This window comes from Ornithinimicrobium carbonis, assembly GCF_977012275.1.
This window is the reverse complement of the sequence record NZ_OZ348993.1, coordinates 3,399,731-3,455,622: the sequence shown is the minus strand read 5'-3', so window position 1 is coordinate 3,455,622 and position 55,892 is coordinate 3,399,731. Positions and strand designations below refer to the sequence as shown.

At 72.1% G+C, this 55,892-nt stretch carries 53 protein-coding genes and 2 pseudogenes (2 of these 55 running past the window's edge); 31 read left to right on the top strand and 24 right to left on the bottom strand.

What is annotated here, in order from left to right; all coding sequences use genetic code 11:
* Positions 1 to 286, bottom strand: partial view of a flavodoxin family protein gene (locus ACWHYA_RS15860; RefSeq protein WP_425940674.1) — the 5' portion only. It extends 449 nt beyond the left edge of the window; 286 of the gene's 735 nt are visible here — the first part of the coding sequence; the start codon lies at positions 284 to 286; its stop codon lies off the left edge, out of view.
* 166 nt (positions 287 to 452) lie between these two features.
* Between ACWHYA_RS15860 and ACWHYA_RS15855 the strand changes: the two genes are divergently transcribed.
* Complete coding sequence (locus ACWHYA_RS15855) at positions 453 to 1,793, top strand: bifunctional alpha/beta hydrolase/OsmC family protein (protein ID WP_425940676.1); 1,341 nt, start codon at positions 453 to 455, stop codon at positions 1,791 to 1,793.
* Between the two features lie 52 nt (positions 1,794 to 1,845).
* Complete coding sequence (locus tag ACWHYA_RS15850) at positions 1,846 to 2,523, top strand: haloacid dehalogenase type II (protein ID WP_425940678.1); 678 nt, start codon at positions 1,846 to 1,848, stop codon at positions 2,521 to 2,523.
* 33 nt (positions 2,524 to 2,556) lie between these two features.
* On the opposite strand, the gene ACWHYA_RS15845 is transcribed toward ACWHYA_RS15850, so the two are convergent.
* Positions 2,557 to 3,567, bottom strand: a complete 1,011-nt coding sequence (locus ACWHYA_RS15845; protein ID WP_425940680.1) for an NADP-dependent oxidoreductase — start codon at positions 3,565 to 3,567, stop codon at positions 2,557 to 2,559.
* A 119-nt stretch (positions 3,568 to 3,686) separates the two neighbouring features.
* On the opposite strand from ACWHYA_RS15845, the gene ACWHYA_RS15840 reads away from it, so the two are divergent.
* The 13 genes and pseudogenes from ACWHYA_RS15840 to ACWHYA_RS15780 all read left to right on the top strand — a co-directional run bounded on the left by ACWHYA_RS15840 (position 3,687) and on the right by ACWHYA_RS15780 (position 16,090).
* On the top strand, positions 3,687 to 4,823 hold the full coding sequence (locus tag ACWHYA_RS15840; RefSeq protein ID WP_425940682.1) for a zinc-binding dehydrogenase: 1,137 nt from the start codon (positions 3,687 to 3,689) through the stop codon (positions 4,821 to 4,823).
* Positions 4,824 to 4,829: 6 nt separating this feature from the next.
* Positions 4,830 to 5,600, top strand: coding sequence for a maleylpyruvate isomerase N-terminal domain-containing protein (locus tag ACWHYA_RS15835; RefSeq protein WP_425940684.1), 771 nt, complete (start codon positions 4,830 to 4,832; stop codon positions 5,598 to 5,600).
* A 159-nt stretch (positions 5,601 to 5,759) separates the two neighbouring features.
* Positions 5,760 to 6,542, top strand: a pseudogene (locus ACWHYA_RS15830) (FG-GAP repeat domain-containing protein); the annotation flags it as partial.
* A 243-nt stretch (positions 6,543 to 6,785) separates the two neighbouring features.
* Positions 6,786 to 6,977 (top strand): annotated as a pseudogene (locus ACWHYA_RS15825) (thrombospondin type 3 repeat-containing protein); the annotation flags it as partial.
* A 141-nt stretch (positions 6,978 to 7,118) separates the two neighbouring features.
* On the top strand, positions 7,119 to 8,789 hold the full coding sequence (locus tag ACWHYA_RS15820; protein ID WP_448095649.1) for an FIMAH domain-containing protein: 1,671 nt from the start codon (positions 7,119 to 7,121) through the stop codon (positions 8,787 to 8,789).
* A gap of 101 nt (positions 8,790 to 8,890) precedes the next feature.
* On the top strand, positions 8,891 to 9,850 hold the full coding sequence (locus ACWHYA_RS15815) for a SulP family inorganic anion transporter (RefSeq protein ID WP_425940686.1): 960 nt from the start codon (positions 8,891 to 8,893) through the stop codon (positions 9,848 to 9,850).
* Positions 9,748 to 10,734: a SulP family inorganic anion transporter gene (locus ACWHYA_RS15810; RefSeq protein ID WP_448095648.1), complete on the top strand. Its 987-nt coding sequence runs from the start codon at positions 9,748 to 9,750 to the stop codon at positions 10,732 to 10,734. Before ACWHYA_RS15815 ends, ACWHYA_RS15810 begins: the two co-directional genes overlap by 103 nt.
* A gap of 100 nt (positions 10,735 to 10,834) precedes the next feature.
* Positions 10,835 to 11,407: an RNA polymerase sigma factor gene (locus ACWHYA_RS15805; protein ID WP_431473710.1), complete on the top strand. Its 573-nt coding sequence runs from the start codon at positions 10,835 to 10,837 to the stop codon at positions 11,405 to 11,407.
* Positions 11,404 to 12,423: a hypothetical protein gene (locus tag ACWHYA_RS15800; protein ID WP_425940690.1), complete on the top strand. Its 1,020-nt coding sequence runs from the start codon at positions 11,404 to 11,406 to the stop codon at positions 12,421 to 12,423. Before ACWHYA_RS15805 ends, ACWHYA_RS15800 begins: the two co-directional genes overlap by 4 nt.
* A 44-nt stretch (positions 12,424 to 12,467) precedes the next feature.
* On the top strand, positions 12,468 to 13,343 hold the full coding sequence (locus tag ACWHYA_RS15795) for an alpha/beta fold hydrolase (protein ID WP_425940692.1): 876 nt from the start codon (positions 12,468 to 12,470) through the stop codon (positions 13,341 to 13,343).
* Complete coding sequence (locus ACWHYA_RS15790; RefSeq protein WP_425940693.1) at positions 13,340 to 14,101, top strand: TSUP family transporter; 762 nt, start codon at positions 13,340 to 13,342, stop codon at positions 14,099 to 14,101. Before ACWHYA_RS15795 ends, ACWHYA_RS15790 begins: the two co-directional genes overlap by 4 nt.
* A 43-nt stretch (positions 14,102 to 14,144) precedes the next feature.
* Positions 14,145 to 15,023, top strand: a complete 879-nt coding sequence (locus tag ACWHYA_RS15785) for an NAD(P)-dependent oxidoreductase (protein WP_425940695.1) — start codon at positions 14,145 to 14,147, stop codon at positions 15,021 to 15,023.
* Between the two features lie 2 nt (positions 15,024 to 15,025).
* A complete protein-coding gene (locus ACWHYA_RS15780) occupies positions 15,026 to 16,090 on the top strand; it encodes a tartrate dehydrogenase (protein WP_425940697.1) in 1,065 nt (354 codons plus the stop codon).
* Positions 16,091 to 16,194: 104 nt separating this feature from the next.
* Here ACWHYA_RS15780 and ACWHYA_RS15775 read toward each other — a convergent pair whose 3' ends face one another.
* Entirely contained in the window at positions 16,195 to 18,582 is a 2,388-nt protein-coding gene (locus ACWHYA_RS15775; protein WP_425940699.1) for a M14 family metallopeptidase, read from the bottom strand.
* A 241-nt stretch (positions 18,583 to 18,823) separates the two neighbouring features.
* Entirely contained in the window at positions 18,824 to 19,972 is a 1,149-nt protein-coding gene (gene nagA / locus ACWHYA_RS15770) for an N-acetylglucosamine-6-phosphate deacetylase (protein ID WP_448095608.1), read from the bottom strand.
* Between the two features lie 132 nt (positions 19,973 to 20,104).
* Between nagA and ACWHYA_RS15765 the strand changes: the two genes are divergently transcribed.
* The 4 genes from ACWHYA_RS15765 (at position 20,105) to ACWHYA_RS15750 (ending at position 23,851) form a co-directional block, all read left to right on the top strand.
* On the top strand, positions 20,105 to 20,908 hold the full coding sequence (locus ACWHYA_RS15765) for a DeoR/GlpR family DNA-binding transcription regulator (protein ID WP_425940703.1): 804 nt from the start codon (positions 20,105 to 20,107) through the stop codon (positions 20,906 to 20,908).
* A gap of 143 nt (positions 20,909 to 21,051) precedes the next feature.
* Positions 21,052 to 22,014 carry an ROK family protein gene (locus ACWHYA_RS15760; RefSeq protein ID WP_425940705.1) on the top strand — a complete coding sequence of 321 codons (963 nt, stop codon included), beginning with the start codon at positions 21,052 to 21,054 and terminating at the stop codon, positions 22,012 to 22,014.
* Positions 22,011 to 22,994, top strand: coding sequence for a 1-phosphofructokinase family hexose kinase (locus ACWHYA_RS15755; RefSeq protein ID WP_425940707.1), 984 nt, complete (start codon positions 22,011 to 22,013; stop codon positions 22,992 to 22,994). Before ACWHYA_RS15760 ends, ACWHYA_RS15755 begins: the two co-directional genes overlap by 4 nt.
* Positions 22,995 to 23,011: 17 nt before the next feature.
* Positions 23,012 to 23,851, top strand: a complete 840-nt coding sequence (locus tag ACWHYA_RS15750; protein ID WP_425940709.1) for a class II fructose-bisphosphate aldolase — start codon at positions 23,012 to 23,014, stop codon at positions 23,849 to 23,851.
* Between the two features lie 61 nt (positions 23,852 to 23,912).
* On the opposite strand, the gene ACWHYA_RS15745 is transcribed toward ACWHYA_RS15750, so the two are convergent.
* On the bottom strand, positions 23,913 to 24,812 hold the full coding sequence (locus ACWHYA_RS15745; protein ID WP_425940711.1) for an SIS domain-containing protein: 900 nt from the start codon (positions 24,810 to 24,812) through the stop codon (positions 23,913 to 23,915).
* Positions 24,813 to 25,052: 240 nt separating this feature from the next.
* On the opposite strand from ACWHYA_RS15745, the gene ACWHYA_RS15740 reads away from it, so the two are divergent.
* From ACWHYA_RS15740 to ACWHYA_RS15730, 3 genes are all read left to right on the top strand, one after another.
* Positions 25,053 to 26,333: an extracellular solute-binding protein gene (locus ACWHYA_RS15740; protein ID WP_425940713.1), complete on the top strand. Its 1,281-nt coding sequence runs from the start codon at positions 25,053 to 25,055 to the stop codon at positions 26,331 to 26,333.
* A 113-nt stretch (positions 26,334 to 26,446) separates the two neighbouring features.
* Positions 26,447 to 27,301, top strand: a complete 855-nt coding sequence (locus ACWHYA_RS15735) for a carbohydrate ABC transporter permease (protein ID WP_425940715.1) — start codon at positions 26,447 to 26,449, stop codon at positions 27,299 to 27,301.
* Complete coding sequence (locus tag ACWHYA_RS15730; protein WP_425940717.1) at positions 27,298 to 28,131, top strand: carbohydrate ABC transporter permease; 834 nt, start codon at positions 27,298 to 27,300, stop codon at positions 28,129 to 28,131. The genes ACWHYA_RS15735 and ACWHYA_RS15730 overlap by 4 nt, the downstream gene beginning before the upstream one ends.
* A gap of 29 nt (positions 28,132 to 28,160) precedes the next feature.
* Here the strand turns inward: ACWHYA_RS15730 and ACWHYA_RS15725 are convergent, their stop codons facing one another.
* From ACWHYA_RS15725 to ACWHYA_RS15710, 4 genes are all read right to left on the bottom strand, one after another.
* On the bottom strand, positions 28,161 to 29,294 hold the full coding sequence (locus tag ACWHYA_RS15725) for an aminotransferase class V-fold PLP-dependent enzyme (RefSeq protein WP_425940719.1): 1,134 nt from the start codon (positions 29,292 to 29,294) through the stop codon (positions 28,161 to 28,163).
* A gap of 69 nt (positions 29,295 to 29,363) precedes the next feature.
* The gene (locus ACWHYA_RS15720; RefSeq protein ID WP_425940721.1) at positions 29,364 to 30,059 is read right to left on the bottom strand and encodes an enoyl-CoA hydratase/isomerase family protein; all 696 of its coding nucleotides are present in this window, start codon (positions 30,057 to 30,059) and stop codon (positions 29,364 to 29,366) included.
* On the bottom strand, positions 30,056 to 30,922 hold the full coding sequence (locus tag ACWHYA_RS15715; RefSeq protein ID WP_425940723.1) for a putative hydro-lyase: 867 nt from the start codon (positions 30,920 to 30,922) through the stop codon (positions 30,056 to 30,058). The genes ACWHYA_RS15720 and ACWHYA_RS15715 overlap by 4 nt, the downstream gene beginning before the upstream one ends.
* The gene (locus tag ACWHYA_RS15710; RefSeq protein ID WP_425940725.1) at positions 30,919 to 31,605 is read right to left on the bottom strand and encodes a GntR family transcriptional regulator; all 687 of its coding nucleotides are present in this window, start codon (positions 31,603 to 31,605) and stop codon (positions 30,919 to 30,921) included. The genes ACWHYA_RS15715 and ACWHYA_RS15710 overlap by 4 nt, the downstream gene beginning before the upstream one ends.
* 121 nt (positions 31,606 to 31,726) lie before the next feature.
* Between ACWHYA_RS15710 and ACWHYA_RS15705 the strand changes: the two genes are divergently transcribed.
* The 5 genes from ACWHYA_RS15705 to ACWHYA_RS15685 are packed head-to-tail and all read left to right on the top strand — an operon-like array spanning position 31,727 to position 35,946.
* The gene (locus ACWHYA_RS15705) at positions 31,727 to 32,968 is read left to right on the top strand and encodes an NRAMP family divalent metal transporter (protein WP_425940727.1); all 1,242 of its coding nucleotides are present in this window, start codon (positions 31,727 to 31,729) and stop codon (positions 32,966 to 32,968) included.
* 5 nt (positions 32,969 to 32,973) lie between these two features.
* Complete coding sequence (locus tag ACWHYA_RS15700; RefSeq protein ID WP_425940729.1) at positions 32,974 to 33,747, top strand: LamB/YcsF family protein; 774 nt, start codon at positions 32,974 to 32,976, stop codon at positions 33,745 to 33,747.
* 1 nt (position 33,748) lies between these two features.
* Positions 33,749 to 34,354: a 5-oxoprolinase subunit B family protein gene (locus ACWHYA_RS15695; RefSeq protein ID WP_425940731.1), complete on the top strand. Its 606-nt coding sequence runs from the start codon at positions 33,749 to 33,751 to the stop codon at positions 34,352 to 34,354.
* A gap of 31 nt (positions 34,355 to 34,385) precedes the next feature.
* Positions 34,386 to 35,258: a 5-oxoprolinase subunit C family protein gene (locus tag ACWHYA_RS15690; RefSeq protein ID WP_425940733.1), complete on the top strand. Its 873-nt coding sequence runs from the start codon at positions 34,386 to 34,388 to the stop codon at positions 35,256 to 35,258.
* 52 nt (positions 35,259 to 35,310) lie between these two features.
* Positions 35,311 to 35,946, top strand: a complete 636-nt coding sequence (locus tag ACWHYA_RS15685) for an SHOCT domain-containing protein (RefSeq protein ID WP_425940734.1) — start codon at positions 35,311 to 35,313, stop codon at positions 35,944 to 35,946.
* 19 nt (positions 35,947 to 35,965) lie between these two features.
* Here ACWHYA_RS15685 and ACWHYA_RS15680 read toward each other — a convergent pair whose 3' ends face one another.
* From ACWHYA_RS15680 to araB, 9 genes are all read right to left on the bottom strand, one after another.
* Positions 35,966 to 36,862, bottom strand: a complete 897-nt coding sequence (locus ACWHYA_RS15680) for an LLM class flavin-dependent oxidoreductase (RefSeq protein ID WP_425940735.1) — start codon at positions 36,860 to 36,862, stop codon at positions 35,966 to 35,968.
* A gap of 71 nt (positions 36,863 to 36,933) precedes the next feature.
* The gene (locus ACWHYA_RS15675; protein WP_425940737.1) at positions 36,934 to 38,091 is read right to left on the bottom strand and encodes an acyl-CoA dehydrogenase family protein; all 1,158 of its coding nucleotides are present in this window, start codon (positions 38,089 to 38,091) and stop codon (positions 36,934 to 36,936) included.
* 97 nt (positions 38,092 to 38,188) lie between these two features.
* Positions 38,189 to 39,178 (bottom strand): aldo/keto reductase, encoded by a 990-nt coding sequence (locus ACWHYA_RS15670; protein ID WP_425940739.1) that lies wholly within the window; start codon positions 39,176 to 39,178, stop codon positions 38,189 to 38,191.
* A gap of 10 nt (positions 39,179 to 39,188) precedes the next feature.
* Complete coding sequence (gene mmsB / locus ACWHYA_RS15665; protein ID WP_425940741.1) at positions 39,189 to 40,361, bottom strand: multiple monosaccharide ABC transporter permease; 1,173 nt, start codon at positions 40,359 to 40,361, stop codon at positions 39,189 to 39,191.
* Positions 40,358 to 41,899: a multiple monosaccharide ABC transporter ATP-binding protein gene (gene mmsA / locus ACWHYA_RS15660; protein ID WP_425940742.1), complete on the bottom strand. Its 1,542-nt coding sequence runs from the start codon at positions 41,897 to 41,899 to the stop codon at positions 40,358 to 40,360. Before mmsA ends, mmsB begins: the two co-directional genes overlap by 4 nt.
* A gap of 141 nt (positions 41,900 to 42,040) precedes the next feature.
* Positions 42,041 to 43,219, bottom strand: coding sequence for a multiple monosaccharide ABC transporter substrate-binding protein (chvE, locus tag ACWHYA_RS15655; protein ID WP_425940744.1), 1,179 nt, complete (start codon positions 43,217 to 43,219; stop codon positions 42,041 to 42,043).
* 107 nt (positions 43,220 to 43,326) lie between these two features.
* Positions 43,327 to 44,835: an L-arabinose isomerase gene (araA, locus tag ACWHYA_RS15650; protein WP_425940746.1), complete on the bottom strand. Its 1,509-nt coding sequence runs from the start codon at positions 44,833 to 44,835 to the stop codon at positions 43,327 to 43,329.
* Entirely contained in the window at positions 44,832 to 45,548 is a 717-nt protein-coding gene (locus ACWHYA_RS15645; RefSeq protein WP_425940748.1) for an L-ribulose-5-phosphate 4-epimerase, read from the bottom strand. The genes araA and ACWHYA_RS15645 overlap by 4 nt, the downstream gene beginning before the upstream one ends.
* Positions 45,545 to 47,281 carry a ribulokinase gene (gene araB / locus ACWHYA_RS15640; RefSeq protein WP_425940750.1) on the bottom strand — a complete coding sequence of 579 codons (1,737 nt, stop codon included), beginning with the start codon at positions 47,279 to 47,281 and terminating at the stop codon, positions 45,545 to 45,547. Before araB ends, ACWHYA_RS15645 begins: the two co-directional genes overlap by 4 nt.
* A gap of 169 nt (positions 47,282 to 47,450) precedes the next feature.
* On the opposite strand from araB, the gene ACWHYA_RS15635 reads away from it, so the two are divergent.
* On the top strand, positions 47,451 to 48,467 hold the full coding sequence (locus ACWHYA_RS15635) for a LacI family DNA-binding transcriptional regulator (RefSeq protein WP_425940752.1): 1,017 nt from the start codon (positions 47,451 to 47,453) through the stop codon (positions 48,465 to 48,467).
* A 63-nt stretch (positions 48,468 to 48,530) separates the two neighbouring features.
* Here the strand turns inward: ACWHYA_RS15635 and ACWHYA_RS15630 are convergent, their stop codons facing one another.
* From ACWHYA_RS15630 to ACWHYA_RS15615, 4 genes are all read right to left on the bottom strand, one after another.
* Positions 48,531 to 48,890 carry a nitrile hydratase accessory protein gene (locus ACWHYA_RS15630; protein ID WP_425940754.1) on the bottom strand — a complete coding sequence of 120 codons (360 nt, stop codon included), beginning with the start codon at positions 48,888 to 48,890 and terminating at the stop codon, positions 48,531 to 48,533.
* Positions 48,887 to 49,522 (bottom strand): nitrile hydratase subunit beta, encoded by a 636-nt coding sequence (nthB, locus tag ACWHYA_RS15625; protein WP_425940756.1) that lies wholly within the window; start codon positions 49,520 to 49,522, stop codon positions 48,887 to 48,889. Before nthB ends, ACWHYA_RS15630 begins: the two co-directional genes overlap by 4 nt.
* Position 49,523: 1 nt before the next feature.
* Positions 49,524 to 50,180 carry a nitrile hydratase subunit alpha gene (gene nthA / locus ACWHYA_RS15620; protein WP_425940757.1) on the bottom strand — a complete coding sequence of 219 codons (657 nt, stop codon included), beginning with the start codon at positions 50,178 to 50,180 and terminating at the stop codon, positions 49,524 to 49,526.
* 142 nt (positions 50,181 to 50,322) lie between these two features.
* The gene (locus tag ACWHYA_RS15615) at positions 50,323 to 51,081 is read right to left on the bottom strand and encodes a helix-turn-helix transcriptional regulator (protein WP_425940758.1); all 759 of its coding nucleotides are present in this window, start codon (positions 51,079 to 51,081) and stop codon (positions 50,323 to 50,325) included.
* 105 nt (positions 51,082 to 51,186) lie between these two features.
* Between ACWHYA_RS15615 and ACWHYA_RS15610 the strand changes: the two genes are divergently transcribed.
* Together ACWHYA_RS15610 and ACWHYA_RS15605 are read left to right on the top strand one after the other, a co-directional pair.
* Positions 51,187 to 52,785, top strand: a complete 1,599-nt coding sequence (locus tag ACWHYA_RS15610) for a LuxR C-terminal-related transcriptional regulator (RefSeq protein WP_425940760.1) — start codon at positions 51,187 to 51,189, stop codon at positions 52,783 to 52,785.
* 118 nt (positions 52,786 to 52,903) lie between these two features.
* Entirely contained in the window at positions 52,904 to 54,037 is a 1,134-nt protein-coding gene (locus tag ACWHYA_RS15605; RefSeq protein ID WP_425940762.1) for a class I SAM-dependent methyltransferase, read from the top strand.
* On the opposite strand, the gene ACWHYA_RS15600 is transcribed toward ACWHYA_RS15605, so the two are convergent.
* The gene (locus ACWHYA_RS15600; protein ID WP_425940764.1) at positions 54,019 to 54,777 is read right to left on the bottom strand and encodes a CDP-alcohol phosphatidyltransferase family protein; all 759 of its coding nucleotides are present in this window, start codon (positions 54,775 to 54,777) and stop codon (positions 54,019 to 54,021) included. The genes ACWHYA_RS15605 and ACWHYA_RS15600 overlap by 19 nt on opposite strands.
* Positions 54,778 to 54,812: 35 nt before the next feature.
* A complete protein-coding gene (locus ACWHYA_RS15595) occupies positions 54,813 to 55,733 on the bottom strand; it encodes an IS982 family transposase (protein ID WP_425940766.1) in 921 nt (306 codons plus the stop codon).
* 127 nt (positions 55,734 to 55,860) lie between these two features.
* Between ACWHYA_RS15595 and ACWHYA_RS15590 the strand changes: the two genes are divergently transcribed.
* Positions 55,861 to 55,892: the start of an acyl-CoA thioesterase gene (locus ACWHYA_RS15590; RefSeq protein ID WP_425940768.1), read on the top strand. Its footprint extends 499 nt past the window's final position; 32 of the gene's 531 nt are visible here — the first part of the coding sequence; its start codon is at positions 55,861 to 55,863; its stop codon lies beyond the right edge, outside the window.

Here is a 55,892-nt window from a genome sequence, read left to right as displayed (position 1 = left end):
CGCCCAGCCACAGCGGGGTGCCCAGCACGAGGATGTCGGCGGCCTGGACGCGGGGCCACAGCTCGGGCCACGCGTCCTCCTCCCACCCCTGCTCGCGCATGTCGGGCTGCACGCCGGGGGCGATGTCGTGGCTGACCGCGTGCAGGCGGTCCACCGTGACGCCGGCGCCGCTCATCAGGTGGTCGACCACGTCGAGCAGGCGGCCGGTGTGCGAGCGGACGGGGTCGGGGGTCAGGGAACAGTTGACGAGCAGGGCGGTCAGGTCCTCGTAACGGGGTGCGTCCATGGGTGGCTCCTCGGTGCGACGGGGTGGTCGGGGCTGGCTGGTCCCACCAGCCTGCCACCACCGGCCGCTCCGTGGGCGGTGGCGGTGACCCCCTCGCGGCACGGACCGTGGCGGCGTGCCAGGGTGGACGCAGCCAGGACGAGGATGACCACCGTGGAGGTATGACGTGCAGCAGGAGCAGCAGGCCGTCCGGGACGGGGACCGGACCACCGTGCGGGACGTGACCTTCCCCGGGGCCACCGGGGCCGACCTGTCGGCCACCCTCGAGCTGCCGGACGGGCGACCGCGCGGCTACGCGATCATGGCGCACTGCTTCACCTGCAGCAGCGACGCGCACGCCACCACCCGCATCTCCCAGCAGCTGGCCGGACGCGGGTATGCCGTCCTGCGCTTCGACTTCACCGGCCTGGGGGACTCGGGGGGCGACTTCGCCGAGACCACCTTCACCACCAACGTGGAGGACCTGGTGGCCGCCGCCCGGTGGATGGGACGCGAGTGGGGGCAGGTCGGGCTGCTCGTGGGCCACTCGTTCGGGGGTCCGGCCGTGGTCGCGGCCGCGGGGCAGATCGACAGCGTCCGTGCGGTGAGCACGATCGGGGCGCCGGCCTCGCCCGAGCACGTGCAGCACCTGCTGGCCGACGCCCGGCCCAGCGAGCAGGGCGAGGACCGGCTGCGGGTCGACATCGGCGGGCGGCCCTTCGTCATCGGTCGGCAGTTCCTCCACGACATCTCCGAGCAGTCGCAGACGGAACGGCTCAGGACCCTGGACGCGGCGATTCTCGTGCTCCACTCGCCGCAGGACCAGGTCGTCGGCATCGAGGAGGCGGCAACGATCTTCGCCGCGGCCGGTCACCCGCGGTCCTTCGTCTCCCTGGACGGGGCCGACCACCTCCTCTCGGACCCGGCCGACGCGGAGTTCGCCGCCGGGATCGTGGCCGCCTGGGCCGGTCGCTACCTGCCCGACCCGGTCACGGCCGCCGCGGACGTCACCGGCGGGCAGGACGAGGCGGCGCCCCGGGAAGAGGCGGCGCAGGCGGTGGCCACGGCCCAGGTGACGCAGCCCGTCCTCGAGGGGGTGCGGGTGAGCGAGCGGGCCGCCGACGCCGGCTACGCGCACACCGCGGAGGCGGGAGGGCACACCTGGGTCCTGGACGAGCCGACCGCCGCCGGAGGCGACGACGACGGACCGGACCCCTACCAGGTGCTGCTGTCGGCTCTGGGCGCGTGCACCTCGATGACGATGCGGATGTATGCCCGCCGCAAGGGCTGGGACTACGGGACCACGACGGTCACGGTGCGGCACAGCAGGATCCACGCCAGGGACTGCCAGGAGTGCGAGACCACCGAGGGACGTCTGGAGCGGATCGACCGCTCCATCGCCGTGGATCCCGCGCTGTCGGAGGAGCAGCGGGAGGCCCTGCTGCGGATCGCCGACAAGTGCCCGGTCCACCGCACCCTGACCGGCACCGTGGAGATCTTCACCGAGCTGGAGCCGGAGGACGCCTGAGCGAGGTCGGTGGTGCCGCCGCACGTCGGGAGCGGCAGGGTAGCGTCCTGGGATGGACCGACGCCCCGACCTCATCGTGTTCGACGTCAACGAGACGCTCTCGGACATGAGCCCGATGGGGGAGCGGTTCGCCGCCGTCGGTGCGCCCGAGCACCTGGCGAGGACGTGGTTCGCCGCGCTGCTGCGGGACGGCTTCGCCCTCACCGCTACCGGGTCCAACCCGTCCTTCGCCGACGTCGGCAAGGACGTCCTGGGCGGCGTGCTGGCCCCGCACATGGACGACGTGGAGCCGGCCGTCGAGCACGTGATGGCCGGGTTCGGCCAGCTCGGCGTGCACCCGGACGTGGTCGAGGGCGTGCGGGGACTGCTCGACCTGGGAATCCCGCTCGTGACCCTGAGCAACGGCTCCACCGCGGTCGCCCGGGGGCTGTTCGAGCGCCACGGGCTGACGGACGCCTTCGACCGGCTGCTGTCGGTGGAGGACGCGCCACGGTGGAAGCCCGCGCCGCAGGCCTACGCCTACGCCCTTGACGTCTGCGGGGTGGACGCGGCCGACGCCATGCTGGTGGCCGTCCACCCGTGGGACGTCCACGGCGCCCACGAGGCGGGTCTGGCGACGGCGTGGATCGACCGCAGCGGCACGGCATACCCCGCCCACTTCGCCCGTCCCGACGTCGAGGTGGCCTCGCTGGTCGAGCTGGCGTCCGTGCTGGGAAGCTCCCCGGCGTAGCCTCCGTCGCCGGTGCGCCACGCACCGTGCGGTTCAGGGCAGCCGGACGACGAGCTTTCCCTCGTTGCTGCCCTCGTAGAGCATCGCGATCGCGCCGGGCGCGTGCTCGAGCCCGTCGAGGACGTGCTCGCGGTGGGCCAGCCGGCCGGAGCGGACGAGGTCCGCCAGCTCGCCGACCGCCTCCTCCAGGACGTCGAGGTGGTCGAAGGCCAGGAAGCCCTCGATGCGGGCGCGGCGGGTGAGGACGATGCGTTCGACGCGGGGGCCGGTGGGCCAGGGGTCCCAGGAGGTGATGGCCGCGGTCCCGCAGACGAGCACCGAGGAGCGGGGTGCCAGCCGGGCCAGGACCGCGTCGGTGATCGGTCCTGAGGTGTTGTCGAAGTAGTGGTCGACCCCCTCGGGCGTGGCGGCCGCCAGCTGCTCCTGGAAGTCGGCGGCGCGGTAGTCGATCCCGACGTCGTAGCCGAACTCCTCCACGCAGCGGGCGGCCTTCCCGGGGCCGCCGGCGATGCCGACGGTGCGGCAGCCCATCCTCGAGGCGAGCTGGCCGACGATCGACCCCACGGCGCCGGCGGCGGTGGAGACCACGACCGTGGACCCGGCCCGGGGGCGCAGGACCCGGTGGACACCGGCCCAGGCGGTGAGCCCGTTCAGCCCCAGGACGCCGAGGGCGAGCGAGTGCGGCAGGTCGTCGTCGACGACGGTCAGCCACACGGCGGTGGCGTCGACCACCGCGTGCTCCTGCCAGCCGAACATCCCCATGACCACGTCGCCGACCTGGTGGGCAGGGTGCCGGGAGGCCAGGACCTCGCCGACCGCGAGGGAGCGCATCACCTCACCGATCCCCACCGGCTCGGCGTAGTTGGCCACCGCGCTGACCCAACCGCGCATCGCCGGGTCGACCGAGAGGTACTCGGTGCGCACGAGCAGCTGACCCTCGGCCAGGTCCGGCACCGGTGTCTCGCGGATCTCGAAGTGCTCGGCCCGGGGGACGTCGTCCGGCCGGGACAGCAGCACGACCTGCCGGGTGGTTGCGGGGTCCATCCGCCCAGTCTCCCCGGTCCGGCGTGGACGCCGTCGGCCGCCACCCCACCCGGCCTGGCCGGACCCCCACCCGCACGGCATGATCGGAGGCGTCCGCCACATCGACGAGGGAGACGACGATGACGACGTCCGAGGCACTGCCCACCACGATGCGGGCGGCCGTGTGCCGCGAGGACGGTCACCTGTCCCTGGAGGACCTTCCGGTGCCGCAGCCGCAGCGGGACGAGGTGCTGATCAGGGTCACCGCCTGCGGGGTCTGCCACAGCGACCTGCACGCGCTGGACGGGCACATCGCCTTCCCTCGGCCGGCCGTCCTGGGGCACGAGATCTCCGGGCACGTGGCCGCCCTCGGGCCCGGGGCCGGGCGGGACGGCCTGGCCGTCGGTCGGCCGGTGGTCGGGGCCTTCCTCATGCCCTGCGGCCGCTGCCGCTTCTGCGCGCAGGGACGGGACGACCTGTGCGAACCCTTCTTCGCCGAGAATCGGTTGTCGGGCCACCTGTTCGACGGCACGAGCCGGTTGCGCACCTCGGGCGGTGAGCCGGTCGCGATGTACTCCATGGGCGGGCTGGCCGAGTACGCGGTCGTGCCCGCCACCGCGGTCGCCCCCGTGCCGGAGGGTATGGAGCTCGCGCCCGCCGCGGTCCTGGGGTGCGCCGGGCTGACCGCCTACGGCGCGGTGCGGCGGGCTGCCGACCTGCGCCCGGGGGAGAGCGTCGCGGTCGTCGCCGTCGGCGGGGTGGGGTCGAACGTCGTCCAGCTGGCCCGGGCGTTCGGTGCCTCCGAGGTGGTCGCCGTCGACGTCGACGCGGACAAGCTGGCGGCGGCCACCCGGATGGGGGCCACGGTGACCGTCGACTCGCGCGACCCCGACGCGCGCGAGCAGGTCCTGGCCGCCACCGGCGGTCTGGGGGTGGACGTGGCCTTCGAGGTGCTCGGCCGACCCGAGACGTTCGAGCTGGCGCTGAAGCTTCTGGCGCCCGGTGGCCGGATGGTCCCGGTCGGCCTGGGCCGTGCCGGCCAGGACGCGCCGGTGGAGATCAACCTCATGGTCCGGCGCAGTCTGCGGATCGTGGCCAACTACGGCGCCCGCACCCGCACCGACCTGCCGGCGGTCATCGACCTGGCCGACCGCGGGGTCCTGCGCTACCGCGACGTGGTCACCCGGACCTTCGACCTGGCCGACGTCGACGAGGCCTACGCCGCCCTGCGCGCCGGGGGGATCACCGGCCGGGCCGTGGTGACCATGGGGGGCTGAGGAGGTATGCAGCACCGCAGCGTCGAGGAGCACGTCGCCGGTCTCCTGGCCGCGGCGGGGGAGTTCGAGCACGAGGCGAGCACCGCCGGCCTCGACGCGGCGGTGCCGACCTGCCCCCGCTGGACCGTCCGCGACCTGGTCGCCCACCAGGGGATGGTGCACCGCTGGGCGCGCGCCACCCTGCTGCAGCAGCCGTGCCACCCGCCCGGCTGGAACGCCGAGGGCCACGAGGTGGCCGACCCCGTGGCCTGGCTCGCCGAGGGCGCCGCGGCGCTGGCCACCACGATCGGGGAGGTCGCCGACGACGTCGCGGCCATGGTCTTCCTCCGCGACGCCCCGCCCCCGCGGACGTTCTGGGCCCGGCGCCAGTGCCACGAGACGACGATCCACGCCGTCGACGCGCTCGCCGCCCGGCTGGGCGGGGCTGCGCCTCCGGACGTGGCGGTCTGGATCGACGACGCGGTGGCCCTGGACGGCGTCGATGAGCTGCTCACCGGGTTCGTGACCCGCGGCCGGTCGCGCTTCAGGGGCGCCGGGCCCCTGCGGTTCGTCGTCCGCCCCGACGGGTCCGACCGGTCCTGGACGGTGCGGGTCGCCGACGACGGCGCGGTCACGACCGACCGCGACCGGCCCGCTCGCGACGACGACCCCGTCCTGGCCGGCACACCCCGCGCGCTCTACCTCACCCTCTGGAACCGTGCCGCCCCCGGCGCGGTGAAGGACGACGGCGGCGTGCTCGAGGTCTGGCGCGGGCGGGCCCGGGTGCGCTGGAGCTGAGCGCCGTGGGAATCCCTCACCCACCGGGTCACAGGACGGTCATCCTCAGGTCAGTTCTTGGCAAAGTCCCTGGTCAGGTGCTCGACCTGCCCCGTAGCCTGCACGCGGCAGCACACGAACACCACGCCGCGGTGCGGCGATCACCATCGGGAGAACTCTGTGGTCACGACGTCGTCGTCCCCGCGCGCAGCTGCGGTGCTCAGCGCCCTGCTCGCCCTGCTGGTCACGCCGCTTGTGGCGATCGGCTCGCCCGACGCGGCGCAGGCTGCGCCTTACCCCTGGGAGCACGACACCACGGTGGACCTCCTCCAGCTGCCCGCGAACCACGCGCCGGCACCGGCCGTGGCCGACTGGGACGGGGACGGGAGCGACGACCTCGTCGTCGGGCTGCGGAGTGCAGGTCAGCACGGTGGTGTCGCGGTCGCGCTGCGGGACGAGGACGGAGCCCTGGGACAGCTGTCCTCCGTCTTCGGCTCGGGGACGATCGGAGACCCGTTCGGCTGGACGCTCTACGCCCGTCCTGCGGTGGGCGACGTCGACGGGGACGGAGAGGCCGATCTCGTGGTCGGGACCCAGTACAGCCAGAAGGGTGTCGCCCTGTGTCCGGGGTCCGGTGACGGAGCCGCCCGGGTGCACACGGAGGGCTGCGAGATCCTCGTGACCGAGGACGGTGCCCGGGTGGGTGCCACGACCGGGTCGACGACGGCGTACGTCTCCCCGGAGCTCGTCGATCTGGACGGTGACGGCGACCTGGACCTGCTCATCGGGACCGGCGCCTTGGCGAACGAGAAGGGCGTGCGCCTGTACCGCAACGTCGGAACCAGTGACACCCACGCCTGGGCAGCGCCGGAGTGGCTGGTCCGGTCGGGCACGACCGACGGGCTGGACGGTGAGGCCTACCACGAGCCCACGGTCGTCGACATCGACGACGATGGCCGCCTGGACCTGCTCGTGGCGGGTGGACAGGTCGGTACTGACCGCTCGTTCCGGCTGCACCAGTGTCTGGACTCGTCCACCGCCGGGGCGCCCGTCTACGACTCCTGCACGACCCTGACCCTGCCCGGTCTGGTCAACAACGTCGTCGATGCGACGGACTGGGACGGGGACGGTTACCTCGACCTGGTCCGCGGCTTCCACTCCGGCTGGATCACCAACCCGGTGACCATGCTCCACGGCCAGGCGCCCGACACCGACGGTGACGGCCTGTCCGACTCGCTGGACAACTGCCCATCGGTGCCCAACCCGCCGGACATCCAGCTGGACAAGGAGAACCCGGTTCAGGTGGACCTGGATGGCGACGGCGCAGGGGACGCCTGCGACCCGGACGACGACGACGACGGCGTCGAGGACGCGGTCGACGTCTGCCCGTGGACCGCGGACCCCAGCCAGGAGGACCGCGACGGTGACGACCGCGGCGACGCCTGTGACCCTCGGGACGACCGACGACCGGCGACCGAGGTCGGCTCCTGGGAGCACGAGCAGGCAGACCGGATCGACTGGGGCCGCAGCCCAGCGCTGATGCTGCGGGCGGACGCCATGTCGGTCGGCTATCGGTCCGAGATTGCCCGTGCCCTCACGACCGAGGCGTTGGGCCGCGACCTGGGCTTCTCGCTGGCTCTCATCCCCTGGGACGAACGACGGCTGGACGGGAGCAGCACCCCGGAGTTCCTGGACACGGTGATCGCCGACCCGAACTTCGAGCTGGTCCACCACGGGACCTACCACACCTGCGTCTACACGCCATACCTCGAGGAGCACGGGCCCACGGCCGCCGAGTTCGACTGTGGCATGCCGGTGTCTCAGTCCGTCGCACTCCTGCGCGTGGGGATGGACGCGATCGCGGGCACCGTCGACCTGGCCGCGGCATCACACGCGCTGACCGGGTTCATCCCGCCGACGGACGCCTTCGACGACGCGGCCCAGGAGGCCATCCAGGCGGTCGGCTACTCCTACGTCTCCTCCGCCTGGTACGCAGAGCCGTGGGGCCGGGACGACTTCAACTACGTCGACGAGGCTGGCCTGGCGCACGTGCCCTGGTCGCAGATCGCCTGCGGAAACGGGGCGGCGACCTGGACCAACTGCCAGTCAGGCGCCGAGCAAGGTCTACGGGCGCACAGCGGCGTGGACTGCGACGACGCGGACGTCTGCAGGCCCACCGAGGACGGCAAGGACTACTCCGACTGGGAGCGGCACGCCTCCACCTCCTTGGCCGACCGGTGCCGCGCGGACTTCCAGGAGCACGGCACCTGCCAGGTGCTCTTCGAGCTGACGAGCTACGACGGGAACTTCTCCGAGGGCACCCTGGACCCCAGAGCGTTCGAGGGCTACCAGCGGACGCTGACCGAGCTGCAGGCCCTCCTCGAGGAGACCGGCGGCGTGTCGATGACGCTGGGTGAGTACGCAGCCGCGATGCGGGCGCACGACCCGGACGCGCCCACGGTGACCCTCGACCTGGCGGAGTCCTACTCCTACACGGACGAGGTGACGATCGCGCCGGTCGTCGGGGACGCGCTGTCGGGGGTCTGGTCGACCGAGATCACCTTGGACGACGAGACTCTCGGGGCGGGGACCGTGGTCGACCTGGATAAGCTGACGCTGGGCAAGCACACCGTCGTGGTGCGGGTCGAGGACAAGGCCGGCAACGCCACTCAGGAGGCGTGGACGTTCACCGTCGTCGACGACGTGGCCCCCACGGTCGAGATCACGTCTCCGCAGGCCGGCGAGTACGGGCACCACGAGGTCGTCCCGGTCGTCGTGGAGGTCGACGACGAACGCGGCGACGTGGAGCAGCTGGTGGTCCGGTTGGACGGCGAGGTGTTCGACGCGGACGAGATCGACCTGAGCCAGCTCGGGCTCGGTGAACACACGCTGACGGTCACGGCCATCGACACCTCGGGCAACGAGGGAACCGATTCGGTGACCTTCATCGCCGAGGTGACCCTGGAGTCGCTGCGCGGGTTGGTGGAGCGGTATGCCGACGCAGGCCTGATCGTGCCGGAGGAGGCGGCGACCCTGGTCGCGCGGCTCGCCGTGGTAGAGGCGTCGATGGAGCGGGGCAACCTGCGGGCCGCTGACAACCAGCTCGCCGCTCTGGCCTCGCACGTGGAGGCGCAGACGGGGAAGTCGATCGAGGACGAGGCGGCGGCGGTGCTGCTGACCGACATCGAGGCGTTGCGGGCCGGGCTGTAGAGCCAGGCTCGGGGCCCGGGGCGCCACCCGGGCGGGCGCCACGCGCGAACCGTGGCGCGGGGATCTAGGGTGTGTGCCGACCCCGCGGAAGGAAGCGACTGGTGGAGCAGCATGACCGGCCGGCCATGCAGCGACCCCGTCGGCGTCCCGGGCTGACCAAGGAGTCCTTCCGGCCCAAGACCCTCCGCGCCGACGCCCAGGCAGGGCTGGTGAACGCGGTCGTCTCGGTCCCGGACGGCCTGGCCGCCGGGGCCCTGGCCGGGGTCAACCCGGTCTACGGCCTCTACACCTCGGCCACCTCGGCGATCGCCGGCGGCCTGACGTCGAGCTCGCACATGATGATGATCGCGACCACCTCGGCGGCCTCGCTGGCCGCCGGCCAGGCGGTGGCGTCCTACCCCGCCGAGGACCGGGGGCCGGCGGTGTTCCTCATCTCGCTTCTCACCGGGGTCTTCCTCGCCCTGTTCGCGGTGCTGCGGGTGGGACGGCTGGTGCGCTACGTCTCGCACTCGGTGATGACCGGGTTCCTCTTCGGGGTCTCGGCCGTCCTGGTGCTGGACCAGCTCGCGCCGCTGGTCGGCTACCGACCGGACGGATCCAACGAGCTGCTGCAGTTCGTCGACCTCGTCCGCCACGTGGGCGACTGGGACCTGGTCACGACCGTGGTCGGCCTGGTGGCCCTGGGCATCATGGTCGCGCTGATGTCCACGCGGTTCGAGACGATGGCCACCGTCGTGGCTCTCGTCGTGCCGTCCCTCGCCGTCGTCCTGCTCGGGCTGCCGAGCGTCGAACGCGTCGGTGACGTGGCCGCCATACCCTCCGGCCTGCCCGCGCTCAGCCTGCCCGACCTGTCCCTGCTCTCCGTCGACCTGGTCCTGGCCGCGCTGGCGCTCGCGGGCATCGTGGCGATCCAGGGGGCCGGGTCTCGCAGCAGGTCGAGAACCCCGACGACTCCAGGATCTCCACCACGACCGACATCTTCGCCCAGGGGGCGGGCAACATCGCGGCCGGTCTCTTCTCCGGCATCCCCGCCGGCGGGTCGGTCGGGCAGACCGCGCTGAACGTCTCGGCCGGGGCGCGGAGCCGGTGGGCCAGCGTGCTCAGCGGGGTGTGGATGCTCCTGTTCATCGTGGTCCTGCCGGGCGTGGTGACCCAGGTGCCGATGACGGTGCTGGGTGCCCTCATGGTGATCGCCGGCCTGGCGGCCATCTCCTCCAGGGAGGCCCGCTCGATCTGGTCCGCCGGGCTGCAGGCGCGGCTGACCATCGCCGCCACCTTCTTCGCCACGCTCGTCCTGACCATCCCCATGGCCGTGGCCGCCGGGTTCGTCCTGTCCGTGCTGGTCTACGTGGCGCGCTCGGGTGCCGACGTCCGGCTGGTGGAGCTGCGCACGACCGAGGACGGCGGCCTGGAGGAGCACACCGACCTGCCCGGGCACGTGCCGGACGGATCGGTCCTCGTGCTCGCCGTGCGCGGGTCCATGTTCTTCGCCGGGGCGCGTGCCCTCCAGGAGCAGCTGCCCTCCGCCCGGGGGTCGCGGAACGCCGTGGTCGTGCTGCGGCTGCGCGGGCACGAGGAGATCGGGGCGACGTTCATCGACGTCCTCGACGACTACGCCGACGAGCTGGAGGCCGGGGGCGGCCGGCTCCACCTCACCGGGCTCAGCGAGACAATGGCCCGTCAGCTGCGACTCTCGGCCAAGCTCGACATCGACGAGACGGTGCACCTGGAGCACGCCACCCCCCGGCTGGGGGCGTCGACGGCCGCCGCGATGAGGGAGGCCCGGTCCTGGTTGAGCAGCCGGCGGGACGAGCCGGTCGAGGAGCGCGGGCACGAGCTGCGCCGGCCGCAGGCGCCGGTGCTGCCGGAGGGGGCGCTGCGGGTGACGGAGCGGTCGACCGCGCACGCCGACGACGAGGAGGAGACAGGCGAACGGGGCCCCTGACCGACGGCCTGGCCCCGTTCGCGCCGCATGCGTGTCAACCTGATGGCGTCGGATGCGACTAGGGAGCATGAGGTACGTAGCCGAAGAGGCGGTGACAGGCATGTCGCAGGCGGGGTGCGACGCGGACGAAAGACACTCCGAGGCCCCCGTCCGCGAGGCTGCCCCCGAGGTGGTGGAGCTCACGCGGGACGAGATCGTCGAGAGCCTGTTCCGCGAGCACTACGAGGGTCTGCTGCGACTGTCTTACTGCATCCTGGGTGACCGCTGCAGCGCGGAGGACGTGGTCATGGAGGCCTTCTGCTCCCTGCACACGCACTGGTCCACCCTGCGCGACCGGGCGTCACCGGTCGGATACCTGCGGGTGTCCGTCCTGAACCTGTCCCGTTCGCGGATCCGTGCCCTGGTCAGAGAACGCACACGCACCGGATGGGCCGACCCTCCGCCCGTCCTGGACACCAGCGTGTCGGTGATCGAGCGGGACGAGGCGCACCGGCTCGTCGAGGCGGTGCGGTCCCTGCCCCGACGGCAGTGCGAGGTCATCGTCTGCCGCTACTTCCTCGAGCTGAGCGAGGCGGAGACCGCCGCCCTGCTCGGCATGAGCACCGGCTCGGTCAAGCGGCACGCCCACCGGGCACGCGCGGCCCTGTCGACCAGCATGGAGGTGACCCGATGAACATCGACGAGGCGCTGCACAGCTCGCTCCAGACCGTGGCCAGGGAGGTCTCGGTGACGCCCGAGCAGCTCGTCCACGCCGAGCACCGGTTCATCCACCGGCGCGAGCAGGGTGCCGTCCGGCGCCGCTGGGGCACCGGACTGGTGGCCGCCGCGGCCGTCAGCGGCCTCGTGCTCGCGGGGGCCGTCGGCTGGCGGGAGCTGCAGGAGGGGGCGGCGCCGCAGCCGGCAGCACCCGGGCCCCAGCTGCCGACGGAGCTCCCCGTCTCGGTCGACAACCTGGCCGGCATCTGGCTCACGCACGACGCCAGCGGCTGGCTGTGGTCCTTCCACCGCAACGGCACGGTCAGCTTCTTCAACCCGACCTACCAGGCCGTCTCCGACGAGGTTCCGGTTCCCTACGCGGTGACCGACACGGGCATCGAGCTTCCGGACGACCTGTGCGACTGGTCGCTGCAGATCACCGACGACGGCCGGATGGTCGGCAGCGTCGTCCCCGTCCCGGACTCGGACGGCGGCTGCACCGGTGGGGACCGCGTGTCGTGGATCCGCCTCTCACCGAGGTCCGATGTCGGTGCAGCGGTGGTCTACACCGGGTGGCGCGAGCACGAGAACAGCGAGGCAGCCAGGTGGCACCGTTCCCCGACCCCCGTCACCCGGATCGAGCTCATCACCCGCGCGTGGATGCAGCAGGGCACGGGGCGGCTCCTGGTCGTCACGACCCCGGACGGGGCGGAGGGCGGGCGCTACGTCCTCGACGACGACGGTGAGCTGCTGACCAGCCCCGACGACGTCGGGGAGGTCGCGATGGACGACGCGGGCAACCTCGTGCTCACCAGCAGCGACGAGTCGCAGGGATGCCCGGTGGGATCGACGGTGTTCTTCCAGGAGCCCGTCCTCCGCGGGACGGGTGGCACCATCCCCCCGAATCCGGCACCGGCCCTGGACCTGACGCCCGGTCCCCACGAGTGCTCGCAGCACGCCGAGCTGGGTGGGATCTGGGTCCAGGTCTCCTGACCTGGCCCCGCCCGTCAGCCGGTGCTCGTCGCTAGCATCAGGACGTGGAGACGTTCACCCGCGACGGTCTGGTCTTCGACGTGCTCGACGGCGGCCCGGTCGACGGTGACGTCGTGGTCCTGCTGCACGGGTTCCCCCAGGACGCAACGGCCTGGGACAGGGTGACGCCCGGGTTGCACGACGCCGGTCTGCGCACCCTCGCGCCCCACCAGCGTGGATACTCGTCCGGCGCCCGCCCCCGGCGCGTGTCGGCATACCGGTTCCCCGAGCTCGTCGCCGACGTCGTCGCGCTCCTGGACGCCGCCGGCGTCGAGCGGGCGCACGTGGTCGGGCACGACTGGGGCGGAGGGGTGGCCTGGGCGCTCGCCGCCGAGCACCCGGCGCGGGTCGCCAGCCTGGTCGTGCTGTCCACGCCGCACCCGTCGGCGCTCCGCTGGGCCCTGCGGCACACCGACCAGGGGCGGCGCAGCTGGTACATGCTCGCCTTCCAGCTCCCCGTCCTGCCGGAGCGGGGACTGGCCCGGATGCTCCGGTCCGGCGGCCTGCGCCGCACGGGCCTGGCGCGTGAGGACGGCGAGAGGTATGCCGCGCGGCTGGGTCGGGCGGGCGCGCTGCGCGGGCCGGTGAACTGGTACCGCGCCGCGCTGCGACCCTCCCGTGGTGGGCGCGGTGGGCGCGGTGGGCGCGGTGGGCGCGGTGGGCGCGGTGGGCTGGCGGCGGGACCGGTGGCGGTGCCGACGACCTACGTCTGGGGTGCCCGCGACCCCTTCCTCGGCAGGGCTGCCGCCGAACGGACCGCCCGGCACGTCACCGGCGAGTACCGGTTCGTGGAGGTGGACGCAGGTCACTGGCTGCCGGAGCGGCAGCCGGAGGTGGTGGCGCGGGAGGTGCTGGCGAGGGTGCGAGACTTCCGCCCATGACCCTGACGGCCTCGATGATCGCGTTCATCGTGGTCGCGATCGTCGTCGGGGCGACCCTGCAACGGGTGTCCGGACTGGGGATGGGACTGGTGGTGGCCCCGCTCCTGGCGGTGCTCCTCGGTGCCGCGCCCGGTGTGCTCGTGGCCAACGCCACGACGACGGTCTCGGCGTTGATGCTCACGGTGGCGGTGAGGCGGACCGTCGAGTGGCGCCGCGCGCTGCTCATCGGGGTCGCCGCGGTGCCGGGGGCGGTCCTCGGCGCGCTGCTCGTCGGGGCACTTCCCGGTCCGGCCCTGCAGATCACCGTCGGCGCCGTGGTGCTCCTCGGGCTGGGCACCGGGTGGCTGGTCGACCACCTCGGCCGGCTGCCGCACGTGCGCCGGTGGTGGGTCACCCCCGGTGCCGGGCTGGTCGGCGGTGCGCTCAACACCATCGCCGGGGTGGCCGGGCCGGCGATGATCGTCCACTCCCGCCTGGTGCGCTGGGGCCAGGCCGGGTTCGCCGCGACGATGCAGCCGGTCTTCATGGTCATGGGCGCCCTGTCGGTGCTGGCCAAGACCTTCGTCACCCCGGTCACCGCGTGGGTCCCGCCGTGGTGGCTGGCTGCGGTCGTGGTCGGCGGCGTCCTCGTCGGGATCGGTCTCGGCGGCTACCTCGCCGACCGGGTCTCCGCCTCGGCCGCCCGACGCACCGCCACCCTGGTCGCGGCGCTGGGCGGGGCGGCGGCCCTGGTCCGTGGGCTGCTCATGCTGGCCTGAGGACCGTAGGCTGGCCGCGGACCCGTCGGAGAGGACCCGTCTCGTGAGCACGATCGCCTTCATCGGCCTGGGGATCATGGGCAGTCCCATGGCCGTCCACCTGCAGCAGGCCGGGCACGAGGTGCGCGGCCACAACCGCTCGTCGGAGAAGATGCAGCCGCTGGTCGACGCCGGCGGGACGGCCTGCGGCTCGGCCGCCGAGGCGGTCGACGGTGCGGAGGTCGTCTGCCTCATGCTGCCGGACGGCCCCGACGTGGAGGACGTGCTCGTGGGGGAGGGCGCGGTCCTCCAGCACGCCCGGCCCGGCACGCTGGTGATCGACCTGTCCACCATCCGGCCCGACGTCGCCCGCCGCATGGCCGCCGAGGCGCGTGAGCGGGGCCTGCGCATGCTCGACGCCCCCGTGTCCGGCGGGGAGGCGGGCGCGCGGAACGCCACCCTCTCGATCATGGTCGGTGGCGACGCGGAGGACGTCGAGGCGGCGCGGCCCGTCCTGGAGGTGGTCGGGCGCACCGTCGTCCACGTGGGCCCCTCCGGCGCGGGACAGACGGTCAAGGCGGCCAACCAGCTGATCGTCGCCGGCCACCTGCAGGTGCTGGCCGAGGCCGTCGCCCTCCTCGAGGGGTATGGCGTGGAGCTGGGTCCCGCGCTCGACGTCCTCGGCGGTGGGCTGGCAGGGTCCGCCGTCCTGGAGCAGAAGCGGGAGAACATGGCCGGACGGCGGTTCGACCCGGGGTTCCGGGTCGAGCTGCACGACAAGGACCTCGGCATCGTCACCGGTGCCGCCCGGGAGGCCTCCGTGGTGCTCCCCGTGGGGGCGCTGCTCGCCCAGCTGATGACCTCCGCCGTGGCGAACGGCGACGGAGGACTCGACCACTCGGCCCTGCTCCGCGGGGTGCTTCGACTCAACGGAAGGTTGTGACCATGGACCAGCAGGTGAGGGTCGCCGTGATCCCCGGCGACGGGATCGGCACCGAGGTGATGGAGCCCACGCTGGGCATCCTCGAGGCGGTCGGACGCCGCCACGGCATCGACTTCTCCTGGCAGCACCACGACTGGAGCTGCGAGTACTACACCAGGACCGGCCGGATGATGCCCGAGGACGGCCTGGAGCAGCTCGCGGAGGCCGACCAGATCCTGCTGGGGGCCGTCGGCTACCCCGGGGTCCCCGACCACGTGTCCCTGTGGGGTCTGCTCATCCCCATCCGGCGTGCCTTCCGGCAGTACATCAACCTGCGCCCGGTCCGGCTGCTGCCCGGGATCGACTGCCCCCTGCGGCTGAAAGAGGGCACCGAGATCGACTTCCTCGTCGTGCGCGAGAACAACGAGGGGGAGTACTCCGAGGTCGGCGGACGCATGTACCGCGGCACCCCGGACGAGTTCGCCGTCCAGGAGTCCGTCTTCACCCGCCGCGGCGTCGAGCGGGCCGCCCGCTACGCCCTGGAGCTGGCATCCTCCCGCCGGGGGAGCCTGGCGTCGGCCACCAAGTCCAACGGCATCATCCACACGATGCCGTTCTGGGACGAGGTCGTCCACGAGACCGCGCAGGCCTACCCGGGCGTCGAGGTGCGGGACTACCACATCGACGCGCTCTCGGCCCTGTTCGTGCTGGACCCCGGCCGGTTCGACGTCGTCGTCGCCTCCAACCTCTTCGGCGACATCCTCACCGACCTCGGTGCGGCGATCATCGGGAGCATCGGCATCGCCCCGTCCGGCAACCTCAACCCCGAGGGGGAGCACCCCTCCATGTTCGAGCCGGTGCACGGGTCCGCCCCCGACATCGCCGGGCAGGGCGTGGCCAACCCGCTCGGCCAGATCTGGGCGGCCTCGATGATGCTGGACCACCTGGGCCACCCCCAGGCCGCGGCCGAGCTGGTGACGGCGATCGAGGCCACCCTCGTCTCAGGGGTGCGCACGCCCGATCTGGGCGGCACCGCGAGCACCACCGAGGTGGCCGACGCGGTCCTGCAGATCGCGGCGGCGGGATAGTCCGCGCTGTCGTGTCACGCCGGTCGTCCGGACGACCGGCGTGACCCTCACTCTGACGCCCCCTGCACCGGTGGGGCGCAGGGGGCGTCTGGTCCGGGGCGGGCTCAGCGCACCCGGACCTTTTCGGACCGGTAGTTGTTCGCCTTCTTCTCCGGGTCGTAGTTGCGCTCGACGTTGCCGGCCACGTCCACGGCGAACCAGTTGACCGTGGTCGTGTTGGACACGGTGATCTCGGCAGGACCCTCGCGCAGGCCGGCGGACTCCACCGTCGGGGAGTCGTAGGTCGGCCGGCTGCCGTCGGTCGTGTAGTAGACCGTGGCGGCCTCGTCGGTGGTGATGACGAAGCTCACCGAGCCTTCCTCGGTGCCCGTGACCTCGAGGTCGCTCGTCGGCGCCTTGACGTCACCTGCCTGTTCGAGGGCCACCTCGAGCATTCCGATCATGCCGTTGCTGAACTCCATCGCCTCCTGGTAGCCCTCCTCGAACGGCGGCTGGAAGCCGACCGCACGCCAACGACCTGCCTCGGCGTCCCACAGGTCCGCGCCCACCTCGAAGTTCCAGGCGTAGATGTCGCCCTCGTAGAAGTGTTCGTCGGCCGAGTTGCCGGCGGCCGAGTAGAGGACGTCGATGACTGGGCCGGTGCGCCCGGGCCAGATCGCCGTGCCCCGGTAGTCCTGGATGGTGCTCAGGATGTGCTCCGAGGCCTCCCAGAAGTGCTCCTCGGTGCCGAAGTCGGGACGGGGCAGCGGAGTGCGGTCGGGCTTGTAGGCACCCGGGGCCCACATGAAGTAGCCGCCGTAGCTGTGCGTGTTCATGGCGTACTCGATGTTGTCGAACTCCTCGGTCAGCCACTTCTCGTTCTGTGCCTCCGGCTCGGAGAGCTCGTCGGGCCCGGCGAAGACGGCGCTGGTGCAGTTGTCCGACGCGCCGACGTACCCGTCCTGGTGCGAACCGACCGTGAAGTTGCGGTTGAGGTCGACGCCCCAGCTGGTGCGCCGGGCGGGGTCGCTCTGCTCCGGCCCGCAGTAGTTGGTCATGTTCTTCCGCTGCCAGTTGTAGTCATACATGCTGTAGTGCCCGCCGTCCGGGTTGACCGTCGGCATGATGAACACGTCCAGCCCCTTGAGCAGCTTTCGCGTGCCCGGGTCGTGCTGGTAGTTGCGCAGCAGCCGTTCGGCGGTCTCCACGCACGTGATCGGGGTGACCCACTCCCGGGCGTGCTCCTGGCAGTAGAGCATGACGCCCGGCCGGCTGCCGTCGCGCTGCTCGCCGATGCGGATGGCCTTCATCTCGAACGGGTCGCGGGACACGGAGTCGGGCGCACTGAGGTTGTCGCTGAGGGCGAACTCGCCGGTGGCGGTGACCACCCCTGTCCGGGAGTCACTGCGGTATGGCGCGGCGGTCATCACCTCTCCGGCCGCGGCGTTGATGGCGGCCACCACCTCGTCGGCGGTGGAGACCGGGTCGCCCGCGGAGTCCGTCTGGAGGTGGACCGTGGCGACCGATCCGTCGACATCGACCGAGAGTTGCTGGTCGACGGCGTCGGCGGCCAGCACCAGGCGGGCGCTGTTGCCACCCTCGTGGCCCCAGGCGGCGCTGGTGACGTAGAACGCGTGCGAGGCGAGGGTGCCCACGGTCACCTGCGCGTGCCGTCGGTAGCCGTTGGTCTCGTGCGGCAGGTCGACGACCTCTGCCAGCTGCGGGAACTCCGCCGCCAGCTCCTCGACCCGCTCGGTGACCTCGGTGGGATCCAGGTAGCGGTCGACGAAGCCGGACGCGTAGTGGGGCGACGGACCCTTGCGCGGCTGACCGAGCCACTGGGTCACCGGCACGGTCAGCTCACCACCGCCGGAGCTGGTGTAGGTGACGGCGTCGGGCACGTCCTCGACCGCGATGGGGGCGCTGGCCCGGTGGTACATGTACTGACCGGCGTCGGTGAACCGCTGCAGGGTGACGGACCCGCCGTCCCAGTCGGCGGTCACGGTCACCGACGCGGGCGCGTCCGACTTCACCTCCAGGTTGAGGTAGGTCTCCCCACCGACGGAGGTGAACCACTCCGTCCGCAGCGGTGTCAGCGTGTCGGTCGCCGCCTCGGTGGCCTCGGCCGCTGCAGCTGCGCTACGCCGCTCCTGCTGCACCGTGGCCAGCGTCCCGGCGTCCTCGAGAACGCCCAGCACGCGTACTCCGGCGTCCTCCAGTGTCGCCTGCTCATCCTCGGTGAGCACGGCGTGGACCTCGAGGCCGTCGTCCAGGGGCTTGGTGTAGTGCGCCAGGTCATAACCCTCCTGCTCCAGCTCCAGCACGGCCGCCTTGTCGGGAACGGCCAGGCGGACGAGGCTGGTCACCTCGGGTTCGCCGAGGACCTCGTCCGCGGTCTCGGTGGCCGAGCCCGTCGAAGGGATGAGCAGAAGGGGAAGGGGCAGGAGCGGGACGGCGAGGAGTCGGGACAGCCGGGTCCTGCGGCGACGGGCGGGCGAGGGTGGATGGTTCACTGATCCTCCTTGATCGGCCCCCGCGCGCCGGCGTCCCGAGCCGCCGGTCCGGATGGTCGGGCGACGCGAGACGGGCTTCACTGGACCGGCGGGTGCTCGTGAGTATGGCGTCGCTCACAACCCCCTGGAAGGGGTTGAGCCCACTGCTGACCCAACCTTGACCGGCGGCATACCTGCTCTTGACCAGAGCGCGTGACCCTCGTCGAGGTGGCGACCCGGAGTGTGAGCGTGGGACTCCGCCTCAGGAGAGGAAGTCCCCGCCCCGCATCACGAACAGGACGTTCAGACCTTCGTCCAGGGCAACCAGGTCGGCCGGCCGACCAGCCTGGATCGTGCCGGCGCTGAGCCCGAGAGCGCGGGCCGGGGTGCGCGTGGCCGCCGTCAGCGCTGCCGCCGTCGTCCACCCGGCCCTGACCGCCGTGCGCACGGCTCTGTCCATGGTCAGGGTGCTGCCTGCGATGCTGCCGCCCTCCACGAGGCGGGCTGCACCGTGGCGGACCTCGACGGCGAGCCCGCCGAGCGTGTAGGAACCGTCCCCCGCGCCTGCAGCGGCCATGGCGTCGGTCACCAGCGCCACCTGTGAGCGGGCGCTGCGCTGCACGAGGTTCACCACGTCCGGATGGACGTGCAGGTCGTCGACGATGACCTCGACGGTGAGCCGGGGGTCGGCCAGCGCCTCGACAACAGGTCCAGGATCGCGGTGGTGGATCGGGCGCATGGCGTTGCACAGATGGGTCACGACGCTTGCACCGCTGTCGACAGCGGCACGCAGCTGAGGCCCGTCGGCGTCCGTGTGACCCACCGCCACCGCGACGCCGGCCCGCGCAAGCTGGACGACCGCATCGGTCCCACCGTCGAGCTCGGGCGCCAGGGTCACCATGCGTAGGTGACCGTCGGCAGCCCGGACGAGAGCAGCGATCTCCCCGGGGTCAGGTGTCCGAAGGTGACCAGGGTCGTGGGCACCTGCGTGGAGCGGGCTGAGCCAGGGTCCCTCGAGATGGATGCCCGCCACGACCCCGCGAGCGGCGAGGCCGGCCAGCCTCGTGACTTGCTGGTGAAGGTCCTCCTCGGCCGCTGTGACCAAGGATGCGATGACGGTCGTCGTCCCGTGGAGCAGGTGCACGGACGCGGCGACGCTGACGTCGTCCGCGTCGGGTGAGCCGAAGGCGGCGCCCCCGCCTCCGTGGCAGTGCATGTCGACGAATCCCGGACTGAGCAGTGGGACGTGCAGGTCGGCGTGGGCTGGGGCAGGCCCTTGGCCGACCTCGACGACGGCGTTCGCCCGGATGCGTACCCATCCCGGGACGAGACGCCCGTCGTTCAGGAGCAGCTGCTCCGCCTGGATCAGGGACACCACCAGGCCCACTCTTGCACGGTGGGCGCATGCCATCATCACGACGACGCGCCGTCCTGCCGAGGCCGCACGGGGCGGACCCGGGGACGGTCGTCGTCGTGGAGGCTGCGTGTAGGTTCGCAGCAGGACGCTGGAGAACGATGCGTCGTCGACGTGGAAGGATGACGAATGTCCCGGGCAGAGCGGCTGTCCCAGCTGGTGGATCGGATCGTCGCTGAGGGATCCATGAGCGTCGAGCGGGTCATGGAGGTTCATCGTGTCTCCGCGGCCACAGCCCGGCGTGACCTGGACGCCCTGGCCGACCAGCAGCTCGTCATCCGTACCCGTGGCGGGGCCCAGGCGAACGCCGCCTCCGGTGACGTGCCGATGCGCTATCGGGCGGCCCGGCGTGGGCGGGAGAAGCTGGCGGTGGCCAAGGCGGTGGTGGAGCGACTGCACCCCCATGAGGTGGTGGCCTTCAACGGAGGGACGACCACCACCACGGTGGCCTACGAGCTCGGTGTGCGGATGGCGCACGAGCACCCCAACGAGGACGAGGTCATCACCGTGGTGACCAACGCAGTCAACATCGCCAACGATCTCATCGTCCGACCGCAGATGCGTGTCATGCTCACCGGAGGTGTGGCGCGCACGCGTTCCTACGAGCTCGTCGGTCCGTTGGCCGAGGCGCTGCTGCCGCGGGTCAGCATCGACACGCTCGTGCTGGGTGTCACCGGCATCCTTCCCGACCTGGGGCTCTTCACGCACCACGACGGTGAGGCGTCGGTGAACGCGGCGCTGGTCGGTGCGGCGAAGCGGATCATCGTGGCCGCAGACTCCTCCAAGTTCGGTGTCACCGCGTTCGCCCGGATCTGTGGCCTCGAGGACGTCGATGTCCTCGTGACCGACCCGGGCCTGCTGGATGCCGACCGGGCCGCCGTCGAGCGTGCCGGCGTCGAGGTGCTCGTCGCCTCGCCCCCCCCGATGGGCTGAGGCGCAGGAGCCCCGGATCTCAGGAAGGACCCGCCGAGCACCCTGGATGCGTCGTGGGGTCGCTATCATGCTTGAAAGTGAGCGATCCGGCTCTCAAGGACCGCGAACGAGCGGCTCGGCGATCGAGTCAGGAGAGGAGATGGGTGGATCTCGTCATCGGCGTGGACATCGGTGGCACCCGAACCAAGGTCGTCGCTCTCCCGGCGGCCGGGGGATCGGTGGAAGACGCCGCGATGCGTACGCCGGAGGATGCACACCCGATCGGCGAGCAGGTGCTGTCGACGCCCCCGGACGTGGCCGACCGGTTCGTCGACCACGTGCGTACCGCGCTGGCACGGGTCGTCGGTGACCACCGGCTCGTGGGTCTGGGCGTCGTCGTTCCCGGTCTGGTCGACCACCGCACGGGCACGGCGGTGTGGTCCGCCAACCTCAGGTGGCGGGACCTGCCCCTGCGCGACCTCGTCACCCGGGCGTCCGGCTCGCGAAAAGGCGTCGCCGTAGCCGTCGGGCACGACGTGCGAGCCGGCCTGGTGGGGGAGCACCGCTTCGGCGCGGCCCGGGCGGAGCAGGACGTGCTTTTCGTCGCGCTCGGCACCGGCCTGGCCTCGGCACTCCTGGTGGGTGGACGCCTGGTCGTGGGTTCACCCTGGTCCGGTGAGATCGGGCACGTGGTCGTGCGGCCGGGAGGGCCGGAGTGCGGTTGCGGCGCGCTTGGCTGTCTGGAGGCCGTCGCGGGCGCGGGGGCGCTCGCCCGGCGTTGGCTCCAGATCACCGGCCGCCCGGGCGACGCGCAGGTCGTCGCCGAACAGGCCGCCGCGGGGGAGCCTGTCGCGGTCGAGCTGTGGTGCGAGGCGATCAACGCTCTCAGCGCCGTCCTGGCCCCGGTCGTCGCTGCCACCGGAACGCAGCTGGTGCTGGTGGGAGGGGGTCTGTCCAACGCGGGTGCCCAGCTGCTCGGGCCCCTCGACACAGCCCTGCACGAGAGGCTTCCGGGACAGCGGATCCGGGTCGCGCGCGCAGGACTGGGCGACCGGGCCGCCGCGCTGGGGGCCGCGGCCCTGGCCCTGGACGAGGTGTCCAGGAACGGTCGGTCGATGTCGCTGTGATCATAACCCTCACGCCCAACCCGGCGATCGACGTCACCTATCGGGTCCCGTCCCTCCGTCCCGGCGCCTCCCACCGGATCACCGACCTCCACCGACGTCCGGGAGGCAAGGGAGTGAATGCGGCCGGTGTCCTTGCGCGGGTCCGTGGAACGCAGCGAGGGTCGGCTGCCGTCACCTGTGCCTCCGCCGTGGATGAGGCATCCAGAGCCTGGTGGGACTCCGACCTGGCTGCCCGTGGCATCCGACCGGAGACGGTCGCGGTGGCCCCGCCCTGGCGGACCCGCACCAGCACGACCGTCGTCCAGGACGATGGCACGGCCACGGTTCTCAACGAGGCTGGTGACACCCCCGACGAGCAGGTGTGGCGCGGACTGGTGGAGCGCGTGTCCGGCCTCGGTGCTGCGGCCCGCGGGGCGACAGGTCCGAGGGCGGGGCGGGCTGTGCTCGCCATCTGCGGCAGCCTGCCGGGCGCCGCTCAGGACTCTCCGCCCGGATCGCTGCTCGAGCTGGCCGCCCGCTTCGGCGGCGTGGGGGCACTCGTGGTCGACGGATCGGGACCGTGGTTGACCGCGGTGTTGGCCACCCGCCCCGCCCTGGTCAAGCCCAACGCGGACGAGGCCGCTGCAACGACAGGTGAGGACGACCCCTTGAGGGCCGCTGAAGCACTCGTCAGGTCAGGCGCCAGGGCAGCCATGGTCAGCGCCGGCGCGGACGGGCTCGTCCTCGTCCTGGACGACGGCAGGCGCTGGAGCGGCCGTCCCGGTCGGGTTCTTCGGGGCAACCCCACCGGCGCCGGTGACGCTGCGACTGCCGCCGCGGCGTCATACCTGGCTCAGCACGATCCTGCCGACGACCCGGAGGCGCTGCTGCGGCAGGTGGTCGCCTGGTCCGGCGCCGCCGTCCTGCACCCTCACGCCGGCGATCTCGATCCCGACCACCTGTCCGAGCTTGGTGCCCTCGCCGGCATCGAGCGAATCTGAACGTCGAAGGAGAGACCGTGCCCCTGCAGCCTCTGCACACCGTGCTCGCTCAGGCCCGGACCGAGGGCCGTGCCGTCGGTGCGTTCAACGTCGTCCAGCTGGAGCACGCCGAGGCCTATGCCGACGCGGCCGAACGTGCGGGCCTGCCCGTGGTGATGCAGATCAGTGAGAACTGTGTGCGCTACCACGGTGCGCTCGCCCCGCTCGCCCGCGCCGTGGTCGCCATCGCCGACGCCTGCGCGCAGCACGTCGTCGTCCACCTGGATCACGCGGAGGACGTGTCGCTCGTGGCGCAGGCGCTCGACCTCGGGATGACGTCGGTGATGTACGACGGTTCGCGGTTGCCGGACGAGGAGAACCGCAGCGTCACCGCCGAGGTCGTGCGCCGCTGCCACTCGGCGGGGGTCAGCGTCGAGGCCGAGCTCGGCGAGGTCGGGGGCAAGGACGGTGTCCACGCGCCGGGGGCACGCACGGACCCGCAGGAGGCCGCGCGCTTCGTGGCCGACACCGGCATCGACGCCCTGGCCGTCGCCGTCGGCAGCTCGCACGCGATGACCGAGCGGGTCGCCACCCTCGACGAGGGACTCATCGCGACGATCGCCGGACGGGTCGGGGTACCGCTGGTGCTCCACGGTTCCTCGGGCGTTCCCGACCAGGGCCTGCAGGGGGCCGTGCGAGCCGGGATGACCAAGGTCAACATCGCCACCCACCTCAACGTCGTCTTCACCCGGGCGCTGCAGGAGGTCCTGGCCGAACGCCCCACGGTGGACACCCGCAAGTATCTCGGCCCCGCCCGGGAGGCGGTCGCCGAGGAGAGCGCTCGCCTGCTGCGGCTGCTCGCCGACGCGCGTCGCTGACCGGGCCGGGCGACGGGCCGCAGCAGAGGCGGGCCACCACCCCCCTGTCGTGACAGCGCCGTCAGGACAGGACGATGCTCCGCGTGAGGTTGCGCGGCTGGTCGGGGTCGACACCCGCGAGCTCGGCGCGGACCACGCAGTAGCGGTGGACGCGTACCAGCTCGGCCATGGGGTCGACCCCCGGGTGAGTGACCAGCTCGGCTCCCGTGGCGGTGACGGAGTCGGCCAGGCCCTCGGGCAGCTCGTCGAGCGTCCAGACGGCGCGGCCCGGTGCCGCGATCGAGATCGGGCCGTGCCGGTACTCCATGGCCGGGTACGCCTCGGTCCAGAACTGCACCGACTCCCGCAGCTTGAGCCCAGCTTCGTTCGCCAGGCCTACGCTCCAGCCACGGCCCAGAAAGGTGACCTGCTCGACCTCCGTCAAGGAGGCCGGAAAGAGGTCCTCTCGGGGGATCCGGAGGATCTCGCGTGCGTCGGCGATCGCAGCTGAGAGGTCGTCACCGACGGAGAGCCGCAGAAGCCCGAGTGCTGCCGTGGCGAAGCGGGTCTGGACGACGCTCTGCTCGTCGGCGAAGTCGAGCAGCACGCACTCCTGGGCCTGCTCGGCCACCTGGGTCCCTGGCGTGGCAACGATGGCGACGTGCGGAACGCCCCGCTCCCGGAGGTCGCGCATGACCTCGATGACCTCGGTGGTGGTGCCCGACCGGGTGATGAGGACCACCTTGTCGTAGTCGCGCTCGCGCGGGAACTCGCTGGCGGCGAACGCGTCGGTCACGCCGTGACCCCGGGACTCCCGTAGCGCGGCATACGCCTGCGCCATGAACCACGAGGTGCCGCAACCGACGGCTGCAACCCGCTGGCCACGCGCGGGCAGAGGTGGGAGGAGCGTCTCGCTGCGGTCGACCACCTCGGCCCACACGTCCGGCTGCGTCGACAGTTCGGTCTCCAGGTGACTGGTCACGATACTCCCTTGCTTGACGTTTCCTGATGTATTCAGGCCCCTTAGCATCACTTGATTGCGTTCAGACGTCAAGTGTTCTGCCGTCCTCCCCGCCCGTCGCGCCACCCACGCCCATAGACCGATCTTGACTCAAACGTGACCCGATGCTTCACGTTCGCTCTTGTGATCGTGGGTCAGGCAGGGGTATGTTCGTCCGGTCCTGGGCCTCGACCACGTGGGCCGGACGTGAGAGGAGAGCCAATGAAGACTTCTTTGAGGGCCGCGCTGGCCACCACCTCGGTGGCGTCGGTGCTCGTCCTGAGCGCCTGCGGCGGAGGGACGGGAGCCGGGTCCGCCGGTGGTGGCGACGGAGACGACAGCACCGGCGGCGAGGACGAGCCCCAGACGATCAAGCTCGTCGCGGCCGAGTACTCCGCCAGCAACACCAAGGCGTTCTGGGACCAGTTCGCCGAGACCTACAACGAGACGACCGGGCACACCCTGGAGGTCCAGGTCATCAGCTGGGACAACATCGACCAGCAGGCCTCGACCATGATCCAGAACAACCAGGCGCCGGACATCCTGAACCTGAACGTCTACGCCAGCTACGCGGCCGACGACCTGCTCTGGAGCGCGGAGGAGGTGCTTCCGGCTGAGGCGCAGGAAGACATTCTGGACACCTTCGTCGAGTACGGCACCTACGACGGCAAGTTCTACGGCTTCCCCGACCTGGCCAGTGCCCGTGCCCTGTTCTACAACGCCGACCTTTTCGAGCAGGCCGGCATCGACGGGGCGCCCACGACGTGGGACGAGCTCAAGGAAGACGCAGCGGCCGTCGCGGACCTGGGTGACGGCAACGTCGGATACGCACTCCCGCTCGGTCCGGAGGAGGCGCAGGGGGAGTTCTCGATGTGGTTGTACAACAACGGTGGGACCTGGAAGGACGGGGACACCTGGACGATCAACAGCCCGGAGAACGTCGAGACTCTGGAGTTCATGAAGACGCTGGCGGACGAGGGGTTGACGCAGAACAACCCCGCGCGAAGCAACCGGGCGGACGCCTTCGACCTGTTCAAGTCCGGGAAGGCCGGCATGGTCGTCGGCTTCAGCCCGCTCGCCACGCAGCTGGACGAGGAGGACCGGGTGGACTACGAGGTCGCCCCGTTCCCGACCAACGACGGCTCCGAGAGCAAGACCTTCGGCGTCACCGACTACCTCATGGCCTTCAAGAAGGACGGCAATCAGGAGGCGGTCCGGGCGTTCTACGAGCTCTACTACCAGGAGGACCAGGTCAACACCTTCATCGAGAACGAAGGCTTCCTGCCGGTCACCGAGTCCGGCCTCGAGTACTTCGCCGATGACGAGGACCTGCAGGTGTACCTGGACACGCTGCCGAACGCGCGGTTGACCCCCACCGACGACCCGACCTGGGACAGCGTCAAGCTGGCGGTTCAGCAGAACCTGGGTCTCGCGCTGGGCGACAAGGGCCCGCAGGCCACCCTGGACGACCTGCAGCAGACCGCCGAGTCCGCCGGCGACTGATGACGGCTCCCGTGTCTGGACCGTCGGCGCCCGCCCCCGCGGGCGCCGACGGTGCACGGTCGCGGCGGCGGCGTCCGAACCGCCGAGGATCGATCCACCCGGCTCTGGCGCTGGTGTGGCTGGCGCCGTCGCTGCTCCTGATTCTCGGGGTCGTTCTGTACCCGGCGGTCAAACTCTTCCAGGCCTCGCTGTCGGAGTACTCGATCACCGGCCTGCGGCGGGGGGATGCAGGGTGGTCGAACTACCAGAACGTCCTGTCCCACCCACTGCTCGGCACGGTCGTCGTCAACACCGTCGTGTGGGTCGTCGCGGTCGTCCTGATCACCGTGGTCATCTCCCTCGCGCTGGCTCAGCTCCTGGTCAAGGACTTCCCGGGCCGACGGTTGGCGCGGTGGGCCCTGATCGTCCCGTGGGCTGCATCGGTCATCATCACCAGCCAGTTGTTCGTGCTGCTCTACGACTACAACTACGGGATGATCAACCACCTGTTGAAGTCGCTGGGACTGATCGACCAGTCCATCGAGTTCCTCGGGGACGACCGGCTGGTGCTTCCCTCCATGATCGCCGTTGGCGTGTTCGTGTCGTTGCCGTTCACGACCTTCGTCTTCATCGCCGGGCTCAACGCCATCCCTGAGGACGTCATGGAGGCGGCACGTGTCGACGGGGCCAGCGGGTGGCAACGCTATGCGAGCATCACCTTGCCGCTGCTGCGGCCCGCACTCATGGTCGCCTCGGTCCTCAACACGATCTACGTGTTCAACAACTTCCCCATCATCTACACCCTCAACGACCGCAACCCGGGCTTCGGCAACGACACGCTCATCACCTTCATGTACAAGTTGGCCTTCGAGAGCCAGGAGAAGGACGTGGGCATGTCCGCAGCTACGGGCGTGATCAACGTCCTGCTCATCCTCGTGGTCATCCTGATCTATCTCAAGGTCGTCAACTGGCGTGAGGAGACCAAATGACAGCCGCCTCCGCGAAGCGGCGTCGCTGGGGCCTGGCCGCGCTCGGCGGACTCGTGACCCTCTTCTTCCTGGCGCCCTACAGCGTCATGCTCATGAGTTCGCTGCGAACCAGTGGAGACGTCAAGACCACGCCGCCCACGTTCTTGCCTCGCGAGTGGCAGTGGGACACCTACGTCACCGTTCTCACGGACGAGCGTTTCCTTGCCTGGCTGCGCACCTCGCTCCTCGTGGCGGTGGCCTCCACCCTCATCGTCATCGCCGTCGCCATCCCCGCGGCCTACATGACGGCCCGTTACCGCTTCATCGGACGGACGCCTTTTCTCCTGCTCGTGCTGGTGACGCAGATGTTCAGCCCCACCGCCCTCGTCGTGGGCCTCTACCGGCAGTTCTTCGAGATGAACCTCGTCAACACGTTCGCGGCACTGATCATCGCGAACTCAGCCTTCAACCTGGCCTTCGCGGTGTGGATCCTGCACGGCTTCTTCTCCTCCATCCCGACGGAGGTGGAGGAGGCCGCCGAGCTCGACGGGAGCAGCCGGCTGCAGACGCTGTGGCGGGTCATGCTGCCGCTGACCCGCCCAGGGCTGGTGACGGCGACCATCTTCACCTTCATCGCCGCCTGGAACGAGTACGTCGTCGCGCTGACCCTGATGATCGACGACGCGAAGAAGCCCCTCACCGTCGGCATGAGGGCCTACATCACCGGCTACGAGCAGCACTGGGACCAGTTGTTCGCGGCCTCGGTGATCGCCGTCGTCCCGGTCGTCATCCTGTTCGCGATGATCGAGAAGCATCTGGTCGGCGGGCTGACCGCCGGCAGTGTCAAGTAGCACCCCGCCCGGCGAGCCCACACACCCCCCTACAGCGCCAGCGCCCGGTCCAGCCCCTCGGCCAGCCGGGCCACCGTGCCGTCGACGTCGCCCAGCTTGTCAAGGCCGAACAGGCCCAGGCGGAAGGTCGACCAGTCCTCCGGCTCGCCGCACATCAGCGGCACGCCGCCGGCGACCTGCAGGCCGACCTGGGCGAACTTCGCACCCGACTTCAGCCCCGGGTCGTCGGTGTGGACCACGACCACGGTGGGGGCGGCATACCCCTCCGCAGCGACCGAGGTGAAGCCGCGCTCGGCCAGCAGCGCCCGCACCCGGGAGCCCAGCTCGACCTGCGCCTCGCGCAGCGCCGGCAGCCCGCGCTGCGTCCCCTCGAGCATGACCTCGAGGTTGTGCGCCAGGGTGTCGGTCGGCATCGTGGCGTGGTAGGCATGCTTGCCCTCGACGTAGCCCTCGGAGATCGACAGCCACTTCTTCAGGTCGGCCGAGAAGCTGGTGGAGGTGGTGGCCTGGATCGCCTCGCGCGCCTCGGCGTTGACCATGACGTAGGCCGCGCCCGGGCTGCCGCTCCAGCCCTTCTGGGGCGCGGTGATGAGCACGTCGACACCGATGTCCGACATGTCGACCCACAGCGCCCCGGAGGCGATGCAGTCCAGCACGAACAGGCCGCCGGCCTCGTGCGTGGCCTGCGCGACCGTGCGCAGGTAGTCGTCGGGCAGCACGATGCCGGCGGAGGTCTCCACGTGCGCGGCGAGGACGATCTGCGGGTTGTGCTCCTTGATCGCGGCCGCGACCTCCTCGGCCGGCGGCGGCGCCCACGGCGAGGGGGAGGCGTCGGTGGTCGGGCGGGCGGTGAGCACGGTGACGTCCTCGGGGATGGCGCCCATGTCGAAGATCTGGGACCAGCGGTAGGAGAAGAAGCCGTTGCGCACCACGAGCGCGCGCCGACCGGTCACCAACTGGCGGGCCACGGCCTCCATGCCGTAGGTGCCGCCACCGGGGACGACCGCCACCGCGTCGGCGCCGTACGTGCTCCTCAGCACCTCGTTCAGCTGCTGCATCACGCCGACGAAGCGCTTCGACATGTGGTTGAGCGAGAGGTCGGTGAAGACGACGGAGTACTCGAGCAGGCCGTCGGGGTCGATGTCGGGGCGAGGGAGCGTCATGGGGCCACGGTATCGGGCCGGGGGGACGGACCGGGCGTGCGAGCGGTCGTCCCCGGCCGCCGACCCGGATCAGGTATGCCGTGGGAAGGCCTGCAGCATCGGCGCCGCCGCGCGCCGCACGGCCTCGGGCAGCCCGGCCGGCCCGGTGAGGTAGCGCTCGCCGGGGCGGGCCCCCGCCGTCGGCGGACGTCGATGCTCGGCGTCCTCCAGCGCGGCCAGGTCGGCGTGGCGCTCGTCGAAGAGCCCGAGCCGCACGGCCTCGTCGGCCTGCACGACGTGCCGTCCGTCGACCAGACGTTCGGCCTGCTCGTCCCCGACGATCCCGTGCAGCCGCCACCGGGTGAAGCCGTCCAGGACCATCCCGTGGTGGCCGAACGGGAAGACCAGCGACGGTGAGCCGACGGCCACCCTGCGGTCGCAGGCGGCCATGATCTCCACCCCGCCGCCCGCGGCGCCACCCTCCACCACCGCGACCACCTCCCGGTCGAGCGCGTGGATGCTCAGCAGCGCCGAGACCACCGCGTGGACGAACGTCTCGGCGTCGTCGGGTCCGGACCGGGCGTGCTGCAGGGCACCGAGGTCGGCCCCCGAGCAGAAGTAGCCCCCGGCCCCCACGACATACAGGGGCTCGGGCCCGTCCCCGACCTGGCGCACGAGCGCGCCCAGCTCCTGCCACATCGGCAGCGTGAGGGCGTTGCGGCGGTCGGGCCGGTCCAGGACCAGCGTCCGACCCAGGGAGGTGGTGCTCAGCCGGACCTCGGTCACGGGAGCCGGTGCTCGCGGTCGGGCACGTCGGTGACGAACATGTGCCCGGGCACGTGCGTGATCGCGAACGGCGGGCGCGAGGCCATGAGCGCCGCCTGCGGCGTCACCCCGCAGGCCCAGAACACCGGCACGTCGCCGGGCTGGGCCTCGATCGGCTCGCCGAAGTCGGGATCGTCCAGGTTCGCGATCCCCAGGCCCTCGGGCGCCCCGACGTGCACCGGTGCGCCGTGCACCGCGGGCATCCGCGCGGTCACCTGGACGGCGGTCGGCACCAGCGCGGCCGGGATCGGACGCATCGAGACGACGAGCTCCCCCGACAGCCGGCCGGCGGGACGGCACCGCCTGTTCGTCCGGTACATCGCCACGTTGCGCCCCTGCTCGATGTTGCGCACCGGCACCCCCGCGTCCAGCAGCGCCCGCTCGAAGCTGAACGAGCACCCGACCAGGAAGGCCACGAGGTCCTCGCGCCACAGGGCGGTGACGTCGGGCACCTCCTCGACCAGCTCGCCGTCGCGCCACACGCGGTACAGCGGCAGGTCCGTGCGCAGGTCCGCGCCCTCCGCCAGCGGGGTGTGCGGGGAGCCGGGCTCGGTCACGTCCAGCAGGGGCACGGGCCGGGGGTTGCGCTGGGCGAACAGGAGCATGTCCCAGGCCCAGTCGCGCGGCAGGACCACGAGGTTGGCCTGGGTGGACCCCGGCGCGTGCCCGCTGGTGGGGGAGACCAGGCCGTCGCGGTATGCCGCACGCGCGGCGGCGGGGGAGTCGAGGCCGCCGTCGGCGGGGGAGTCGAGGCCGCCGTGGGCCGGGGAGTCGATGCGGCCGTCGGGGGTGGGGGCGGACGTGGAGGCGGGGGCGGAGGTCATGCGGTCAGCTCCTGTCGGGCGAAGGCGGCGAGGATGGCGTCCTCGGAGTCGGTGAGATAGGTCTCCAGGGTGGCGGCCGCCTCCGGGAAGCGGGTGGCCATGAGCAGGTCGGCGATCAGGGCGTTGCGCTCCACGAACGGGCCGAACAGCTCGGCCGGGTGCTCGACGACGGCGAAGACGAGGCGCAGCTCGGCCATCAGCCGGCGCATGGTGGCGTCGAGCCGGGCGCTGCCGGCCAGCCCGACGAGGGACCGGTGGAAGCGCATGTTCGAGGTGCCCGTGTGCGGCCAGTCCGCCCGGGCGGCGGCCGCCCGGGCCTCGGCGACGGCGTCGGCGAGGGGCTGCATCCGCGGCACGTCGAGGGTGGTCAGCGCCCGGACGACCGCAGGCTCCAGGACACGACGCACCCGGTAGATGTCGCGCACGTCCAGCGGGCCGACCCGGGGGACGAAGACGCCCCGGTTGGGCTCGTGCACGAGCAGGCGGTCGTGCTCCAGCAGCCGGAACGCCTCGCGCACGGTGTTGCGCGAGACGCCGGACTCGGCCGCGACCCGGGTCTCGGAGACCTTGTCCCCGGGCTGCAGACGTCCGTCGGTGATCCAGTCGCCGACGAGGGTCACGACGGTCCCTGCCGCCGTGCGGGCCCGGCGAGCCCGCCCGCTGCCCTCGCTCCCTGGTCCCATGGCCCCGATCATCGACCACGGTCACGATTTGTTCAACAGCTCTGGACGGATCGTTGAACAATCACTACGCTCGTGCGGCATCCGGCCCGTTCCGGGGCCCCGCACAGGCAGGACCACGTCGATGGCAGAGCTGCACGACTCCCCGCACACCACGGCCGAGGCCGCGCGACCCGCGGCGACCGGCCGCGGCACCCTCCTGGGCGCGATCTTCCTCATGGCCACCTCGGCGATCGGTCCGGGCTTCATCACCCAGACGACCAACTTCACCGTGCAGCTGGGGGCGGCCTTCGCCTTCGCCATCCTCATCTCGATCCTCGTCGACATCGCGATCCAGACCAACGTGTGGCGGGTCATCGGGGTCTCGGGGATGCGGGCCCAGGAGCTGGGCAACGCCTCGCTGCCGGGCCTGGGCTACGTCATGGCCGCCCTGCTGCTCGTCGGCGGTCTCGTCTTCAACATCGGCAACGTCAGCGGCGCCGGCCTGGGCCTGAACATCATGACCGACCTCGACCCACGGATCGGGGCCGTCATCCTCGCCACGGTGGCGATCGGCATCTTCCTGTCCAAGCGGGCCGGGGTCGCGATGGACCGGATCGTGGTGCTGCTCGGGGCGGTGATGATCCTGCTGACCCTCTACGTGGCGGTCACCTCCGGCCCGCCGGTCGGCGACGCCCTGCGCAACTCGGTCCTGCCCGAGCAGGTCAGCGTGCTGGCCATCACCACCCTCATCGGCGGCACGATCGGCGGCTACATCATCTACGCCGGCGCCCACCGCCTGCTCGACGCCGGCGTCACCGGGGAGGCCCACCTGCGCGAGATCACCCGCAGCGCGGCGACCGGCATCATCGTCACCGGCGTCATGCGGGTCATCCTCTTCCTCGCGATCCTCGGCGTGGTCAGCACCGGCGCAGAGCTCGACCCGGCCAGCCAGGCCGCCAGCGCCTTCGAGGCCGCCGCCGGCAACGTCGGCTACCGCCTGTTCGGGGTCGTGTTCTCGGCCGCGGCGCTGACCAGCGTGATCGGCGTGTCCTACACGACGATCACCTTCCTCACCTCGAGGACGAAGACACCACCGCGCACGACCAACTTCCTGGTCGTCGGGTTCATCGTGCTCTCCACGGTGCTCTTCCTGGCCATCGGGGCGGCCCCGGCCCAGCTGCTCGTCTTCGCCGGCGCCTTCAACGGCATCCTGCTGCCCGTCGGCATCGGTGTCATGATGTGGGTGGCGTGGCGGCGTCGCGACCTGCTGCACGGCTACGAGTACCCGAAGTGGCTGGCCGGCATCGGCACCGTCGCGTGGCTGGTGACCATCTACCTGGCGGTCAACTCCATCCGGCCCGCCATCGAGCTCGTCACGGGGTGAACGACATGACCATCGGCACCATCGACCTGAACTCCGACCTCGGCGAGGGCCTGGGCAGCTGGTCCATGGGCGACGACGAGGCGCTGCTGTCCGTCGTCACCAGCGCCAACGTGGCCTGCGGCTTCCACGCGGGCGACCCGCCGATCATGCGGCAGGTCACCGCCCGGGCGGCCGAGCTGAAGGTCGCGGTCGGCGCGCACGTGGCCTACCGCGACCACACCGGGTTCGGGCGCCGGTTCATCGACATGGAACCCACCGTCCTGACCGACGAGGTGGTCTACCAGATCGGTGCGCTCGACGGCATGGCGCGCCGGCACGGCCACCGGGTCACCTACGTCAAGCCGCACGGCGGCCTCTACAACGCGATCGTCACCCACGAGGAGCAGGCACGCGCGGTCGTCCGGGCCGTCCAGGAGTTCGACGCGCACCTGGTGCTGATGGGCCTGCCCGGCTCGGTCGTCCTGCGCCTGGCCGAGGAGGCCGGGGTGCCGACCGCCCACGAGGCCTTCGCCGACCGCGCCTACACCCCCGAGGGCCACCTGGTCCCCCGCAGCCGGGAGGGCTCGGTCCTGCACGACCCGGAGGAGATCGCCCGCCGGTGCGTGGCGATGGCCACCGGTGAACCGATCACGGACGTCGACGGCGACCCGCTGACGCTGCGGCCGCACTCGATCTGCGTGCACGGCGACACCCCCGGAGCGGTCGAGATCGCCCGCCGCGTGCGGGAGGCCCTCGAGGGGGCCGGCGTCGCCCTGGCCCCGTTCGCCCCGGCGGACTGAGGTGCGCGTCCTGCCGAGCGGCTCGCGCGGGTTGCTGCTGGAGATGGACTCCCTGGAGGAGGTCCTGGAGCGGTACGCCGCCCTGAAGGACGTCGACCTGCCGGTCCTGGACCTGGTCCCGGCCGGGCGGACCATCCTCGTCGTCGCCGACCGCGGCACCGACCTGCGCGAGCTGGAGCAGACGGTCCGCGCGGTCCGCCCGGGCGGGCACACCGGCCCCGAGCGCGACCCGGTGGAGGTCCCGGTGCGCTACGACGGGGAGGACCTGCACGAGGCGGCCGAGCTGCTCGGCTGGTCGACCGAGGAGCTGGTCCGCCGCCACCAGGAGGAGGAGTGGACGGTCGCCTTCTGCGGCTTCGCCCCCGGTTTCGCCTACATCGCCGGCACCCGCTTCGACTGGGACACGCCCCGGCGCTCCTCCCCGCGCACGAAGGTGCCGCCCGGGGCGCTCGCCCTCGCGGGGGAGTTCACCGCCGTCTATCCGCGGGAGTCGCCCGGCGGGTGGCAGCTGGTCGGGCACGCGCTCGTGGAGATGTTCGACCTCGACCGCGACCCGCCCTCCCTGCTCCTGCCCGGCACCCCGGTCCGGTTCGTGGAGGCGTCATGAGCGGGTATGCCGCGGGTGCGGGGGTCGGGACGTGACCGCGCTGACCGTCGTCGAGGCCGGTCCGCTGACGACCGTGCAGGACTTCGGGCGGCTGGGGCAGGCCGCGCTGGGGGTCGGCCGCTCCGGGTGCTGCGACCGCGGGGCGCACCGGCTGGCCAACGCGCTCGTGGGCAACCACCCCACCCTGGCGACGCTCGAGGTCACCCTGGGCGGGCTGGTCCTGACGACCGACGAGGACGTCGTCGTCGTCACCACCGGAGCGCGGTGCCCGGGCGCGCCCCACCTGGCCCCCGCCTCCCTGCGGGCGGGGGAGGAGCTGCGCCTCGGCATACCCCAGGCCGGGCTGCGGACCTATGTCGCGGTCCGCGGCGGGATCGCCGTGGAGCCGGTGCTGGGCAGCCGGGCCACGGACGTGCTGTCCGGGCTCGGACCGAAGGTGGTCGAGGCGGGCGACCTGCTGCCGGTGGGGACCACGCCGCGGCCGGTCCCGGGGGTGGACGTGGCCCCCGTGCCCGAGCCGACGAACGACCTCCTCGTGGTGCCGGTGACCGCCGGACCGCGGCGCGACTGGTTCGAGGACGAGGCGTGGGAGCTGTTCCTGTCGCAGACCTACGTCGTGGATCCCAAGTCCAACCGGGTGGGCGTGCGGCTGGAGGGCACACCGCTGGAGCGGGAGCGCTCGGGCGAGCTGACGAGCGAGGGGATGCTGCGGGGGGCGGTGCAGATCCCGCCGTCGGGACAGCCGGTGCTCTTCCTGGCCGACCACCCGGTGACGGGCGGCTACCCGGTCATGGCGTACGTCGACGACGACGCCGTCGACCGGTGCGCCCAGCTGCGGCCGGGTCAGGAGGTCCGGTTCACCGCCCGGTCCGCCGGGGCCGACGCACCGTCCACGCGACGATAGGGTCTGCGTCGGGCCGCGGGGTGAGCGTGGTCAGGGACCAGGGAGGAAATGCGTGCGGGAGCAGACGTCCGGGTGGCCGGTGGAGGACACGGCATACGTCGACCCGAAGGTGCAGTGGCTGCTGCCGGTCGCCCGGCAGTCGCTGCGCCTCAACCTGCTGCCGGGGGAGCAGGTGCTCGGGGTGTTCCCCGTGACCCGCTTCCGACGGTCGGTGGCCCTGCTCGTCGTGACGGACCGCCGGCTGCTGACGCTGGGCGACCAGCACGTCGGCATGCCGGTCGTGGACGAGGTCGACCGTGCCCGCGTCACCGACGTCCGGATCGAGCGGCAGAAGGTGTTCAGCGCCGGTCTGGTGACGGCGGTCACGGACGAGGACGAGGTCAACCTGGGGACGTTGACCTTCACCGGGCAGACCTTCAACCGGCTGGAGGAGGTGCTCGCCCGCACCGGTTCCGGCGGCATGCCCGTGATCCCGGTGGTCGCACCGCCACTGGCCGGAGGAGACCGGGAGGACGGGTCGCCGCAGGACGACGTCCCCGCGCCGCGGCCCGGCGGCCCGCGGGCCCGGTCGGACCACCCGCTGGTGGTGCACCTGGCGGCGTTGGCCGACCTGCACGAGCGGGGAGCGCTGACCGACGAGGAGTTCGCCGCGGCCAAGGCACGGCTGCTGGCCGACCCGCAGGGGTGATCCGGCCCGCGGGTGCGGCTCACCAGGGCGGCGGGCCCCTCCTGATCGCGGCCAGGTTCTCCCTGGAGGACCGCCGGCCGGTGATGAGGTCGGAGGCGAGCCAGGTGACGCCCAGCTCGCCGTAGGACGCGACCCGCGCGTCCGTCAGGGCGGGGGCGTCGACGTAGAGGAAGACCTCGCCGGGCTCCTCGGCCACCTGGCGGTAGTAGGTCATCAGCGCCGCCAGGTCCGGGCCGTCCGGGTCCGGGTCGACGACGGGCATGAGCCCGTCCCACCGGCCGGCCCGGCGCACCGGCCGGCGGTTGGGCCAGAAGGCCGCCACGAGGATCGGGATGCGCGGCCGCTGCGCGGGGGTGGGCAGCAGGGCCACGTCGTCGACGTCGAAGAACTCGCCGTGGAAGGTGACCCGCTCGCCGCTCCAGAAGCGGGACAGCAGCTCCAGGGTCTCGTCGTAGCGCCGGCCCACCCGCCGGGGGTCCCACTCCTCGCCGAAGAGGTCGTACTCGGCGCGGCGGCCGAGCCCGACGCCCAGCACCACCCGTCCGCGGGAGAGGCGGTCCAGCGTCGCCAGGTCGCGGGCCAGCTGCCAGGGCTGGCGCCGTGCCGCCGGGACGATCCAGGTGCCCAGGGTGATCCGCTCGGTGCGGGTGGCGATGCCGGCCAGCGTGATGACCGGGTCGATCTGGGCGGCGTACGTCTCCGGGCGGAAGTGCTCCGGGTCACCGGCCCGCCCGAGCGCGTCCGGCGCGGCCGGCCAGACCAGCACGTCCCACATGAAGACGCCGTCCCACCCCGACTCCTCGGCGGCGACGGCATACTCCACCATCGCGGGGGCGTCGTCCCCGACCTCGGGGTTGGGCAGGATGAGCGCGTGTCGGGGCGACCGGGGGGTGGCGGTTCCGTGCGTCGGCTCCATCGCTTGCTCCTCGACCGGGGGTCCCGAGATGGGCAGCGACGCTACCAGTCACGGGGTGCCTCCGTTCTGCGTCAGGCCAGCCCCAGGTTGCGACCGATGATCTCCTTCATGATCTCGTTGGAGCCGGCCCAGATCGTGCTGACCCGGGCGTCCCGCCAGGCCCGGGCGACCCGGTACTCGTTCATGTAGCCGTAGCCGCCCCACAGCTGCACGCACTCGTCGAGCACGTCGTTCTGCATCCGCGAGGACCACCACTTCGCCTTCGCGGCGTCGACGCCGGTGAGCCGGCCCTCGGCGTGGGCCAGGACGCACTGGTCGACGAAGGCCCTGGTGACCTCGACCGCGGTGACCAGCTCGGCGATCCGGAACCGGGTGTGCTGGAAGGTCCCGATCGGGCGGCCGAACGCCTGCCGCTCCTTGGCGTAGTCGATCGTCTCGGTGAGGATCTGGGCGGCGTGGGCGGTGTTGGCGACCGCGGCCCCGACCCGTTCCTGGGGCAGTCGTTCCATCATGGCCACGAAGCCCTGACCCTGCGCGCCGAGGCGGTGGTGGTCCGGCACCCGGACGCCGTCGAAGAAGAGCTCGCAGGTGTCCGCCTCGTCCTGGCCCACCTTGTCGAGCTTGCCGCCCTTGGTGAACCCGGGCATGCCGGCCTCCAGCACGAACAGCGTGATGCCCCGGGCGCCCGCCGCGGGGTCCGTGCGGGCGGCGACGACGACCAGGTCGCACCGGTGGCCGTTGGTGATGAACGTCTTGGAGCCGTCGACCAGCCAGTCGCCGGACCCGTCCTGGGCGCGCACCGCGCTCGTGCGCAGCGCGGCCAGGTCGCTGCCGCCGGAGGGCTCGGTCATGGCGATGCCGACGACCTGCTCCCCGCTGGCGATGCCGGGGAGCCAGCGCGCCTTCTGCTCCTCGGTGCCGAGGTCGACGAGGTAGGGAGGACAGATGTCGGCGTGGATGCCGAAGCAGGAGGAGACCGCGAAGCTGAAGCGGGCCTGCTCCTCGGACAGGACCGCGTTGAAGCGGTAGTCCCCGGCGCCGGCACCGCCGTGCTCCTCGGGGATCTCCAGGCCGAAGAGCCCCTGGCGGCCCGCCTCGGTCCAGACGTCGGCGGGGATGGTCCGCTCCCGGACCATCTCCTCCGCCCGGGGCCGCAGCACGCGGTCGACGAACCCGCGGACCGAGGCCCGGAACGCCTCGTGGTCCTCGGTGAAGATGGTCCGTCGCATCGTGTCTCCTCCGGTCGGCCTGGCTCCAGTCTGGCCGATGCCGCCGACGCGCGCCGGGGTCGGCCCCGGAGGGCTGCCGGTCTGCCGGTCGGCCGGTCTACCAGCGGTGGTGGACGTGCTCCCGCGCGTGCCGGTCGTAGAGCCGTTCGTAGGCGGCCGCGTCCTCGGGGGCGGTGGGCGGCAGCGAGGCGGCGGCGGCGTTGGCGCGGGCCTGGTCGGGGGAGCTCGCCCCAGGGATGGCGGTGGTGACCCCGGGCTGGTCGACGATCCAGCGCAGGGCCCGCTGAGCGGGGGTGGAGCCCGCGGCCCCCTCGATCGCGGCAAACTCCCGGGCCGCCGCGACACCGACCTCGTAGGGCACCCCGGCGAAGGTCTCGCCGACGTCGAAGGCCTCACCGTGCCGGTTGAACTGGCGGTGGTCGTCGGCGGCGAAGGTGGAGGACTCGTCGAACTTGCCCGTGAGCAGGCCCGAGGCGAGGGGGACCCGGGCGATGATGCCCACGCCCGCCTCGGCGGCCGCCCCGGTGACCCGCTCCAGCGGTTTGCGGCGCAGGACGTTGAGGATGATCTGCACGGTGGCCACCCGGGGTCGGGCGATGGCCGACAGCGCCTCGTCGGCGGTCTCGACCGAGACGCCGTAGGCCTTCATCCGTCCCTCGTCGACCATCTCGTCGAGGGTGTCGAACAGGTCGTCCCGGGCGTAGACCGCCGGGGGAGGGCAGTGCAGCTGGACCAGGTCCAGCGTGTCGTCGCCGAGCAGCTCGCGGGAGCGGTCGTTCCACCGGCGCAGGGCGTCGGGGGTGTACTGCTCGGCCTCGTGCGGGTCCGCCCGCCGGCCCATCTTGGTGGCGACCACGAACCCGGCCCGGCCGCGCCCGTGGACGAACCGGCCGACCAGGGACTCCGACCGGCCGTCGCCGTAGACGTCGGCGGTGTCGAGGAAGGTCACGCCGGCGTCGGCGGCGGCCGCGAGGATCTCCAGGGCCCGCTCCTCCGACACCTGCCCCCAGTCGGCGCCGAGCTGCCAGCAGCCCAGCCCGATCACGCTCAGCTCGCGGTCCAGACGCGGGACGGGACGGTGCTCCATACGACTCTCCTCAGTTTCCGGCACGGCGCTTGTTCCAGACGTCGAAGGCGACGGCCAGCAGCAGCACCAGGCCCTTGACGACCTGCTGGACCGACTGGTCGATGCCCATCAGCTGCATCCCGTTGCTCATGACCGCCATGATCAGGCCACCGATCATGGCACCGCCCACCCGGCCGATCCCACCGGTGACCGCGGCCCCGCCGATGAAGCAGGCGGCGATGGCGTCGAGCTCGAACATGTTGCCGGCCCCGGGCTGGGCACCGTTCATCCGGGAGGAGTAGACGATGCCGGCGACGGCCGCCAGCAGGCCCATGTTGACGAAGATGAGGAAGTTGACCTTCTTGACCTTCACGCCCGAGAGCTGGGCGGCGTGCAGGTTGCCGCCGATCGCGTAGACGTTGCGGCCGAAGACCGTCTTCTGGGTGATCAGCCCGTAGACCAGGACGAGGATGGCCAGCAGGATCAGCACGTTGGGCAGGCCGCGGCTGGAGGCGAGCTGGTAGGCGAACCACATGACGACGGCGGCGACGAAGACGGTCTTGAGGATGAAGAGCGGCAGCGCCACGACCTCCTGCTGGTAGGCGATGGCCGCGCGCCGGTTGCGCCAGGCGTTCACGGCATACCCCGCCACGGCGACGGCGAAGATGACCAGGGTGAAGACGTCCACGCCCCGTCCGCCGAGCAGCCCGTTCTGGAAGCCGTTGGCGATCTCGTAGTAGGTGCCGCCGAAGGGTGACAGCGAGATGTTGTCCAGGACCAGGAAGGTCAGCCCGCGGAAGATGAGCATCCCGGCGAGGGTGACGATGAAGGCGGGGATGCCGACGTAGGCGACCCAGAAGCCCTGCCACATCCCGGCCAGCACGCCGACCACCAGCGCGGCGAGCGCGCCGAGCCACCAGGGCTGGCCGTTCTGCACGACGACCACCGCGGAGGTCGCCCCGGTGAGGGCCACCAACGATCCCACCGACAGGTCGATGTGACCGCCGATGATGACGATGATCATGCCGATCGCCAGGATGAGGATGTAGGAGTACTGCAGGACGATGTTGGAGATGTTCCCCGGCGAGAGGAAGTTGGGGTGCAGCAGCGCGAACATCCCCACGATCACCACGAAGGCGAACAGGATCCCGCTCTGGCGCAGGTTGTGGGTGAGGAGGTCCTTGAGGTTCATCGTCCCGGTCATCGGGCAGTCTCCTTCTCCATGGTCATGAGGGCCATGAGCCGTTCCTGGGTGGCTTCCTGCGTCGGGAGCTCACCGGTGATGCGCCCGGAGGCGAGGGTGTAGATGCGGTCGCAGACGCCGAGCAGCTCGGGCAGCTCGGAGGAGATGACCAGCACGCCCTTGCCCTCCCCGACCATCCGGTTGATGATCGTGTAGATCTCGAACTTGGCCCCGACGTCGATGCCGCGGGTGGGTTCGTCGAGGATGAGCACCTCGGGCTCGGTCATCAGCCACTTGGCGAGGACGACCTTCTGCTGGTTGCCGCCGGACAGCTTGCCGACGGGGGTGAGCACCGAGGGGGTCCTGGTGTTCAGGTCCTCGCGGTACTGGTTGGCGACCTTGAGCTCCTCGAGCCCGTTGACCCAGCCGGCGCGGGAGATCCTCGACAGGGCCGCCGCGGTCGTGTTGTGCCGGACGTCGTCGATGAGGTTCAGCCCGTAGCGCTTGCGGTCCTCGGTGGCGTAGGCCACGCCGGCCTCGATGGCGTCGGAGACGCTGCGCATGCGGACCTCCTCGCCGCGCAGGTAGGTCTTGCCGGAGACGTACCGGCCCCACGTGCGCCCGAAGATGCTCATCGCCAGCTCGGTGCGTCCGGCGCCCATGAGGCCGGCGATGCCGACGACCTCGCCGGCCCGCACGGTGAGGGAGGCGTCCTCGACGATCCGACGACCGGACTGGGTCGGGTGGTCCACGGTCCACCCCTCCACCCGGAACAGCTCCTCGCCGATCTGGGGCGTGCGCTCGGGGTAGCGGTGCTCCAGGTCGCGGCCGACCATGCCCCGGATGATCCGGTCCTGGGTCGAGGCGGGGTCGCTCATGTCGAGCGTCTCCACCGTGTGCCCGTCCCGGATGATCGTGGTGCGGTCGGCGATCTCGGCGATCTCGTTGAGCTTGTGCGAGATCATGATGCAGGTCACGCCCTGCTCGTTGAGCTGGCGCAGCAGGCCGAGGAGGTGCTCGGAGTCCCGGTCGTTCAGCGCGGCGGTGGGCTCGTCGAGGATCAGCAGCCGGACGTCCTTGGACAGGGCCTTGGCGATCTCGACCAGCTGCTGCTTGCCCACGCCCAGGTGCCCGATCTGGGTGACCGGCTGCTCGCGCAGGCCCACGCGCCTCATCAGCTCGGCCGCGTCGGCGTTGGTCTGGTGCCAGTCGATCAGCCCCAGGGTCCCCCGGCGCTCGTTGCCGAGGTACATGTTCTCGGCGACCGACAGGTGGGGGACCAGGGCCAGCTCCTGGTGGATGATGACGATGCCCTTCTCCTCGCTGTCGTTGATCCGGGAGAAGGACACCTCCTGCCCGTCCAGCAGGATCTGCCCGTCGTAGGTGCCGTGCGGGTAGACCCCGGAGAGCACCTTCATCAGCGTGGACTTGCCCGCGCCGTTCTCGCCGCAGATGGCGTGGATCTCGCCGCGTCGGACGTCGAGGCTGACGTTCTCGAGCGCCTTCACGCCGGGGAAGGTCTTGGTGATGTCCCGCATCTGCAGGATGGTGTCGGTCATGCGACGGTCCTCACTCGGGGCCGGTGGCGGATCTGGGGGCAGGGAGGGGTATGGGGTGTGCGCGGGCGCGGGCGCGGGCGAGAGACGCCGGTGCGGTCCCGCCGGCCCGGCCGCAGCTGCGGCCGGGCCGGCGGGTCGGGGTCACTCGGCGACGCCCGACTCGACCTCCTCGGCGGTCCAGTAGCCGGAGTCGACGAGCAGGCTCTGGATGTTGTCCTCGTAGACGATGTCCGACTCCAGGAGGAAGGACGGGACGACCTTGACGCCGTTGTCGTAGCTCTCGGTGTCGTTGGCCTCCGGCTCCGAGCCGCCCAGGAACGACTCCACCGTGACCACGGCCTGGTCGGCCAGCTTGCGGGTGTCCTTGAAGATGGTCGAGAACTGCACGTCGTCGGCGATCAGCTTGACCGAGGCGATCTCGGCGTCCTGACCGGTGACCACGGGCAGTCCGTCCTCGATGGTGTCGCCGTAGCCGGCGTTCTGCAGCGCGGTGATGATGCCGCGGGACAGCCCGTCGTAGGGGGACAGGACACCGGCGAGGGGCTCGCTGCCGCCGGCGTAGGAGCTGGTCAGCAGGTCCTCCATCCGGCGCTGGGCGGTCTCCTGCTGCCACCGGAGGGTGGCCGCCTGCTCGATGTCGGTCTGCCCGGACGGCACCTCCAGGACGCCGGAGTCCATGTAGGGCTGCAGCGTGTCCATCGCGCCGTCCCAGAAGAAGTGCGCGTTGTTGTCGTCCAGCGACCCGGCGAAGAGCTCGATGTTGAAGGGGCCCTCCTCGTCGGTCTCGTTGCCGTCCTTGTCGAGGATGCCCAGACCGACCAGCAGGGAGGTCGCCTGCTGGACGCCGACGTTGTAGTTGTCGAAGGTGACGTAGAAGTCGACGTTCTCGCTGTCCCGGATGAGACGGTCGTAGGAGATGACCGGGATGTCGGCCGCGGCCGCCGCGTCCAGCTGGCTGGACAGGGCGGTGCCGTCGATCGCGGCGATGACCAGGGCGTCGGCGCCGTTGGTGATCATCTGGTCGATCTGCTGGCTCTGGGTGGGGATGTCGTCGTTGGCGAACTGCAGGTCGACCTGGTAGCCGGCCTCCTCCAGGCCCGCCTGGACGGACTCGCCGTCGGCGATCCAGCGCTCGGACGTCTGCGTGGGCATGGCGACCCCGACGGTGACGTCCTCGCCGCCGGCGGCGGCCTCCCCACCGGTGGCCCCGGTGTCGTCGTCGCCGGTGTCGCCCGCGCCCTCGCCGCCGCAGGCGGTCAGTCCGAGGGCCAGGGTTCCGGCCGCTGCGATGGCGGTGATCCGCCGGATTCGAATGGACATGTTCACTCCTTGATGGTGGTGCGTGGGTCCTGCGTCGGTGGTGCGTGGGTCCTGCGTCGTACGGGTGGCGGGTGGTCGTGCTGGTCGTGCTGCTCGTCGGTCCGGCCTCACATCCCCTGGGCCAGCCGGTGGTAGGCCTGGTTCCAGCGCACCTCGCGGGCGAACCCCCGCGCGGTGGTCTCCTCGTCGATGACGAGCAGCTCGGTGCCGGCGATGTCGGCGAAGATCTCGAAGGCCTCGACCGGCAGCTGGGTGGACAGGACCGTGTGGTGGGCCGCGCCGGCGAGCATCCAGGACTCGGCCGAGGTGGCCAGGTCCGGACGGGGGCGCCAGACGGCGTGGGCGACCGGCAGGCGGGGCAGGTCCTGCACCGGCTCGACGACGTCGACGACGTTGGCCGTGAGCCGGAAGCGGTCGCGCAGGTCCGACATCGCCACGACCACGCCCTCGCCGGGGTCGGCGGAGAAGACCAGGCGCACCGGGTCCTCCCGGTCGCCGATGGACAGCGGGTGGATCTGCAGGCTGGGCCGCGCGGTGGTCAGGGAGGGGCAGATCTCGAGCATGTGCGCCCCGAGGATGAGCTCCTTCCCGGGCGTGAGGTCGTAGGTGTAGTCCTCCATCAGGGAGGCCCCGCCCGGCAGCCCCTCGCCCATGACCTTCGCGGCCCGCACGAGGATGGCGGTCTTCCAGTCGCCCTCGGCACCGAAGCCGTAGCCGGCGGCCATGAGCCGCTGGACCGCCAGGCCGGGCAGCTGCCGCAGCGCACCCAGGTCCTCGAAGGTGGTCGTGAAGGCGGAGGCGCCGACCGACTCCAGAAAGGCCAGCAGGGCCAGCTCCTGGGCCGCCCCGTGGCGCAGCGAGGCGTGCCGCCCGCCACCGCGCCGCAGCTCGGGGGCGACGTCGTAGAGGTCCTCGTACTCCGCCACCAGCGCGTCCACCTCGGTGTCGGCGACCTGGTCGACGGCCGCCGCCAGGTCGTTCACTCCCCAGGTGTTGACCGAGACCCCGAAACGGATCTCCGCCTCGGTCTTGTCGCCCTCGGTGACCGCGACGTTGCGCATGTTGTCCCCGAAGCGGACCAGCCGCAGGTCGCGGGTCGCGGCCCAGCCGGCGGCGGCCCGGACCCAGGTGCCCACCCGCCGCTGCACCGGCTCGTGCGAGAAGTGACCGGCGACGATGGTGCGCCGCACGCCCATCCGGCTCTGGATGTAGCCGAACTCCCGGTCGCCGTGCGCGGCCTGGTTGAGGTTCATGAAGTCCATGTCGATCGTCGACCACGGCAGCTCGACGTCGGCCTGGGTGTGCAGGTGGAGCAGCGGCACGTCCAGGGCGCCCAGCCCGGCGATCCACATCTTGGCCGGGGAGAAGGTGTGCATCCAGGCGACGACGCCGATGCACCGCGGGTCGGCGTTGGCCTCCAGGGCCAGCCGGTGGATGGCCTCCCGGTCCTTGAGCACCGGCTTCCACACCACCCGGGCCGGCACGTGCGTGGAGGCGTCCAGCTGGTCGGCGATGGCCCGGGACTGCTCCGCGACCTGGCGCAGGGTGTCCTCGCCGTAGAGGTCCTGGCTGCCGGTGCAGAACCAGATCTCCTGCTCGCCGAAGGGCTTGGTCATCGGGTGCTCTCCTGGGTCGGGGCGGCGGCCGGTTGGCCGTAGACGTGCTGGTAGCGCTCGTAGAGCCGGTCGACGTCGGCCCGGGGGATGGGCAGCGGCTCGCCCAGCTGGCGGGCGACGTGCACGGTGCGGGCCACCTCCTCGACCATGACGGCCGCCTTGACCGCGGCGCGCGCGTCGGGGCCGACGGTGAACGGTCCGTGGTTCTGCATGAGGACGGCCCGGCTGCGCGAGCGGCGCAGGGTCTCCACGATGCCGCGGCCGATGGAGTCGTCCCCGATGAGCGCGAACGGGCCCACCGGGACCGGCCCGCCGAACTCGTCGGCCATCATCGTCAGCACGCAGGGGATCTCCTCGCCGCGCGCGGCCCAGGCCACGGCATACGTGGAGTGGGTGTGCACGACCCCGCCCACCTCGGGCAGGTGCCGGTAGACGTAGGCGTGGGCGGCGGTGTCGGAGGAGGGGGCGCGGTCGCCGTCGACGAGGACGCCGTCCAGGTCGCAGACCACCATGGCCTCCGGGGAGAGCTCGTCGTAGCCGACGCCGCTGGGCTTGATGACGAACAGGTCGGCGCCCGGCACCCGCTGCGAGACGTTGCCGGCGGTCCACACGACGAGCTCCCACCGGGGCAGCTCGGCGTGCAGGCGGGCCACGACCTCGCGCACGCGGGCGACCTCGTCCCGGACCGCGGAGGAGTATGCCGCCAGCGTCACCGGGGCACCTCCGCGACGGCTCCGGCGGGGGCGTGCGCCTCCCGGCGCAGCGCCCGCAGCCGGCGCATGACGTCGTTGCCGCCGCGCCCGAAGTGGTCGTGGAGCAGGCGGTACTCGGCGAAGAGCCGGTCGTAGCGGGCGGCCCGCTCGGGGTCGGGGGTGTAGACGGCCCGGTCGACCTTGCCCATCGCGGCGGCCGCGGTCCGGACGTCGGGATGGACGCCGGCCGCGACGGCGGCGTGGATGGCCGACCCGAGCGCGGGTCCCTGGTCGGTGGCGATGGTCGACAGCGGCAGGCGGGTGACGTCGGCGTAGATCTGCATGAGCAGGGGGTTCTTCAGCAGGCCGCCGGCGACGATGAACTCGGTGACGGGCACGCCGGCGTCCTGGAAGGTCTCGACGATGACGCGCGTGCCGAAGGCGGTCGCCTCGAGCAGGGCGCGGTAGACGTCCTCCGCCCGCGTGGCCAGGGTCTGGCCGAGGACCAGGCCGGAGAGCTCGTGGTCGACCAGGACCGAGCGGTTGCCCGAGTGCCAGTCCAGCGCGACGAGACCGTGCTCGCCGACCTGCTGGGCGGCGGCCCTCTCGGTGAGCAGCTCGTGCGTCGAGATGCCGCGGGCGGCGGCCTCCTCGTGGTAGCTGCCGGGAACGCCGTGGTCGACGAACCAGCCGAAGATGTCGCCCACGCCGGACTGGCCGGCCTCGTAGCCCCACAGCCCCTCGACGATGCCACCGTCGACGACCCCGCACATGCCGGGGACCTCGGCCAGGGCGTCCCCGTTCATGACGTGGCAGGTGGAGGTGCCCATGATCGCGACCATCTGGCCGGGCTCGACGGCACCGGCCGCGGGCGCGGTGACGTGGGCGTCGACGTTGCCGACCGCGACCGCGATGCCCTCGGGAAGGCCGGTCCAGGAGGCGGCCTGCGCCGTGAGCCGGCCGGCCTGCTCTCCCAGCTGGCCGATGCGGTGCTCGAGCTTGTCGGAGACGAAGTCGGCGAAACCGGGGTCGAGGGCGGACAGGAAGTCGGGGGAGGGGTAGGCCCCGTCCTGTCGGATGCCCTTGTAGCCGGCCGTGCAGGCGTTGCGGACGTAGTCACCGCACAGCTGCCAGACGATCCAGTCGGCGGCCTCGACCCAGTGCTGCATCGTGGCGTAGACCTCGGGGTCCTCCTCGAGCAGCTGCAGGCCCTTGGCGAACTCCCACTCCGAGGAGATCAGCCCGCCGTAGCGGCTGATCCACGGCTCGCCGCGCTCGTGCGCCAGGGTGTTGATCCGGTCGGCGTGCGGCTGGGCGGCGTGGTGCTTCCAGAGCTTGACGTAGGCGTGCGGACGGTCGGCCAGCCCGGGCAGCTCGTTCAGCGGCGTGCCGTCCTCGGTCGTGGGCACCATGGTGCACGCGGTGAAGTCCGTCGCGATCCCCACCACCTGGTCGGCCTGCACCCCGTGCTCCTCGCGCGCCTGGCGCAGGGCGGCGGGCACGGCGACCGTGAGCACCTCGACGTAGTCCGCGGGCACCTGCAGGGCCCAGTCGGGGGGAAGGGGTGCGCCGGCGGAGGGGCCCGCGGTCAGCGCCTCCTCCATCACGGCGTGCGGGTAGGGGTGCACGGCCGATCCCAGGATCTGGCCGTCGGCGGCCCGCACGACGACCGCGCGGCCCGACAGGGTGCCGTAGTCGACCCCCACCACGAGGGCGTCCGGACCCGTCGGCCGGGGTGCTTCGGCGATGTTCATCGAGCTCCTTCCTCGCCGTCGAGGTGGTCGCCCGCAGCACCCGGTCCGGGTGGTTGTGAGCGCTAACGCTGAGCGGTACGTTAGCGCTCACAACCCGGTTCCTGTCAAGGGGCCGACAGATCACGATCCGGTCACGGGGCTCCGGTCCTGGGCGTGGAAGGATGGCGTCATGGGTGCGCACAAGGGGCGTCCGACGATGTACGACGTCGCCCGCGAGTCGGGCGTGTCCCACCAGACCGTCTCCCGGGTGGTCAACGCGGCGCCCAACGTGGCCGAGGCGACCGAGCGCCGGGTGCGCGAGGCGATGACCCGGCTCGGCTACCGGCCCAGCGCCTCCGCCCGCAGCCTCGCCGCCCGCCGGACCCGGGCCGTGGGGGTGGTCACCTTCGTCGGGCCCTACTTCGGTCCCATGTCGACCATCCAGGCGGTCGAGGCCGCCGCCCGCGCGCGCCGCTACACGCCATACTCCGTCTCCCTCGCCGGGCTCGAGCCCCGGCAGTCGCGCGCCGTCCTGGACGACCTCCTGCAGCGCGAGGTGGAGGGGCTGGTGGTGGTCGCACCGACGGACGAGCAGGCCGAGCTGGTCGACTCCGTGCTGCCGGACGACCTGCCCGTCCTGGCGCTGGAGGCGCGCCTCCCCGGACGGCCGCTCGTCGCCAGCGACAACGAGACCGGTGGAGCCCTGGCCGGGGAGCACCTGGCCTCGCTGGGGCACACGCGGATCGGGCACGTGGCCGGTCCCGCCGACTGGTCGGAGGCGCGGCTGCGCACGGTGGGCTGGGAGAGGGTGCTCGCCGACCACGGCCTGGACGGCGGCGTGCGCGTCGACGGGGACTGGTCGGCCCGGTCGGGCTTCGAGGCCTGGCCCCGGATGCAGGCGGCGGGGGTGACGGCGGTCTACGCGGCCAACGACCAGATGGCCCTGGGGCTGCTGTCCGCCCTCTGCGGGGCGGGTCTGCGCGTCCCCGCCGACGTCAGCGTCGTCGGCTACGACAACACTCCCGAGAGCGGGTGGTACTTCCCGCCCCTGACCACGGTCGAGCAGGAGTTCCGGCGGGCGGGCGAGGTGGGCATCGAGCAGCTGCTCAAGCTCGTCGAGGGACTGCCGGTCGAGCCCGAGGTGCTCGTCTCACCCGCGCTCGTGGTGCGCAGCAGCACCGGCCCCGTGCCGGACGCCGCCGGCTGACCTCCCGCTGGCGGCGCCCGCCGCCGGTGACGGTGGGCACCCGCACCGGACCCTGAGGGCCGGCTACAGCTCGATCGGCTGCCCGTGCGGGGTGCGCGCGGCGGCCTCGTGCCAGGCCCGCGTGGCGCGGCCCACCTCGGCGGCGGTGGCGATCCCGCGGGTGTGCAGCAGCTCCTCGAGCGCGTCCTCCCAGCGTTCGTAGTAGTCGGCGCCGTCGGCGGCGCCGCGGGCGACGTGGCGCGCCAGGACGTCTGCCCACTCGGGCCAGGTGAAGATCCCGCGCTCGTGCAGGGCCACGGTCATCGCGAACACCTGCGCCTGCCAGGGCGCGGCGAAGACCTGCTCGTCGCCACGGGGCGGCAGGGGCAGGCTCTCGCCGCACGCGGCCGAGATCGAGGCCAGCGTCCGGGCCGCGGTGCTCATGCCGGCACCTCCAGGTAGGGCTCCCACGCGTCGACCGAGACGGTCACCGTCGGGTCGGCCTCCTCCCCCCAGAGCTCGCGGGCGGGGAAGTCGACGGTGTAGAGCCACTCGGGCGCCTCTTCCGCCGGCCGGCCGAGCGGTGCCGCGTGCCGGTCCGGGAAGACGTGCGCACCGTGGACCGCCACGACGGTGCCGACGTGGCCGCGGGCGTACCGGGGCAGGCGGGTGTGCCCACGGGGGTGGATGTTCCTGGCCCGCACCTGCTGTCCCGCTGCGAAGGCGGGCGGCCGGGAGGTCGGACGCTCGTAGCTGCCGGGAGTGGAGAACCCCTTCCGCAGCTGCTCCGCGGACCGCGCCTCCAGGTCGTCGCGCTCGAGCAGCCCCAGCGCGGCGACGGCCCGCTCCAGCCCCAGGGTCCAGATCCGGTAGTAGCTGCTGGTGAGGTAGACGGCCGGCGGCAGCGACTCCCGCACGTGGCGCATCTGGTCGATGTTCCACCGGCCCAGGGCACCCGTGGCCAGCGTGAGCGCGAGCGCCCGGCGCTCCCAGTCGGCGTGGAAGGTCGGCTCGTCCGCCTCGGGGCGCACCGGTCCGAAGCCGTGCATCCCGCCGAGGTCGTGCACGCCGTCCACGTCAGGCCCCCTCGGACGCGGACGGAGCGGCGGCGGACGCCAGCCCGGTGCCGATCATGCTGTCCCGGGTGACGAGGGCTGCGAGCTGGTCCTCGGTCAGGTGCTCGGTGCCCTCCGGCCGACGGGGGAGGACGAGGTAGCGCACCTCGGAGGTGGAGTCCCACACCTTGATCCGGGTGCCCGCGGGGAGGGTGACCCCGAAGTCGGCCAGCACGCCGCGCGGGTCGACGACGGCCTTGGCCCGGTAGGCAGGAGACTTGTACCAGACCGGTGGCAGACCCAGGACCGGCCACGGGTAGCACGAGCACAGCGTGCAGACCACCATGTTGTGCAGCTCAGGGGTGTTCTCCACGGCGACCATGTGCTCGCCCTGACGACCGACGTGGCCCAGCGAGGCGATCGCCGCGTCGGCGTCCTCCAGGAGCCAGCGGCGGTAGTCGGGGTCGACCCACGCCCGGGCGACGACCTGTGCGCCGTTGTGCGGCCCGACCTCGTGCTCGTAGCGCTCGACGACCGCGTCCAGCGCCTCCCGGTCGACCAGCCCGCGCTCGGTCAGCAGGGTCTCCAGCGCCCGGACGCGGGCGTCCATCTCCGAGAGCTCGCTGGACCCGGGGGAGTCGTGGTCGTGCTGGTGGTCCTGACCGTGCGCGTGCGACATGTCGAAACTCTAGTGGGGCCCCGCGCCCTCCCGGGGTGGCCGAAGCGCCACCTTCCGCCCGGGCGCGGCGCAGGGGCACCCTGGGTCTGGAGGCTCCGCAGGTCGGGGCGCGCTCGGGGCGCCCCGACCCGGCGGAGCCGGGTCACCGCAGAGGACCCAGCGGCATCCCCGTCCGCACCGACTCGCGCCACAGCACGGCCAGCTCGGTGCGGGACGTCGCCCCGGTCCGGGCGAAGAGTGACTCCAGGTGCTTGCGCACGGTGCGCGGCGACAGCCCGAGCCTCCGGGCGGCCTGCTCGTTCGTCAGACCCAGGGCCACGAGCGCGACGACCTGGGTCTGTCGCGGGGTCAGCGGCGTCGCCGGGTCCGCCTCGGCCATCCCCCGCAGCGCCTCGAGGTTGTCGCGGACCCGCGCGCTGGCCGCGAGCGCGGCCGCCAGCCGCTCGACCGGGGCCACCTCCTCGTCGGTGAAGTCGCGCCGGACCCGCCACAACGAGAGCAGGGTCAGCTCCTCCGGCGACCGGTCGAGCACGAAGGCGGCCTGGTAGCGGTCGCCCGTGGGAGCCAGCAGCACCTGGTACACCTCGCTGCGCTGGAACTGCACCAGGTCGACCACGTCGGTCAGCCTCGTCCGCGGGGCCGGATCGGTGATCAGGTGGGTGGCGTAGGGGTGCGTGGGCAGCAGCCGTTCCCACTCGGCCATCCCGGGCTGCTCCAGCGGGCCGCGCCCGTGCTGGAGGAGCTGGGTGCCGGTCCCGTTGAGCTGGATGCAGGACCACGACACCATGTCGGTGCCGACACCGTCGGCCAGCAGCCGCAGCACCTCGGGCATCACCTCGTGCCCCTCGGCCACGGCGTGGCACAGGTCGGCGCCGCGGCGCGCCATCCTGGCGACGTCCATGGAGGGAGTATGCGGCCGCGTCGGCCGCGCCGCGAGAGCAACCGACGCCTGCGGGTCGTGACAGTCCGGGGCGCTGCTGCCATGATCGGTCGAGGTGGGTGGACGATGACCGAGGACGAGTCCCTGGAGGCGGCCCGCGCGGCGTGCGGGCAGCACCGCTGGGCCGCGGCGCGCGAGGAGTTCCGGGCGGCCGGGGAGCTGGGCACCGAGGACCTGGGTCTGCTGGTGGACACCTGCTGGTGGTTGGGCGAGGTGGACGAGTATGCCGCCGCCAGCGCGGAGCTGCACCGGCGCCTCCTTGCGGAGGAGCGACCCGTCGAGGCTGCGCTGGTGGCCTTCGAGCTGGGTTACACCGAGGTCGTGCGGGGCCGGGCGGAGGTGGGGATCGGGTGGATGGCCCGTGCCCGGCGACTCTTCGCGGAGGTGCCGGAGGCACCCGAGCGCGGCCTTCTGCTGGCGGCCGACGCCCAGGGGGCCCTGTCCTCCGGTGACCTGCGGGCCGCCGGACGGCTGGCTCGGGAGGCGCTCGCGCTGGGCGAGGAGCACGGACTGGCGACGGTGGTGGCGCTCAGCCGCTTCCTGTGCGGGTGCGTGGCCGTCCACGAGGGCCGGACCGAGCAGGGGCTGCGCGACGTCGACGAGGCCATGCTGCCGGTGCAGGCCGGGGAGGTCGCTCCCGAGTGGGTGGGGCTCCTCTACTGCGACACGATGTCGCTCTGCTTCGAGCTGCGCGACCTCCCGCGTGCGCAGCGCTGGACGACCCTGACCGAGCGGTGGTGCGAGGGTCACACACCGGCGGTGCTCTTCACCGGTATCTGCCGGGTCCACCGCGCCCAGCTGCGGATGGTGCACGGTGAGTGGGACCGCGCCGAGGAGGAGGCCCGGCAGGCGGCCACCGACCTGGAGCCGCTGGACGTCGGGGTGGCGGGGGAGGCGCACTACTGCCTCGGTGAGCTGCACCGGCTCCGGGGCGACCTGGCCGCAGCGGACGCGGCATACCGGCGCGCGCACGAGCTGGGCCGCGACCCGCTGCCCGGGCTGGCGCTGCTGTGCCTGCACCGGGGTCGCCGCCAGGTCGCTGCGTCCGTCCTCGACGCGGCGCTCGCGGCACAGACCCGACCCCTGCTCCGCGCGCCGCTCCTCGCCGCCCGGGTCGAGGTGTGCCTGGCGGGGGACGACCTGCGCGGCGCGACGGCGCACCTCGACGAGCTCTCCCGGACCGCCGACGCCCACGCCAGCCCGGGGTGGCAGGCCGAGGCGCTGCGCTGGCGGGGGGCGCTGCTGCTCGTCCGGGACCGCCCCGCCGAGGCCGTGCGGGCCCTGAGGGAGTCGCAGGTCCGCTGGCGGCGGATGGATGCTCCCTACCAGGTGTGCCGGATCGGCCTGGACCTCGCCGTGGCCTACGAGGCGCTCGGCGACCGGGACACGGCCCGGCGCGAGCGGGACGGCGCGGCCGCCGTGCTGGAGCGGCTGGGCGTCACCGACGGTCTGGACGGCAGTGCGCCTGACCGGGCCGGGCTGACGCCGCGGGAGCTGGAGGTGGTCGCGGCGGTCGCCGACGGGAGCAGCAACCGGCAGGTGGCCGGAGCGCTGCACATCAGCGAACGCACCGTCGCGCGGCACCTGGCCAACATCTACGTCAAGACCGGGGTCGCCTCGCGCACCGGGGCGGTGACCTGGGCCCGGGACCACGGCCTGCTGTGACGGCCGGTCGGCGTCGACCGCCACCTGCACACCGTCTGCACAGTTCTGCCGATGTGCCCCGCTCCGTCCGTCCCTAGCGTCGGGAGGGTCCGCAGGACTCCACGGAAGGAACGGACCCATGACCCTCGAGACCACCTACCCGGACACGACCACCCACCGCGAGACCACCCACGACGCGCACACCACCACGGCCGGTCCAGACCCCCAGCGGGTCCAGCAGTTCGCCGCCGGGCTGCTCGGCGCGCTGGCCGCGGGGTCGACGGCGCTGATGGTCAGCGTCGGGCACCGGACGGGCCTGTTCGACGTGATGGCAGGCCTGCCCCCGGCGACGAGCCCTCAGCTGGCGGCGGCGGCCGGACTGCACGAGCGCTACGTCCGCGAGTGGCTGCACGCGATGACCACGGCGCGGGTCGTGGAGCACGACCCGTCCGCGGACACCTACCGTCTCCCCGCCGAGCACGCCGCGGTCCTGACGCGCTCAGCGGGACCCGACAACCTGGCCGCGGTGATGCAGTTCCTGCCGCTGATGGCCGAGGTCGAGAGCGAGGTGGTCGAGTGCTTCGCCGGGGGCGGCGGAGTTCCCTACGCGCGGTACGGCCGGTTCCACGAGGTGATGGCCGAGCTGAGCGCCGACACCAACGACGCGGCGCTCCTGCCGCGGATCGTGCCGCTCGTGCCCGGCCTGCCGGAACGGCTTGCGGAGGGGATCCGGGTGGCCGACGTCGGGTGCGGCCGGGGCCACGCCGTCAACCTACTGGCGCGGGCGTTCCCAGAGAGCGAGCTCGTCGGCTACGACTTCTCGCAGGATGCCGTGGAGTTCGCCCGCCGCGAGGCCGAGGAGTGGGGCCTGGCCAACGCCCGGTTCGAGGTGAGGGACGTCACCGGCCTGGACGGGACGGGGACGTTCGGGCTGATCACGGCCTTCGACGCGATCCACGACCAGGCCCACCCGGCCACGGTGCTGGAGCAGGTCGAGGCCCACCTGGACCCCGACGGGACCTTCCTCATGGTCGACATGCACGCCTCCAGCGACGTCGACGCCAACCTCGAGCTGCCCTGGGCGCCGTACCTCTACGCGGTGTCCACCATGCACTGCATGACCGTCTCGCTCTCGCTCGGCGGCGACGGCCTCGGGACCGCCTGGGGCACCGAGCTGGCGCTGCAGATGCTGGCCGACGCCGGGTTCGGGGACGTGCGGGTGGAGCGGCTGCCGGAGGACTTCATCAACAGCTACTACGTCGCTCGGCGGTGAGGGCCGGTCGCCGGGGCCCGTGGGTCGTCCCGGCGCCGGGCGAGCGTGAGGCGCAGGCTCAGGACCGCGTAGTAGAGGGGATAGACGCCGGATAGTGCGACCAGCCACCCGTCCGGCGCGGGGTACCGGGCCAGGATCACCGCATACAGGGCCAGCCACAGCGTGGTGAGCGTCATGGTGGGCCACCATGCGGTCTCCGTCCGGGACGGGTAGACGTACCGGACCGGGACGAAGACCATCACCGCCAGGGCCAGCAGGACGGTCGTGGTGACCGCGGTGCCGGCGTCGAGCACGACGAGGTAGAAGGCGGCGACGTTCCAGTAGCTGGGGAAGCCCAGGAAGAAGTGGTCCTCGGTCTTGGCGTCGGTGCGGCAGAACTGGTAGCAGGAGGCGAGCAGCGGCACCGAGGCCACGACACCTCCGAGCCAGCCGCCCGGCAGGTAGCCCGCGCTCCACAGCAGCACCATCGGCGCGAAGGCGTAGGTGAGGTAGTCGACGATGTTGTCCAGCAGCGCCCCGTCGAGACCGGGGAGCACCTCCTTGACGCGGAGGTGGCGCGCCAGGAAGCCGTCGGTGCCGTCGACGACCATCGCGACGAGGAAGAGCCAGAGCACCGCGGCGACCTCCCCGGCATACGCGAGGTGCACCATGAGCAGCGCCAGCACCGAGCCGAGGGCGGTGTAGGCGTGGACCGCGGCCGCGGCCACCCGCTGCGACGTGCTCGGACGGGGCGGGGACATGGGCGCGAGCCTAGATGAGTAAGTCCAAGGGGGGGTCAGTGGTCGTAGGCGGTCAGGGAGCGGCGGACGTGCTGGCCGAGGTCGTCGTTGTGCCAGATGGCGGCGGTCATGGCCAGGAGGCGTTGGGTGATCCGTGCGCAGACGCCGGCGATGCTGCGGCCTCCGTGGCGTTCCAGGTCGAGCTGGCCCTTGAGGGTGTCGTTGACCGACTCGATGATCTGGCGCAGAGGTTTGAAGAACCGCTGCCCGGGCCGGGGTTCCTCGCCCTTGCGGGCCGGGCGCAGCAGCTCGATCCCGGAGGTTTCCAGGTCGGCCTCAAAGCTCTTGCCGTAGTAGTTTTTGTCCGCGATCAGTACCTGCCTGCCCCCGGCCAGCACCGCCGCCGGCACGGGCAGGCCGGGCAGGATGTCGGCCAGCGCGTGCCGTTCGTCGGTCTTGGCGCCGGTCAGCGCCCACCCCACGGGCAGCCCGTGCACCGTCGTGACCAGGTGCAGTCGCAGTCCCCAGAAGAAGCGGGAGTGGGAGGCGCAGTAGCCGTACTCGGCCCACCCGGCCAGCTCGGAGCGGTGCACCGTCTCTCGGGAGCGGGCGCACTCCACCGGGGTGGAGTCGACCAGCCAGACCTCGTCACCGACGACGCTGGTGGCGGCGGCCAGGGCGCTGACCAGCCAGGACATCGTCGGCGCCAGCTTGCGCAGCCGCTTGTTGTACCCGGACTGGCCCGGCAGGTGCGGGAACATCCCGAGCAGGTGCCTGCGCGCGTGCCGCAACCACCGCGCCTCGCTGGTGAAGCCCAACAGGGCTTGCATCACCGCCAGCGACAGCATCTCCGCGTCGCTGGTGCGGGGAGCGATCCCGACGACCGGGCGGGCCGGTACGCGCTCGGGATGAGCCAGCAGCAGGTCGTCGACGGTCACGTACAGTGCAGTGGCGAGGGTGTCCAGGTCGGTGTCCACGAGAGCCTCCAGAGCTCGATGTTGGGTTAGCAACACCGACACTGCGGCACCCTCGCTCCAGATCACACCCGCCACACCAGCAACAGCCCTTGGACTTACTCATCTAGTGCGCGGGTACGGTGGCGCGGTGGCCCGTCAGATCCAGCTCCTTCGTGCCAG

Coding starts and splice junctions, on each gene's coding strand:
- ACWHYA_RS15710 (WP_425940725.1), bottom strand. CDS start 31,605: ATGGGACCAGGGAGCGAGGGCAGCGGGCGGGCTCGCCGGGCCCGCACG.
- ACWHYA_RS15730 (WP_425940717.1), top strand. CDS start 27,298: ATGACAGCCGCCTCCGCGAAGCGGCGTCGCTGGGGCCTGGCCGCGCTC.
- ACWHYA_RS15615 (WP_425940758.1), bottom strand. CDS start 51,081: ATGGACGTCGCCAGGATGGCGCGCCGCGGCGCCGACCTGTGCCACGCC.
- ACWHYA_RS15700 (WP_425940729.1), top strand. CDS start 32,974: ATGACCATCGGCACCATCGACCTGAACTCCGACCTCGGCGAGGGCCTG.
- ACWHYA_RS15780 (WP_425940697.1), top strand. CDS start 15,026: ATGGACCAGCAGGTGAGGGTCGCCGTGATCCCCGGCGACGGGATCGGC.
- araB (WP_425940750.1), bottom strand. CDS start 47,281: ATGAACATCGCCGAAGCACCCCGGCCGACGGGTCCGGACGCCCTCGTG.
- ACWHYA_RS15630 (WP_425940754.1), bottom strand. CDS start 48,890: ATGAGCACCGCGGCCCGGACGCTGGCCTCGATCTCGGCCGCGTGCGGC.
- ACWHYA_RS15605 (WP_425940762.1), top strand. CDS start 52,904: ATGACCCTCGAGACCACCTACCCGGACACGACCACCCACCGCGAGACC.
- nthA (WP_425940757.1), bottom strand. CDS start 50,180: ATGTCGCACGCGCACGGTCAGGACCACCAGCACGACCACGACTCCCCC.
- ACWHYA_RS15800 (WP_425940690.1), top strand. CDS start 11,404: ATGAACATCGACGAGGCGCTGCACAGCTCGCTCCAGACCGTGGCCAGG.
- mmsB (WP_425940741.1), bottom strand. CDS start 40,361: ATGACCGGGACGATGAACCTCAAGGACCTCCTCACCCACAACCTGCGC.
- ACWHYA_RS15740 (WP_425940713.1), top strand. CDS start 25,053: ATGAAGACTTCTTTGAGGGCCGCGCTGGCCACCACCTCGGTGGCGTCG.
- ACWHYA_RS15820 (WP_448095649.1), top strand. CDS start 7,119: ATGCTGCGGGCGGACGCCATGTCGGTCGGCTATCGGTCCGAGATTGCC.
- ACWHYA_RS15715 (WP_425940723.1), bottom strand. CDS start 30,922: ATGACCTCCGCCCCCGCCTCCACGTCCGCCCCCACCCCCGACGGCCGC.
- ACWHYA_RS15765 (WP_425940703.1), top strand. CDS start 20,105: ATGTCCCGGGCAGAGCGGCTGTCCCAGCTGGTGGATCGGATCGTCGCT.
- ACWHYA_RS15725 (WP_425940719.1), bottom strand. CDS start 29,294: ATGACGCTCCCTCGCCCCGACATCGACCCCGACGGCCTGCTCGAGTAC.
- nagA (WP_448095608.1), bottom strand. CDS start 19,972: ATGGCATGCGCCCACCGTGCAAGAGTGGGCCTGGTGGTGTCCCTGATC.
- ACWHYA_RS15675 (WP_425940737.1), bottom strand. CDS start 38,091: ATGCGACGGACCATCTTCACCGAGGACCACGAGGCGTTCCGGGCCTCG.
- ACWHYA_RS15610 (WP_425940760.1), top strand. CDS start 51,187: ATGACCGAGGACGAGTCCCTGGAGGCGGCCCGCGCGGCGTGCGGGCAG.
- ACWHYA_RS15600 (WP_425940764.1), bottom strand. CDS start 54,777: ATGTCCCCGCCCCGTCCGAGCACGTCGCAGCGGGTGGCCGCGGCCGCG.
- ACWHYA_RS15845 (WP_425940680.1), bottom strand. CDS start 3,567: ATGGACCCCGCAACCACCCGGCAGGTCGTGCTGCTGTCCCGGCCGGAC.
- ACWHYA_RS15805 (WP_431473710.1), top strand. CDS start 10,835: ATGTCGCAGGCGGGGTGCGACGCGGACGAAAGACACTCCGAGGCCCCC.
- ACWHYA_RS15840 (WP_425940682.1), top strand. CDS start 3,687: ATGACGACGTCCGAGGCACTGCCCACCACGATGCGGGCGGCCGTGTGC.
- mmsA (WP_425940742.1), bottom strand. CDS start 41,899: ATGACCGACACCATCCTGCAGATGCGGGACATCACCAAGACCTTCCCC.
- ACWHYA_RS15635 (WP_425940752.1), top strand. CDS start 47,451: ATGGGTGCGCACAAGGGGCGTCCGACGATGTACGACGTCGCCCGCGAG.
- ACWHYA_RS15705 (WP_425940727.1), top strand. CDS start 31,727: ATGGCAGAGCTGCACGACTCCCCGCACACCACGGCCGAGGCCGCGCGA.
- ACWHYA_RS15835 (WP_425940684.1), top strand. CDS start 4,830: ATGCAGCACCGCAGCGTCGAGGAGCACGTCGCCGGTCTCCTGGCCGCG.
- ACWHYA_RS15850 (WP_425940678.1), top strand. CDS start 1,846: ATGGACCGACGCCCCGACCTCATCGTGTTCGACGTCAACGAGACGCTC.
- ACWHYA_RS15670 (WP_425940739.1), bottom strand. CDS start 39,178: ATGGAGCACCGTCCCGTCCCGCGTCTGGACCGCGAGCTGAGCGTGATC.
- ACWHYA_RS15790 (WP_425940693.1), top strand. CDS start 13,340: ATGACCCTGACGGCCTCGATGATCGCGTTCATCGTGGTCGCGATCGTC.
- ACWHYA_RS15680 (WP_425940735.1), bottom strand. CDS start 36,862: ATGGAGCCGACGCACGGAACCGCCACCCCCCGGTCGCCCCGACACGCG.
- chvE (WP_425940744.1), bottom strand. CDS start 43,219: ATGTCCATTCGAATCCGGCGGATCACCGCCATCGCAGCGGCCGGAACC.
- araA (WP_425940746.1), bottom strand. CDS start 44,835: ATGACCAAGCCCTTCGGCGAGCAGGAGATCTGGTTCTGCACCGGCAGC.